At 42.0% G+C, this 57,671-nt stretch carries 52 protein-coding genes (2 of these 52 running past the window's edge); 33 read left to right on the top strand and 19 right to left on the bottom strand.

All coding sequences use genetic code 11. The features are described from left to right. Nucleotides 1-1,119, bottom strand: the 5' portion of a protein-coding gene (locus P2W82_RS10040) for an MFS transporter (protein WP_336515742.1). 81 nt of this gene lie to the left of the window's left edge; 1,119 of the gene's 1,200 nt are visible here — the first part of the coding sequence; its start codon is at nt 1,117-1,119; the stop codon falls past the left edge of the window. A 312-nt stretch (nt 1,120-1,431) separates the two neighbouring features. Between P2W82_RS10040 and P2W82_RS10045 the strand changes: the two genes are divergently transcribed. The 3 genes from P2W82_RS10045 to P2W82_RS10055 all read left to right on the top strand — a co-directional run bounded on the left by P2W82_RS10045 (nt 1,432) and on the right by P2W82_RS10055 (nt 7,216). Continuing rightward, nucleotides 1,432-3,516 (top strand): DUF4331 family protein, encoded by a 2,085-nt coding sequence (locus tag P2W82_RS10045; RefSeq protein ID WP_336515743.1) that lies wholly within the window; start codon nt 1,432-1,434, stop codon nt 3,514-3,516. Between the two features lie 65 nt (nt 3,517-3,581). Beyond that, nucleotides 3,582-4,874, top strand: coding sequence for a tetratricopeptide repeat protein (locus P2W82_RS10050; protein WP_336515744.1), 1,293 nt, complete (start codon nt 3,582-3,584; stop codon nt 4,872-4,874). A 41-nt stretch (nt 4,875-4,915) separates the two neighbouring features. Next, nucleotides 4,916-7,216: a TonB-dependent receptor gene (locus P2W82_RS10055; RefSeq protein WP_336515745.1), complete on the top strand. Its 2,301-nt coding sequence runs from the start codon at nt 4,916-4,918 to the stop codon at nt 7,214-7,216. Nucleotides 7,217-7,222: 6 nt separating this feature from the next. Here the strand turns inward: P2W82_RS10055 and P2W82_RS10060 are convergent, their stop codons facing one another. Continuing rightward, nucleotides 7,223-7,951, bottom strand: coding sequence for a head GIN domain-containing protein (locus P2W82_RS10060; protein ID WP_336515746.1), 729 nt, complete (start codon nt 7,949-7,951; stop codon nt 7,223-7,225). Between the two features lie 287 nt (nt 7,952-8,238). Between P2W82_RS10060 and guaA the strand changes: the two genes are divergently transcribed. From guaA to P2W82_RS10085, 5 genes are all read left to right on the top strand, one after another. After that, complete coding sequence (gene guaA / locus P2W82_RS10065; RefSeq protein ID WP_336515747.1) at nt 8,239-9,774, top strand: glutamine-hydrolyzing GMP synthase; 1,536 nt, start codon at nt 8,239-8,241, stop codon at nt 9,772-9,774. A gap of 24 nt (nt 9,775-9,798) precedes the next feature. After that, on the top strand, nt 9,799-10,974 hold the full coding sequence (locus tag P2W82_RS10070) for an ABC transporter substrate-binding protein (RefSeq protein WP_336515748.1): 1,176 nt from the start codon (nt 9,799-9,801) through the stop codon (nt 10,972-10,974). 420 nt (nt 10,975-11,394) lie between these two features. Further along, complete coding sequence (locus tag P2W82_RS10075) at nt 11,395-12,408, top strand: ligase-associated DNA damage response exonuclease (RefSeq protein WP_336515749.1); 1,014 nt, start codon at nt 11,395-11,397, stop codon at nt 12,406-12,408. Continuing rightward, nucleotides 12,398-14,080 (top strand): ATP-dependent DNA ligase, encoded by a 1,683-nt coding sequence (locus tag P2W82_RS10080; protein WP_336515750.1) that lies wholly within the window; start codon nt 12,398-12,400, stop codon nt 14,078-14,080. Before P2W82_RS10075 ends, P2W82_RS10080 begins: the two co-directional genes overlap by 11 nt. Next, on the top strand, nt 14,064-16,592 hold the full coding sequence (locus P2W82_RS10085) for a ligase-associated DNA damage response DEXH box helicase (RefSeq protein ID WP_336515751.1): 2,529 nt from the start codon (nt 14,064-14,066) through the stop codon (nt 16,590-16,592). The genes P2W82_RS10080 and P2W82_RS10085 overlap by 17 nt, the downstream gene beginning before the upstream one ends. A 14-nt stretch (nt 16,593-16,606) precedes the next feature. On the opposite strand, the gene P2W82_RS10090 is transcribed toward P2W82_RS10085, so the two are convergent. Further along, nucleotides 16,607-17,146 (bottom strand): ORF6N domain-containing protein, encoded by a 540-nt coding sequence (locus P2W82_RS10090; RefSeq protein WP_336515752.1) that lies wholly within the window; start codon nt 17,144-17,146, stop codon nt 16,607-16,609. 535 nt (nt 17,147-17,681) lie between these two features. Here P2W82_RS10090 and P2W82_RS10095 point away from each other — a divergent pair. The 4 genes from P2W82_RS10095 (at nt 17,682) to P2W82_RS10110 (ending at nt 21,591) form a co-directional block, all read left to right on the top strand. Next, nucleotides 17,682-19,139 (top strand): RapZ C-terminal domain-containing protein, encoded by a 1,458-nt coding sequence (locus P2W82_RS10095; protein ID WP_336515753.1) that lies wholly within the window; start codon nt 17,682-17,684, stop codon nt 19,137-19,139. 70 nt (nt 19,140-19,209) lie between these two features. Beyond that, nucleotides 19,210-19,971 (top strand): nucleotidyltransferase family protein, encoded by a 762-nt coding sequence (locus tag P2W82_RS10100; RefSeq protein WP_336515754.1) that lies wholly within the window; start codon nt 19,210-19,212, stop codon nt 19,969-19,971. A gap of 29 nt (nt 19,972-20,000) precedes the next feature. Continuing rightward, nucleotides 20,001-20,684, top strand: coding sequence for a ligase-associated DNA damage response endonuclease PdeM (pdeM, locus tag P2W82_RS10105; protein ID WP_336515755.1), 684 nt, complete (start codon nt 20,001-20,003; stop codon nt 20,682-20,684). Nucleotides 20,685-20,688: 4 nt separating this feature from the next. Beyond that, nucleotides 20,689-21,591 carry a histone deacetylase family protein gene (locus P2W82_RS10110; protein WP_336515756.1) on the top strand — a complete coding sequence of 301 codons (903 nt, stop codon included), beginning with the start codon at nt 20,689-20,691 and terminating at the stop codon, nt 21,589-21,591. A gap of 747 nt (nt 21,592-22,338) precedes the next feature. Here P2W82_RS10110 and P2W82_RS10115 read toward each other — a convergent pair. Beyond that, nucleotides 22,339-23,094: an XRE family transcriptional regulator gene (locus P2W82_RS10115; protein ID WP_336515757.1), complete on the bottom strand. Its 756-nt coding sequence runs from the start codon at nt 23,092-23,094 to the stop codon at nt 22,339-22,341. Between the two features lie 321 nt (nt 23,095-23,415). Here P2W82_RS10115 and surE point away from each other — a divergent pair, with 321 nt between their 5' ends. Genes surE through lpxB form a run of 3 tightly spaced genes read left to right on the top strand, consistent with a single transcriptional unit; the run spans nt 23,416 to nt 25,609 of the window. Then, nucleotides 23,416-24,219: a 5'/3'-nucleotidase SurE gene (gene surE, locus P2W82_RS10120; protein WP_336515758.1), complete on the top strand. Its 804-nt coding sequence runs from the start codon at nt 23,416-23,418 to the stop codon at nt 24,217-24,219. After that, the gene (locus P2W82_RS10125) at nt 24,213-24,512 is read left to right on the top strand and encodes a hypothetical protein (RefSeq protein WP_336515759.1); all 300 of its coding nucleotides are present in this window, start codon (nt 24,213-24,215) and stop codon (nt 24,510-24,512) included. The genes surE and P2W82_RS10125 overlap by 7 nt, the downstream gene beginning before the upstream one ends. Beyond that, the gene (gene lpxB / locus P2W82_RS10130) at nt 24,509-25,609 is read left to right on the top strand and encodes a lipid-A-disaccharide synthase (RefSeq protein WP_336515760.1); all 1,101 of its coding nucleotides are present in this window, start codon (nt 24,509-24,511) and stop codon (nt 25,607-25,609) included. Before P2W82_RS10125 ends, lpxB begins: the two co-directional genes overlap by 4 nt. A gap of 266 nt (nt 25,610-25,875) precedes the next feature. On the opposite strand, the gene P2W82_RS10135 is transcribed toward lpxB, so the two are convergent. Continuing rightward, nucleotides 25,876-26,046 carry a DUF6728 family protein gene (locus tag P2W82_RS10135; protein ID WP_336515761.1) on the bottom strand — a complete coding sequence of 57 codons (171 nt, stop codon included), beginning with the start codon at nt 26,044-26,046 and terminating at the stop codon, nt 25,876-25,878. 46 nt (nt 26,047-26,092) lie between these two features. Then, a complete protein-coding gene (locus tag P2W82_RS10140; protein ID WP_336515762.1) occupies nt 26,093-26,569 on the bottom strand; it encodes a DUF456 domain-containing protein in 477 nt (158 codons plus the stop codon). Between the two features lie 101 nt (nt 26,570-26,670). Here P2W82_RS10140 and P2W82_RS10145 point away from each other — a divergent pair, with 101 nt between their 5' ends. Continuing rightward, nucleotides 26,671-27,075, top strand: coding sequence for a DUF202 domain-containing protein (locus P2W82_RS10145; RefSeq protein ID WP_336515763.1), 405 nt, complete (start codon nt 26,671-26,673; stop codon nt 27,073-27,075). Here P2W82_RS10145 and P2W82_RS10150 read toward each other — a convergent pair. The 3 genes from P2W82_RS10150 to P2W82_RS10160 all read right to left on the bottom strand — a co-directional run bounded on the left by P2W82_RS10150 (nt 27,065) and on the right by P2W82_RS10160 (nt 29,714). Beyond that, nucleotides 27,065-27,775, bottom strand: a complete 711-nt coding sequence (locus P2W82_RS10150) for a hypothetical protein (RefSeq protein ID WP_336515764.1) — start codon at nt 27,773-27,775, stop codon at nt 27,065-27,067. The genes P2W82_RS10145 and P2W82_RS10150 overlap by 11 nt on opposite strands. A gap of 86 nt (nt 27,776-27,861) precedes the next feature. Further along, nucleotides 27,862-28,692 (bottom strand): hypothetical protein, encoded by an 831-nt coding sequence (locus tag P2W82_RS10155; RefSeq protein WP_336515765.1) that lies wholly within the window; start codon nt 28,690-28,692, stop codon nt 27,862-27,864. 335 nt (nt 28,693-29,027) lie between these two features. After that, nucleotides 29,028-29,714 carry an SDR family NAD(P)-dependent oxidoreductase gene (locus tag P2W82_RS10160; protein ID WP_336515766.1) on the bottom strand — a complete coding sequence of 229 codons (687 nt, stop codon included), beginning with the start codon at nt 29,712-29,714 and terminating at the stop codon, nt 29,028-29,030. 272 nt (nt 29,715-29,986) lie between these two features. Here P2W82_RS10160 and sufB point away from each other — a divergent pair, with 272 nt between their 5' ends. The 6 genes from sufB (at nt 29,987) to P2W82_RS10190 (ending at nt 35,978) form a co-directional block, all read left to right on the top strand. After that, nucleotides 29,987-31,435, top strand: coding sequence for a Fe-S cluster assembly protein SufB (gene sufB, locus P2W82_RS10165; protein ID WP_336515767.1), 1,449 nt, complete (start codon nt 29,987-29,989; stop codon nt 31,433-31,435). A gap of 81 nt (nt 31,436-31,516) precedes the next feature. Continuing rightward, nucleotides 31,517-32,281, top strand: a complete 765-nt coding sequence (gene sufC, locus P2W82_RS10170; protein WP_336515768.1) for a Fe-S cluster assembly ATPase SufC — start codon at nt 31,517-31,519, stop codon at nt 32,279-32,281. Nucleotides 32,282-32,318: 37 nt separating this feature from the next. Further along, complete coding sequence (gene sufD / locus P2W82_RS10175) at nt 32,319-33,626, top strand: Fe-S cluster assembly protein SufD (RefSeq protein WP_336515769.1); 1,308 nt, start codon at nt 32,319-32,321, stop codon at nt 33,624-33,626. Between the two features lie 2 nt (nt 33,627-33,628). Next, nucleotides 33,629-34,870 (top strand): aminotransferase class V-fold PLP-dependent enzyme, encoded by a 1,242-nt coding sequence (locus P2W82_RS10180; RefSeq protein ID WP_336515770.1) that lies wholly within the window; start codon nt 33,629-33,631, stop codon nt 34,868-34,870. Next, nucleotides 34,870-35,301, top strand: a complete 432-nt coding sequence (locus tag P2W82_RS10185; protein WP_336515771.1) for a SufE family protein — start codon at nt 34,870-34,872, stop codon at nt 35,299-35,301. Before P2W82_RS10180 ends, P2W82_RS10185 begins: the two co-directional genes overlap by 1 nt. A gap of 362 nt (nt 35,302-35,663) precedes the next feature. Continuing rightward, a complete protein-coding gene (locus P2W82_RS10190) occupies nt 35,664-35,978 on the top strand; it encodes an SUF system Fe-S cluster assembly protein (RefSeq protein ID WP_336515772.1) in 315 nt (104 codons plus the stop codon). A 380-nt stretch (nt 35,979-36,358) separates the two neighbouring features. On the opposite strand, the gene P2W82_RS10195 is transcribed toward P2W82_RS10190, so the two are convergent. The 3 genes from P2W82_RS10195 to P2W82_RS10205 all read right to left on the bottom strand — a co-directional run bounded on the left by P2W82_RS10195 (nt 36,359) and on the right by P2W82_RS10205 (nt 39,286). Continuing rightward, complete coding sequence (locus tag P2W82_RS10195; protein WP_336515773.1) at nt 36,359-37,018, bottom strand: beta/alpha barrel domain-containing protein; 660 nt, start codon at nt 37,016-37,018, stop codon at nt 36,359-36,361. Nucleotides 37,019-37,021: 3 nt separating this feature from the next. Further along, entirely contained in the window at nt 37,022-38,032 is a 1,011-nt protein-coding gene (locus tag P2W82_RS10200; protein WP_336515774.1) for a sugar kinase, read from the bottom strand. 138 nt (nt 38,033-38,170) lie between these two features. Next, nucleotides 38,171-39,286 carry a hypothetical protein gene (locus tag P2W82_RS10205; protein WP_336515775.1) on the bottom strand — a complete coding sequence of 372 codons (1,116 nt, stop codon included), beginning with the start codon at nt 39,284-39,286 and terminating at the stop codon, nt 38,171-38,173. 226 nt (nt 39,287-39,512) lie between these two features. Here P2W82_RS10205 and P2W82_RS10210 point away from each other — a divergent pair, with 226 nt between their 5' ends. After that, the gene (locus P2W82_RS10210) at nt 39,513-40,535 is read left to right on the top strand and encodes a sensor histidine kinase (protein WP_336515776.1); all 1,023 of its coding nucleotides are present in this window, start codon (nt 39,513-39,515) and stop codon (nt 40,533-40,535) included. 8 nt (nt 40,536-40,543) lie between these two features. Beyond that, nucleotides 40,544-41,299, top strand: coding sequence for a LytR/AlgR family response regulator transcription factor (locus tag P2W82_RS10215; RefSeq protein ID WP_336515777.1), 756 nt, complete (start codon nt 40,544-40,546; stop codon nt 41,297-41,299). A 31-nt stretch (nt 41,300-41,330) separates the two neighbouring features. On the opposite strand, the gene P2W82_RS10220 is transcribed toward P2W82_RS10215, so the two are convergent. From P2W82_RS10220 to P2W82_RS10235, 4 genes are all read right to left on the bottom strand, one after another. After that, nucleotides 41,331-42,185: a hypothetical protein gene (locus P2W82_RS10220; RefSeq protein ID WP_336515778.1), complete on the bottom strand. Its 855-nt coding sequence runs from the start codon at nt 42,183-42,185 to the stop codon at nt 41,331-41,333. Between the two features lie 12 nt (nt 42,186-42,197). Beyond that, complete coding sequence (locus tag P2W82_RS10225; protein WP_336515779.1) at nt 42,198-43,856, bottom strand: SusD/RagB family nutrient-binding outer membrane lipoprotein; 1,659 nt, start codon at nt 43,854-43,856, stop codon at nt 42,198-42,200. 18 nt (nt 43,857-43,874) lie between these two features. Continuing rightward, a complete protein-coding gene (locus P2W82_RS10230; protein WP_336515780.1) occupies nt 43,875-47,036 on the bottom strand; it encodes a SusC/RagA family TonB-linked outer membrane protein in 3,162 nt (1,053 codons plus the stop codon). Nucleotides 47,037-47,992: 956 nt separating this feature from the next. Continuing rightward, nucleotides 47,993-48,331: a hypothetical protein gene (locus tag P2W82_RS10235; protein ID WP_336515781.1), complete on the bottom strand. Its 339-nt coding sequence runs from the start codon at nt 48,329-48,331 to the stop codon at nt 47,993-47,995. Nucleotides 48,332-48,462: 131 nt separating this feature from the next. Between P2W82_RS10235 and P2W82_RS10240 the strand changes: the two genes are divergently transcribed. After that, on the top strand, nt 48,463-49,044 hold the full coding sequence (locus P2W82_RS10240) for a hypothetical protein (protein ID WP_336515782.1): 582 nt from the start codon (nt 48,463-48,465) through the stop codon (nt 49,042-49,044). 50 nt (nt 49,045-49,094) lie between these two features. Here P2W82_RS10240 and P2W82_RS10245 read toward each other — a convergent pair whose 3' ends face one another. After that, the gene (locus tag P2W82_RS10245) at nt 49,095-50,507 is read right to left on the bottom strand and encodes a sigma-54-dependent transcriptional regulator (RefSeq protein WP_336515783.1); all 1,413 of its coding nucleotides are present in this window, start codon (nt 50,505-50,507) and stop codon (nt 49,095-49,097) included. A gap of 215 nt (nt 50,508-50,722) precedes the next feature. Between P2W82_RS10245 and P2W82_RS10250 the strand changes: the two genes are divergently transcribed. The 7 genes from P2W82_RS10250 (at nt 50,723) to P2W82_RS10280 (ending at nt 54,679) form a co-directional block, all read left to right on the top strand. Continuing rightward, complete coding sequence (locus P2W82_RS10250) at nt 50,723-51,076, top strand: response regulator (protein ID WP_336515784.1); 354 nt, start codon at nt 50,723-50,725, stop codon at nt 51,074-51,076. A gap of 163 nt (nt 51,077-51,239) precedes the next feature. Continuing rightward, entirely contained in the window at nt 51,240-51,389 is a 150-nt protein-coding gene (locus tag P2W82_RS10255; protein ID WP_336515785.1) for a lmo0937 family membrane protein, read from the top strand. 44 nt (nt 51,390-51,433) lie between these two features. After that, nucleotides 51,434-51,625, top strand: coding sequence for a CsbD family protein (locus tag P2W82_RS10260; RefSeq protein WP_336515786.1), 192 nt, complete (start codon nt 51,434-51,436; stop codon nt 51,623-51,625). Between the two features lie 122 nt (nt 51,626-51,747). Beyond that, complete coding sequence (locus tag P2W82_RS10265) at nt 51,748-52,893, top strand: AI-2E family transporter (RefSeq protein ID WP_336515787.1); 1,146 nt, start codon at nt 51,748-51,750, stop codon at nt 52,891-52,893. 543 nt (nt 52,894-53,436) lie between these two features. Further along, nucleotides 53,437-53,715 carry a YtxH domain-containing protein gene (locus tag P2W82_RS10270; RefSeq protein ID WP_336515788.1) on the top strand — a complete coding sequence of 93 codons (279 nt, stop codon included), beginning with the start codon at nt 53,437-53,439 and terminating at the stop codon, nt 53,713-53,715. A gap of 226 nt (nt 53,716-53,941) precedes the next feature. Next, complete coding sequence (locus tag P2W82_RS10275; RefSeq protein ID WP_336515789.1) at nt 53,942-54,280, top strand: phage holin family protein; 339 nt, start codon at nt 53,942-53,944, stop codon at nt 54,278-54,280. A gap of 6 nt (nt 54,281-54,286) precedes the next feature. Continuing rightward, nucleotides 54,287-54,679, top strand: a complete 393-nt coding sequence (locus P2W82_RS10280; protein WP_336515790.1) for a hypothetical protein — start codon at nt 54,287-54,289, stop codon at nt 54,677-54,679. Between the two features lie 24 nt (nt 54,680-54,703). Here the strand turns inward: P2W82_RS10280 and P2W82_RS10285 are convergent, their stop codons facing one another. Next, nucleotides 54,704-55,666, bottom strand: coding sequence for a hypothetical protein (locus P2W82_RS10285; RefSeq protein WP_336515791.1), 963 nt, complete (start codon nt 55,664-55,666; stop codon nt 54,704-54,706). 285 nt (nt 55,667-55,951) lie between these two features. Between P2W82_RS10285 and P2W82_RS10290 the strand changes: the two genes are divergently transcribed. Then, on the top strand, nt 55,952-57,655 hold the full coding sequence (locus P2W82_RS10290; RefSeq protein ID WP_336515792.1) for a hypothetical protein: 1,704 nt from the start codon (nt 55,952-55,954) through the stop codon (nt 57,653-57,655). A 12-nt stretch (nt 57,656-57,667) separates the two neighbouring features. Here the strand turns inward: P2W82_RS10290 and add are convergent, their stop codons facing one another. Beyond that, nucleotides 57,668-57,671, bottom strand: the end of a protein-coding gene (gene add, locus P2W82_RS10295; protein ID WP_336515793.1) for an adenosine deaminase. 986 nt of this gene lie beyond the right edge of the window; the window shows 4 of its 990 coding nt (coding positions 987-990); its start codon lies off the right edge, out of view; the stop codon is at nt 57,668-57,670.

Here is a 57,671-nt window from a genome sequence, read left to right on the forward strand (position 1 = left end):
AAGGTTGTAATTTACAATTTCCCCGTTAGCAGAAGTGTATACAATCCCTCCGGAAACCAGCGATGCAAGCCCTGTAAACAGTTGCTGGAACGACGAGTTAAAACTCATAAATCTTCCCCGGTGTTCAGGCTGCACAACTGTGCTGATCATGGCCTGTACCGGAATATTTCTGCTCGTTGACGCGGCAAACCAGAAACCAAAAATAGCCAGCACGACCCACATATGGTAATCAGGTAAATTGGTGATGATAAAAATGGGAATCAATGAACAAATTACAGAAATGAGAAATACCCTGAACTTTCCGTAATGGTCAGCAAGTCTGCCAATAAATGAAGAAGCAATCATACTTGCAACTCCACCTACCATGTACACCAATGGCGTTTGCGTTTTTGTAAATCCCTTGTTGAACTCCAGGAAAGGATTGAGGAAGGGAATAAGAAGAAAATGCCCGAACATCAATGTCCCTGCAAGTATCAATGCCATTCTTTGCGCAGGGTCACCAAATATCTGCCTCAGTACCTGCATGATTGAAAGTCGCTGAACAGTTGCATGAATATGCGACCGTACAGGTGGAAGAAATTTATTGATCATCGGAAGAATTACTGTTCCTACCAGCGCAATAAAGATGAAGGGAGCATGCCAGGAAATTTTATTGGCGAGGTATAAACTAAAAGGCACTCCGAACACGGAAGCGGCAGCGAATGCCATAAAGATCGAACTCATTGCCCGTCCCCTTTTCTCATAAGGGAAGATATCTGCAATAATCGACAGTACCTGTGCCCCGATCAGACCGCCAAACACACCTGTCACTACCCTAGCGACTACAAGAAACCATTCGTCCGGTGCAATACCGCAACACAAAGTGCCCAGCAAAAATCCGGCATATGCAAAAAGTAAAATCCGCTTTCTGTCGTATCTGTCAACATAAAATGCAGCAACTATTCCTGACACACAGGCTGTAATCGGATATGCCGCTACTATTAAACTGAAAAAACTGGTACCGATCGAAAAATGAGGCATCAGGTAATTCCCCAATGGCATCATGATCATGAAGTCCAGTATATGTGTGAAGTTGATACATGCCAGTATTGTCAGAATAATCCTCTCTGTCCGGTTCATAGACCGGCAAAGATAGACAAGAACCGATGAGACCGAGTCACCGAAATCGGGAGTCTTTGATTCAGATTAATCTTTGCGATAATCCGGCACCGGGAAGAATATTTCCGGAAAATAAATCCCGATGAATATTGTTTTCGTATCTGAGATTGACGCGTTAAAATCGATTTTATTCTCATAATACTGACGAAGCTTCGTCAGATCCTACCCCACATCAGAATCTGCCTTTCAAAAGCTCTAATCATTGCTGACGGTGTTATCGCCGGTCAAATTTTAATTGCAGTTACCATTTTGTTCACTTATAAAACAGACTTTATGAGAAGGAAAATTTATGCCTTCATAATGCTTATGGCCATGCTTTTCAACATGGTTCCCTTTGGCGCGTTCGCGTCAAGCCACAGGGAAGCTCCGCTGATAGCCAATGACCCATTGGCAGACAACACAGATCTCTACGCTTTCCGAAGTCCGGATGATCCGAACAAGATAACGATCATTGCCAATTATGTTCCCGGTCAGCTTCCACAAGGCGGACCAAATTATTACTCATTCGGAGAAAATATCCTCTATGAAATCCATATCGACAACGATGTAAAAACACCCGGGGACGATATCACATACCGGTTCACTTTCAAAAAGCAGAATGAAGATCCAACAACGTTTTTCAACATCCGGCTTGGAAAACAGAATCTGAAAACAACATTTCAACTCGAAAAGAGTACAGATGGAGGAAAGACATTCACGATCATCACAAGAAATGGTGTAGTACCTCCGCCCAATATTGGTCCGCGTTCAATCAGTGGTGCAGCTGGTTTAAAAGCTCCGAATTATGAATCGCTTATCAGGTCTGCAATCACCACAACATCAACTGGTGAAAAAGTTTTTTGCGGAACTGCGGATGATCCATTTTTTGTTGACCTGGGCGGGATCTTTGATCTGGGTGATGCGCCCAGAACAACGGGTACAAAAAACAGGGATGGACTTGCCTGTTTGAACGTGTCTACAATTGCGATGCAGATTGATATTTCAGCATTACAAAAAAATCACAAATCAGTTCGTGAGGCAAAAAATATCCTTGATCCTGATTATGTGATCGGAGTATGGGCCTCAGCAAGTCGTAAAAGAATAAAAGTATTTGGTGGAGGAAAGGAGCTAAGCTCGGGCCCATGGGTACAGGTTTCAAGACTGGGCATGCCGCTCACAAATGAAGCGATCATTCCGGTTGGAATGAAAGACTACTGGAACTCTCTTACTCCTTATGAAGATTTGGCAAAATTAAAAGAGTTTGGAAATTTCTTTTACAATCCAGAGCTGGCATTGTATATGGATGATGATCTGTTTGGCGGTGCCGTGCCTGCATTGAGCAAACTCAGAATTCAGAAAAAATCATTGACAGTAATTGATTTTACCAATGGTGCTGACGGACTATACCCATACAGAAATGATGCAGAAGTAAAAGGAACTGCATTGGATCCTGCATTGTTTGGAAAATTGCTGCTGCCAGCCCCCGGCTCGCCGCGATCATTTGACATCTGGCCCATTTTTAATACAGGCGTACCCAATCTTCCGCCATATCAGCTGGCTATTAAAAAAGAGCATGTAAAAAAACCAGGAAAGCCTTTCATCAACAACTTCCTGCCGAATGGTGGTGACATGTTGCGATTGAATATGGCAGTGCCCCCGACCAGACGTGACGATCCAAAGTTCAGCAGTCTTGGTCTTGTGCAGGCTGCAGTTATCGGTCTTACTGATCCGAGATATAATAGTTCAAAAACGCTCCAGTTTATTCCAAACATGGATGGTTTCCCGAATGGAAGAAGGCTTGAAGACGATGTTGTACGCATCGAACTCCAGGCTGTAAGTGGTATTGTCCTCGCCGCCATCGGGTACTGGTATGATGATTACAATTTTGGTGGAAGTCCCGTCACACAGGACCTTTTGGATGTACTGAGTTATGATGCGGGCATTGTAAAAAATGATGCGCCAATGAAACGTAATTTCCCTTATGTACCAAGTCCATGGCCTGGCACACATAACTGCGACTGTGATAATGACTCACAGAAAAGCAGCAACCGTTCATTGGAAGATCTTGGCGAAATTCCTGTTGAACGCCAGGCAACTTCAACAGTTGGACTCGCTGCTCCGGAAATGAATATCTCCGCTTATCCAAATCCGATCAATACGCAAAGTACAATTAAATACAGCGTTGATGAACAGGCGCAGATTCGGTTAGCCATTTACGACATACAGGGGAAACTGGTTAACACCGTTCTCGATAAGAAACATGAACCCGGAGTTTATACCGTGAACGTAAATACAGGAAATCTTGCAAAAGGAACTTATATGGTAGTTGCATCGAAAGATGGTGTAACAAAACAAACTATTCAACTCGTAAAAGAATAACACATAAACAGACCGGACCTGTACCGCCGGTCTGTTTTTTTCTTCACCTTTTAATATTCATCGTTATGCCAAAGCTTTACAATAAAACCAGGATTTACAGAGGCGCATTGTTTGTTTCTATGATTTGCTTTTTCAGTTGCAAAGAGCAGCAAACAGAAATTAAATCAATAACGGACTACAAACTCCTGGAGCGGAAATCATCAATAACGTACACTACGGAATGGGCAGCAGTTAAAAAAAATGATGCGGTTTACAAAAGAAGGTTGTCAAACGATCCCGATGAAATAAAATCAATTCTGGGATTGATATCTCTTTACATCAATGAAGCGAGGATTACAGGAAATTACGACTACTACAATGCTGCTGCAATGACGGGCATCGACCAGGTACTGGGAATGAAACCTGATCAGTTTGAAGCATTGACTTTTAAAGCCACCATTCTTCTTTCACAGCACCAGTTTTCTTCTGCACTTTTGGTAGCCGAAGAAATAAAAAATAAATATCCATACAATGCTTATCTCTATGGAATCATAACAGATGCAGAGCTTGAGCTTGGAAACTATGAAGCGGCTGTAGAATCCGCAGAAAAAATGATTTCTCTTCGTCCGGATATCCGCTCCTATTCGCGAGTTGCTTATCTCAGGGAAATCCATGGCGATTTGACCGGAGCTATAGAGGCAATGAAACTGGCTGTTGATGCAGGTGGACCGGGTGATGAGAATACAGAATGGTCAAGAACACAGCTTGGAAAGCTGTACGAGGAAACAGGCGATACATCAAATGCAATAATTACATACAGGATTGCTTTACAAAACAGGAACATGTTTCCGCCGGCTCTTAATGGCCTCGCACGGCTTGCATTGAAAGAAAAAAACTTCGTCCGGGCGCTATCACTATTCAAACAATCAGATTCGATTGTTTCCGATCATTCCAGCATGGAAGGTATCGCAGCAGTTTATGAAGCTACAGACCAAACCCAAAGCGCAGAATACATCCGGCAGAGCATTTTTGACAGAATGAAAGTTTATGCAGGCAATGGTGCTGTACCAAAACCATCCGGACAAAATGAAGACCTGGAAATGGCACATGCATGCGCTGGAATTGGTGACTATAGCAATGCACTCAAATATGCACTTGTAGAATACAATCGTCGTCCGGGGAATATTGAAGTCAATGAGACAGTTGCGATGGTATATGCAAAACTTGGCGAGTTTGAAAAAGCAGTTCCTTATATAGAAAATGCAATGCGAACGAACTCAAAAAAGGGAGAACTGATTTCGCTTGCGGAGCAAATCTATTCACAAACCGGTAAAATTAAATCGCAGACAACCTCAAAACCCGTTGCCAATATTCAATGATTGAATAATTTTTCTCTCATTCTTAAAAAGCATTTCAAGTGGTGAAAAATAACGCATCATTCATCACGATGCCTGACTCGAAACGATCTGCAATACTTTTCATTCTGCCAATGTTCTTGTTGATTTCCGGTACAAGCTTTTCGCAGCAGAATCAACATTTGCTTTTTGTTGCGGAAGAAAAAACGAGGGTTCCTCTTTCCGATGTACTTGTACAGTCAAAAGAAGCCGGAATATTCAGAATCACCAATGAGAATGGATTTATCAGGTTGGCGGGAATGCCCAGGGGTGATGGCTTTATTGTAATATCCAGGATCGGTTACGCTACACAAAAAATAAAATTTGCAGATCTTTCATTTATCAATGATGCAGCTACGGTTTATTTATCTCCGGCAGTGACAAGTCTGACAGAAATTGCTGTGAAAGCCGGACATAAGGGAGGCATTTTCAAAACGATCAGCGATCTTGATATTCATGTCCGCCCGATAAATAACACGCAGGAAGTACTGAGAATTGTACCGGGAGTTTTTATAGGCCAACATGCCGGAGGCGGAAAGGCAGAGCAATTATTCCTGCGTGGATTCGACCTTGATCATGGCACGGATATTCAGATCAATGTTGACGGAATACCAGTAAATATGGTGAGCCATGCGCATGGGCAGGGCTATGCGGATCTTCATTTTGTAATTCCGGAATTGATAGAAAAAGTGCAGTTCAATAAAGGCCCTTACTTCGGCGACAAAGGAAATTTTACAACCGCGGGATTTGTTGATTTCAGTACAAGACGTTTTCTGAAAAAAAATTTTGTGAAGGTGGAAGGCGGGCAATACAACTCTTTCCGCGCAGTAACGGCTGTGAACCTCATCGATCAGCAAACAGAGCATAAAACACAGAGTCTTTATTTCGCAGGAGAGGCGATGTATACGCGGGGCTATTTTGAAAGTCCACAGGATTTCAACCGGTTTAATGGTATTTTGAAATATCATACCCTGGTGAATAACAGCAATTATATAACGGCAATGTTCACTGGATTTTCAAGCAGCTGGAGCGCATCCGGCCAGATACCAGAAAGAAAAATCACTGATGGTACCATTGGTTTTTTTGGAGCGATTGATGATACCGAAGGTGGAAGGACTTCGAGGTACAATGGTATTTTCGAATGGAATCATCAATTCAAAGACGGATCTTCTTTAAATACACTCAGCTATTTGACCCGGTACAATTTTGAACTCTATTCCAACTTTACATTTTTCAAAGTAGACAGTGTCAATGGTGACCAGATCAGGCAAAAAGAAAATCGTTGGATAACAGGTTTGACGAGCCGGTATGAAAAGAATTTCCAAATGGCCAAATTGGAATCGCAGACGAATGCCGGAGTGCAGATACGTTACGACAAGGTGGAAAACCTGGAACTTTCAGGTACTATGGACAGAAAAATAAACACCCGGAATATCATGCTCGGAAAAGTGAATGAATTAAATGCAGGCATTTTCTGGATTCAAAAACTGATGATCAATAAAAATTTCGACATCACTCCTTCACTACGCGCCGACTATTTCAGAAATAATTATAACGATTATCTCGTTGACAAAAAACTGAGCACATCTTCTGTCATAGTTTCACCCAAGCTCAATTTTAATTACCGCATTAATTCTAAACTGGAATTATACCTGTATTCGGGAAAAGGATTTCATAGCAACGATACAAGGGTTGCAGTACAACAAAACGGGAAAAAAGTTGTACCTCCTGCATGGGGAGCAGACCTTGGGGCAATTGTAAAACCTTTTGACAAATTGATTTTTCAATCCGCCATCTGGTATTTATGGCTTGACCAGGAATTTATCTATGTAGGAGATGAAGGAATTGTGGAAGCAGGTGGTAAATCCCAACGTTATGGTATCGACTTTTCAGCGCGGTATGAATTGATGCGTTCCTTTTATGTTGATGTTGACATTAACCTTGCAAAGGCAAAGGCGTTGGGAGCACCGGAAGGAAAGAGTTACCTACCACTTGCACCAACATTTACAAGCACAGGAGGATTCACTTACAGAAAGACATCGAACTGGAATGGAAGTTTGCGTTATCGGTACATGCACCATCGACCCGCCAACGAAGATTATTCAACAATTGCAAAAGGATATTTTATTGTCGATGCTGCGATTAATTATACCAGGCCTGAATGGGAAGCCGGTTTGCAGATACAAAATCTCCTCAATTCAAAGTGGAAAGAAACGCAGTTTGATACTGAAAGTAAATTAAAGGGAGAGCCGGAACCTGTAACTGAAATTCATTTTACTCCCGGCACTCCCTTTTTCGCAAGACTAAGTCTCACATTTTATTTTTAAAACAACTTATTCAACTTTCTTCACGCTACCTGCGCCGCTGATTCTCTGTTCCCCTATGGAAGCATTTCCTTTGTACCTGATGTTTCCTGCGCCGCTTACATGGGCATCAATTTTAACGCTGGCAAAAACTTCCGCAGAACCCGCACCGGAAATTTCAATATCAGCATTTTCAGAAAGAAGATCAAAGCATCTTGCTTTACCGGCACCTGAAAGATCCAGTTCAAAGTCCCGTGTATTCCCTTTCAGATCAACATTTCCACTTCCTGATATTCCCGCTTCAATTTTTGGCGCATCTGCTTCCATTTTAATATCTCCCGCACCACTGACATTGAGCGTCAGCTGATCACTTGAAGAAATCTTGTTCTCCCCAATAATATTGCACGCGCCGGAAACCCGCAATTTTTTGAATTCAGGTGATGAAACGTATATTTTCATCTTTTTTGTCGGACGCAGATTAATTCCGCGTTTGGTGCGAATCTTTAATTCATCATCTTCACCGTCAATCACCTCAATATACTGGAGCAGGTTTTCATCTCCTTCGATTTTTACAGGTTTACGTTCGCCTTGCGTTACATAAACATCGATTGCCCCACTCACATGAACATTTCTGAATGAGCCTACACTTCTTTCAACTGTAACGATATTTCCGTTTCCCCTTTTTCTTTTTCCATTGATAAACACACATGAACTTCCCATCAGGGAGATGACCAGTAGTAACAATCCGATTTTTTTCATATTCCAGGCTTTTCAACAAATGTTTAAAAAATGAATGATATTATAGATGGTTTTCCGGTGAATGGTGGCTTTTTAACGGCCAGTAGTTCATCGTTCTTAGCTTGAACAGCCGGCTGTTATTATGCCGGAGTTTGAAAATTTCAACCAGCGCTCGTTATTTATAGCCTGGCCGGCTGTTTCTGACAACTGACAACGGGCAACTGACAACTCGCCTTTGACTCCCATTCTCCACCTCCGGTTACCATCTTTCCGGAAAAACACTGAATTCTTTACCTTCGCACCATTGTATGACTGAAAAAATCCTGATTCTCGATTTTGGCTCCCAGTATACCCAGTTGATTGCCCGTGCTGTTAGAGAAGCCAATGTTTACTGCGAAATCATTCCTTACCATAAACCGGTGGAAATTACCGACGACCTGAAAGGTATAATATTATCCGGTTCACCATTCTCTGTCAACGACGAAAAAGCGCCCTGGGTCGACATACTACAGATGGTAAGCCGCAAACCGGTACTTGGCGTCTGCTATGGAGCCCAGCTGACGGCAAAGGTTACGGGTGGAAGGGTGGAAAAATCAGAAAAAAGGGAATACGGCCGCGCTCTTCTCCAGATTGAAAAAGAAAACCGGATTTTCAAAAATGTTCCGACCGAGAGCCAGGTTTGGATGAGCCATGGTGACACGATCCTGGAATTGCCTGCAGACTTTGAACTTCTCGCAAAAACTTCCTCGATACCCATCGCAGCGTTTGAATATCACGGTGATATCAACTTTCCGCTTTTTGGATTACAGTTCCATCCGGAAGTATATCATTCTGAATTTGGGAAAACAATTCTGAAAAACTTTCTTGTTGAAATTTGTGGCTGCAGCCAGGATTGGACGCCCGCTCATTTTGTTTCGGATACAGTTGATGCGCTGAAAAAACAGATTGGCAATAAGCGGGTCGTCATGGGGCTTAGCGGTGGAGTAGATTCTACCGTTGCAGCAACGCTTATTCATAAAGCCATCGGCGATAATCTTTTTGGAATTTTTGTAGATAACGGCCTGTTAAGGAAAAACGAGTTCACGCAGGTCTTGGAAACATACCAGCAGCTTCACCTGAATGTGAAAGGTGTTGATGCTTCCGAACAATTTTACAGTTTGCTTAGCGGTGTTAATGATCCGGAACAGAAAAGAAAGATCATCGGCAGAACCTTCATCGATGTCTTTAATGCAGAAGCAAAACAGCTGGAGGATATTTCCTTCCTCGGACAGGGTACTATTTACCCTGATGTGATTGAAAGTGTATCGGTACACGGTCCTTCGCAAACTATTAAATCGCACCATAACGTTGGAGGCCTGCCTGAAGAAATGCACCTTGGCCTTGTTGAGCCACTACGGTTCCTGTTTAAAGATGAAGTAAGAAGAGTCGGACTTGAACTGGGTATACCCCACGACATGCTTTATCGTCATCCCTTTCCAGGACCAGGTCTCGCCATCAGGATCATTAGCGATATCACTGCTGAAAAAGTTAAATTATTGCAGGAAGCAGATGATATCTTTATTTCTACTTTAAAGGAACAGGGTTTGTATAATGAAGTCTGGCAGGCAGGTACAATGTTACTTCCTGTACAGAGTGTGGGTGTGATGGGTGATGAAAGGACCTATGAATATACGGTTGCGCTTCGTGCAGTAACTTCTGTCGATGGAATGACTGCTGACTGGGCGCATCTGCCGTACAAGTTTCTTGGTCATGTATCCAACGAGATCATCAACCGTGTGCGGGGTATCAATCGTGTAGTTTATGATATTAGTAGCAAACCGCCTGCAACCATTGAATGGGAATAAAGAACTCATTCTAAAAATACCTGCATGAAAAAACTGTGTTTACTGTTTTTTTATTCCGCGATGCTTTTTTGCGGAACCCTGCATGCTCAGCCGGGTACGGAAGAGCGATTTAAAGTTGCATTGTTTGTTCCGCTGTATCTTGACTCAGCCTTTGACAACACCAATGCTTACAAATACGGTAAATCTTTCCCCAAACAATCCATTGCCGGATTGGAGTTTTTCACAGGAGCAGAGTACGCCATCGATTCTCTTAAAATGTCTAATGAAGCTCTCGACTTTTACGTATTTGATCTTCGCAGTAAACAAGGTAATATCAACACCATCAACAAGTCTCCATTGATGGATTCGATTGATCTGATTATCGGCCAGGTATCCGGAAGCGATTATCTGCGTTTATCGGAAATAGCAAAAGAGAGAGCTATCCCATTTATCAGTGCAACATATCCTAACGACGGAGGTGTAAAGGAAAACCCATTCGTTGTGATTGTCAATTCAAAACTCAACACACATATACAATCGGTCTATAACTATGTAGCTCGAAACTGGGGACCCGATAACATTGTCTATGTAAGAAGCAAAAATCCCGCAGATGACAGGATTGAAGATCTTATCAGGCAATTAAATCAGTCATCAGGTGGAGGCGTTCTGAAGTACAAAACAGTTACAGTCGCTGACTACCCGATGGTTACCGATCTGAGAAAGGTGCTGGACAGCAATCGGCAGAATATTGTTATCGCAGGAAGCCTGAGTGAAACTTTTGGTACAAGGCTCGCAACGGCCTGTCTCGGGATGGGAACATCGTATAAGATTAACCTGGTTGGCATGCCGACCTGGGAAGGTAATAAAGAACTTACCCGCTCTGATTATAGACCACTGCCGATCATTTACAGTTCTACTTTTTTTGTAACTGATACTGCCTGGGGTAGCCGATTTGAGGAGAACTATCGCAAAAAAACTTTCAGCAAACCCAGCGATCTTGTGTATCGTGGTTATGAAATTACCCATCTGTTTACGCGATTGTTATTGAAATACGACACTGCAGTGATCGATCACCTGGATGATAAAAGTTTCAAATTGCTTACAGACTACGATTTCAAACCCATCCGCTGGAGCAAAACATCAACCGAACCGGATTATTACGAGAACAAACGTGTTTATATCCTCAGGCGTTTGAATGGGATAACGGAGAAATTGAATTAGGCAACAAACAGCACATTTACTAAGAAGTTCTTGCTTTATTGTTCATGACATTTCATCTTCATATGGGCTGAAGCCCGGTTTCATTTGTATTCCTTTCCTCCCGGCCCGAAGTCCGGGCAATTGAAACATGCTGAAATTTCAATGCATCCTGCGCTGCTAAAAATTATTTGAATTCATGATTGAAATCATGGGCTAAAAGTCCATCCTATGGGACCGGTTGTTGAAAAGCCGTAAAAATTAATCGGCCTTCGAACTTTCTGACGCTAGCTGTTCCTATTGCCGGCTTACTATTACTTTTGCCTCGCTGTTCTTTTACTCCTTACTACTCACTAATTCACCCTGTATCCTCGACTTCTTCGTGGCCCGGTTTTTATCTTGATATCCAGGTACTGATTTATTCGTAATTTTTGAAATTCAAAAATGCTGATCGAATTTACTGACCGGGGATTGTATTGCAGACAGGGAGAATTTTACATTGATCCCTGGAAACCTGTGGAGGCTGCGGTGATCACTCATGCGCACAGCGATCATGCGCGCCCGGGAAATAATAATTATCTATGCCACGATCGTACACTTCCGTTATTACGTTTAAGACTAGGCGAAAATAATTACCAGTCTGTTCCATGGAATGAAACCACCTTCAGAAACGGCGTAAAAATCTCTCTTCATCCTGCCGGCCATATCATAGGCTCCTCGCAGGTCAGGGTGGAATATGCAGGCGAAGTATGGGTAGTAAGTGGCGATTACAAAACAGAGAACGATCATATTTCAGGTGCATTTGAGCCGGTCAAATGCCATCATTTTGTTACGGAATCTACATTTGGTTTGCCCATTTATAACTGGGCATCGCAGAAGGAGCAGTACCAACTTGTACAAAACTGGGTACAACAAAATCATGAGAATGGAATCACCTCTGTTCTCTATGCATATAGTCTTGGAAAATCGCAACGGATAATTAAAGCGGTAGGGGAATTAGGTTTACCGATTTATGCACATGGCGCCGTTGCCAATGTGCAGGAAGTACTGAGGAATGATGGCTGGGACTTTCCTCTTGTTCGCAGAGTTACCAAAGATATCCCTTCGGAACATATAAGGGGAAATATAGTGATAGCACCGGGATCTGCTGAAAATTCTCCATGGACCCGAAGATTTGCACCTTATAAAACTGCTGTCTGCAGCGGCTGGATGCAGGTTCGGGGAAATTTCAGGAGAAGAAATACCGATGCTGGCTTTCCTATCAGCGATCATGCAGACTGGCAGGGATTGCTCGACACCATCAAACTTATTTCACCCGAAAAAGTGTATGTCACACATGGTTTTCAATCCGTATTCAGCCGGTACCTGAACGAATCGGGTATTAATGCTGCGGAGGTGAAAACCGAATTTGGAACAGAGGAAGAAGTTGCAACAACAGAACAAACCGATGAAGTCTGAAGAAAACAAATCATTAGCAGAAGAAAAAACCACTGAAGGCTTCAGTTATTTCGCACGTGTGATCGGCGAACTTGGAACGCTCACGGGCACAAATGATAAACTGAACCTACTATCCCATTTTTTTTCAAAGGCAAATGAAAAAGACAGGGTATGGCTGATTGCCTTGTTCAGCGGAAGAAGGCCCAAACGACCGGTCAACGCCAGTCTTTTGAGTTTATGGGCCTCTGAAATTGCAGGATTACCTCCATGGCTCTACGATGAATGTTATCATGTTGTAGGTGATCTCGCAGAAACCATTGCTCTTTTAGTTCCGCATAGTGAAACGCATTCACAGCTACCGTTTCTTTTCGAATACATGAACCTGTTGAGTGAACTGGACCAGAAAACAGAAACAGAGAGAAAGAATTTCATTATTGAAAACTGGAGGCGAATGGATACGGTAGAAAGATTTGTTTTTAATAAGCTGATCACCGGTGGTTTTCGTATCGGCGTTTCGAAACAGCTTATGATTAATGCGCTTGCCAAAACAACAGGTGAAGATGCCTCACTACTTGCGCATCGCTTGAGCGGACATTGGAATCCCTACCAGGTTACGTATGAAGAACTCGTTTTAGGGAAAGGTGAAGGTGACGCCTATTCACGGCCCTACCCTTTTTGCCTTGCCTATGCTCTTGAAGTACCGGCGTCTGATCTTGGTGCTCCTGAAGATTGGTACGCAGAATGGAAATGGGATGGTATTCGCGGGCAACTGATCAGAAGAAATAATGAATGGTTTGTCTGGAGTCGTGGTGAAGAATTGATGACTGAAAAATTTCCTGAACTATTGCCCTTAAGAGGATTTTTCCCTGATGGAACTGTTGTAGATGGCGAAGTGCTGATAGCCCGCAATGGTGTTCCACTTCCATTTTCATTACTGCAAACAAGGATTGGCAGAAAAAACATCAGTAAAAAACAACTCACAGAAGCACCTGTAAGTTTTTTTGCATTTGATCTTTTGGAATGGAAAGGTGAAGACCTTCGGCAAATCGCATTCAAAGAGCGAAGAAGATTATTGCAGGCACTTTACGAAAATGTTCAGCATCCTGCATTCCTCATGTCGCCGGAAATAATTTACTCTGATTGGGAAGAGCTTACAGAAATCCGGCAACGTTCGAGAGAAAATGGAAGTGAAGGACTGATGTTGAAAAGAAAAAGCTCAACCTATCAGACCGGCCGCAAGCGTGGCGATTGGTGGAAATGGAAAATCGATCCGATGACAATTGATGCTGTAATGATTTATGCACAAAAAGGTCATGGAAGACGAAGTAATCTTTATTCAGACTATACCTTTGCAGTCAGGGACGGTGACAAACTGGTGCCTTTTACAAAAGCGTATTCTGGATTGACTGATAAAGAAATTGCCCAGGTTGATAATTTTGTGAAAAGGAATTCTCTTGAGAAATTTGGTCCGGTCCGCACTGTCAAGGCGGAGCTCGTATTTGAAATAGCGTTCGAAGGAATCGCGGCGAGCAATCGTCACAAATCTGGTGTTGCATTAAGATTTCCGAGAATGAGCCGTTGGCGCCATGATAAAAAAGTGGAGGACATAAACACGCTCGGGGATTTGAAAAATATGTTGAAAATTTACGATGCTGTTCGCGAAGAACAAACAAGGGATGCACGGGAGGACTGATCAATTCACAGATACAACTGGCTTTTTACATATTAAGCAGTGGTTACATGCAAAGCAGATGTTTCCATTTGCATTCCAACAGGAAACCTGGGAACATATTCATTTAGCAAAAAGCGGTCTTGTAAATGCACCGACAGGTTGCGGAAAAACTTTTTCAGTTTTCCTGGGGAATGTCATTCGCTATATCAATGCATATCCTGATTCCTGGAAGCAAAAAAGAAAGAATGGCCTGCAACTGATATGGATCACTCCATTGCGCGCGCTTGCAAAAGATATCGGACGCGCCATGGAAACCGCGTTAGCAGAAATAAATCTGCCATGGCAGGTAGGTATCCGCAATGGTGACACCGATACAGCCGAACGCCAGCGCCAGAAAAGGAACATGCCGGAAGTGTTGATCATTACTCCGGAAAGTCTGCATTTATTACTCGCGCAGAAAGATTACTCCAATGTTTTTTCATCACTTCAATGTATAGCCGTAGACGAATGGCATGAATTGCTTGGATCAAAAAGAGGTGTGCAGGTGGAACTTGCGATCAGCAGGATTGCTGGTTTGCGTAAAAAATCGATTGTTCATGCTGAAAAGCAGGGAATTGATTTACCGGGCAAAATAATGATCTGGGGAATCTCGGCAACTATCGGCAACCTGATTGAAGCTCGTGATGTATTGCTCACCCCCGTTATTAAAAACTTTGGCGAGGGAAATACAGTAATCGTCAAAGCCGAAATAAAAAAGAATATCGTTATAGAATCCATCTACCCGGATGAAATTGAACATTATCCCTGGGCTGGTCATCTGGGAATAAAGCTTGCGCATAAATTATTACCGATCATAGAGAGTAGTCGCACAACGCTGATATTCATAAACACACGTGGAATGAGTGAACGTTGGTACCAGGTATTACTTGATATCAAACCCGAACTCGCAGGTGCGATTGCTATTCACCACGGTAGTATAGAACAGGCGTTACGGCTTTGGGTGGAAGATGCGCTCCATGAAGGAGTACTCAAAGCAGTGGTTTGTACGGCAAGTCTTGATCTCGGTGTTGATTTCAGACCAGTAGAGACCGTAGTACAGGTAGGTTCGCCAAAAGGCGTGGGACGTTTTTTACAGCGAGCCGGACGAAGCGGTCATCAGCCGGGGGAAACCAGCAGAATATATTTTCTTCCAACACACTCTCTTGAACTCATGGAAGCCGCTGCTTTAAAAACAGCGATGGAAGAAAATGAAATCGAGAGCCGTGTTCCGATGATGTTGTGTTTTGATGTACTCATACAATACCTGTGTACGCTTGCGATTGCAGAGGGTTTCAGGCCGGAGGACATTCTACCCGAAATCAGAACCACGCATTGTTATTCCGATGTCACCGATGAAGAATGGTTACAGATTCTGCAGTTCATCACTATCGGCGGCAAAGCGCTGCAGCAATACGATGAATTCAAAAAAGTGGAGATTGAAGATGGTGTGTACAGGATAAGAAATAGAAGAGTGGCCATGCGTCATCGCTTACATATCGGTACCATAGTGAGCGAAGCGATGATGAAAGTGAAATTTATGTCCGGTGGATTCATCGGTGTGATTGAAGAATGGTTTATTTCGAGATTGAACCCCGGTGATGTGTTCACTTTATCCGGAAGAAATCTCGAATTTATCATGATTAAGGACATGACGGCTGTTGTAAAAAAATCAAACTCAAAAAAATCTATAGTACCAAGCTGGCAGGGCGGGCGTATGCCACTATCCGCTAACCTTGGCAGAATATTGAGAAGAAAATTTGATGAAGCAGCAGATCGAAGCCGGGAAGAAGAAATAAGAAAACTACAACCGCTGCTAGATTTGCAACAGGAACTATCCTATGTGCCAAGACAGAACGAATTACTGATCGAGCATATTGAGACAAGAGATGGATTTCATCTTTTCGTACACACTTTTGAAGGACGACTGGTGAATGAAGCGATGGCTGCACTGCTTGCATTTCGTATCAGCAGGATAATGCCGATCACATTTTCACTCGCAATGAATGACTACAGTTTTGAACTTCTCAGTGATCAGCCTATTCCAGTAGATGACAGCAATGTGTATGAATTATTCAGTTCAGACAATTTAATTGAAGATATCCAGCGAAGCGCCAATGCAACTGAAATGGCTAAACGAAAATTCAGGGATATCGCTGTAATCGGTGGATTGATTTTCCAGGGCTTTCCGGGTGAGCAAAAAAAAGCAAGACATCTTCAGTCATCTGCATCATTACTGTTCCAGGTTTTTCATGACTACGATTCTCACAATCTTCTTATGCGCCAGGCGTACCAGGAAGTTTTTGATCAGCAAATGGAGGAAACAAGATTGCGCGACATGCTGACGAGAATACAGCAATCGAAAATCATCCTTTCATTTCCGGAAAGATTAACTCCGTTCAGCTTCCCGGTTAAAGTGGACAGTCTTCGTGAAAATTTATCTTCTGAAAAGCTCGAAGACAGGGTCAAAAGAATGCAGACGCAATTAGGGAAATAGCAGGCATAAATGACTTATTTGTCATGACGCTTAAACCCGATCATGTTACGCGGAACAGGCTGGCTCTGCTTCTCAATAAAATCTTTTAATACGCGAAAAATAATACCAATATCAATCGTATTGCTTTTTACATCTTTCTCCAGTTTTGCAAGCTGAGCAAGCATTTCTTTATTGGTTAACGCCAGGTCTTTCAATTTCGTGAACACCCTGATGATACGAATATTCACTGCTATAGCAATATCACTGTTAAGCACACTCGATAACATTGCGATTCCCTGTTCAGTAAAAACCATTGGCATAAAGCGCTGACCTCCCCAACTTGAGGTCGCAAATTGCGACCTCAAGTTTTCAAATTCTTTTTTTGTAAGTACGAACATGAAGTCTTTTGGGAAGCGAGCAGAATTTCTTTTAACTTGTTCCTTCAACCTCTTCGTTTCAACTTTATACATTTCCGCAAGGTCAGAATCAAGAATTACTTTCTGACCACGAATAACCAATATCTTGTTTAATACTTTTTGCTCCGCAACCAGAGTCGCCAATTTATCGCCTTTCATCTTCCGAAATTTACCTGCTGGATTATTAGGTATCACAGCCATAATTTGAAAAAAATACTTCAGGAAATTTAATAATGATGAGGAGATTTTTTACGTGCAAAAAACAGTCACATCGGAGAAAATTCACGCACTAAATAGGAAATTTCTACCGGGGTACTCATAAGCCGGTTATTCGGAATCAGCATAGGAACAAAAAAACCATCTACCCGCAGGCAGATGGCTCCTCCACAAAGGGAGCAGATATTTCGATGAAGTAAGCCCGGTTAGGCGATACTAACCGAAGGCTTCCATGATGAATCTGTAGATTGCATGAATACCTCCTTTTTCTTTGGTGAATTGAAGATTAAATTTACGTAAAAAGGAAATACGCGCACACATTTCAAAAACCCAAACTGAATGTAGAACGGCACATGATATGGGATTTAACTTTTCCTGAAGAAAAACAGGTTTTTCATTTGACAATCCGGAAAGCAGAATTACGTTGATGACGTATATTTTTCTTTAAAATTCTACATTTGTCGCCTAAATCCACTGCATGTCAGATATTCTAAGAGAGATCGATCAGTTTTATTCTACCTGGAAAGCTAACCGTGAACCCGAAGTTGTTACCCTCAAACAAGCAGGAAGCAATCGACAATACTTCCGGTTAAAAGATGGAAAAGATTCCTTTATACTGACCAGCAACCCAAATAATATTCCCGAGAATCACGCCTTCGTTGAATTTACGCGGCATTTTACAAGGCAACAGCTACCCGTTCCGGAAATTTTACATGTTTCAGACGACGAATCAATGTATATCCAATCAGATCTGGGTGATATTTCATTATTCAATATCATGCAGCAGGAAGGTTTTTCTGACCGGGTTTTTGACCTTTTTAAAAAGACTTTATCACAGCTGGCCAGATTGCAGATTGAGGGCGGAAAGAATTTCGACTATAATAATTGCATTGCTACTAAATCTTTCGATAAGCAGGCCATCTACTCAGATCTTCTTTATTTCCTATACTATTTTGTAAGGGCCTTTGATCTCCCTTATGATAAAAATTTATTGCTGAATGATTTTGACCTGCTGAGTAGTTACCTCATGCAGGAGGACCAGAGTTATTTCATGCACAGGGACTGCCAAAGCAGAAACATAATGGTAAAAGATGAGAGAGTATTTTTTATCGATTACCAGGGTGGTATGCAGGGTGCTTTGCAATATGATGTATCAGCCATGTTATGGCAGGCACGGGCTGCGTTACCCTATGAGTGGAGAGATGAACTCCTCAGATATTACTTTACACAGGCGAATGCTCTTTTGTACAACGGTCTTGACCAGCAGAATTTCACGGAGAGTTATGATGGTTTTGTGTTGATAAGGATGCTTCAGACGCTTGGTGCCTATGGCTTCCGAGGACTGTTTGAAAGAAAACCTCATTTCATTTCAAGTATTCCGTTTGCTTTAAAAAATCTGCGCTGGTTCCTGGATAATAAAAAGTTCCCGATCAGGCTGCCGGAACTTCAGAAAGTATTACGCCTGCTGGTATCAGATGAAATGCTGACGCGTTACGAAACTGTCAAGGCTGGTCCGGATACACCTTTAACAGTTCACATAAGAAGTTTTTCCTATCGTAAAGGAATACCCGAAGATGAATATGGAAATGGGGGGGGATATGTTTTTGATTGCAGGGGAATCTTAAATCCTGGAAGAATAGATAAGTACAAAACACAAACTGGCAGAGATAAAGAAGTGCAGGAATTTCTTCTTCACAAAACAGAGATCAGTTCGTTTTTACAACATGTATTCGGACTTGTTGACCTGACCGTGCAGGATTATATCAAACGTGGGTTTGATCATCTTTCAGTTAGCTTTGGTTGTACAGGCGGTCAACATAGAAGTGTTTATTCAGCCGACAGACTTGCAGATCACCTGAAAGAGAAGTTCGGCGTGAAAACAAAAGTTGAACACGTAGAACAGGAGGCGAAAAAGTGGATCAATGAAACCTACTAGGGTATAACGTAGAACGTTTAACGTAAGCTCGTGCGAACGCAGTGACTCCTATGAATATTAAGAAGTCTAAATGATGTCAAATCAGCATAAATCATTTCAGTTGAAAGATGTGAAGGCCATGATTCTCGCCGCGGGATTAGGAACGCGTCTGAAACCATTTACAGATAAGCATCCTAAAGCACTCGCGCCTGTAAACGGAAAGCCTTTGCTTCAACGAACGATAGAATATCTCCAGGGATTCGGCGTGCAGAATTTTATTATTAATGTTCATCATTTCGCAGACCAGATCATTGATTTTTTAAAAGACAATGAAAATTTCGGTGCAGATATTACTATATCACATGAAAAGGATGAGCCTCTTGAAACAGGAGGTGGTTTAATGTACGCTTCATGGTTCTTTGAAAAAGATCGGCAGCCTTTTATAATGATGAATGCTGATATTCTTACCACATTGGATATTTCTGCGATGTACGAATTCCACCTTGAAAATAATCCATTGGTTACGCTTGCTATTACAAGAAGAGCGAGTTCGAGGAATTTTCTTTTCTCCGAAGATGATTACCTGAAAGGATGGCGCAACAACAAAACAGCTGAATTAAAACTGGCTTCAGGATCTGATGAAAATCTTCAACCAGCATCTTTCAGTGGCATACATATCATCAGCCCTGCGATCTTTCCATTAATTAGCCAGAAAGGAAAATTTTCAATTGTGGAAACATATCTCCAGCTTGCTGCAGATCATCCTATCCTTGGATATTTTCACGATCATGATATTTTTATCGATGCAGGAAAACCGGAAGCGATTCTCGATGCAGAGAAATATTTTAAGTAATTTAGCGCCTCGACAAAAGAGGAGTGTTTGTGAATCCACCTATCGCGTTTGATATTGCAGGTCAACATTGTTGGTTAAGTGCTGAGAGAACCTTGTTCTGGGAAGAAGCCAAAACTTTAATTATTTCGGATCTTCATTTTGGAAAAACCGGGCATTTCAGAAAATCTGGTATACCCATTCCGCAGTCGGTGTATAAAGAAGATCTGCAAAGACTATTTCAACAGATTCAGTATTTCCAGCCGCAGGAAATTATCATCACCGGGGATCTTTTTCACAGCAGGGAAAACCAGGAGCATGATTGGTTTGCTCGCTGGCGTTCGGATATACCAGGAATTCGAATGCACCTGGTAAAAGGAAATCATGATAGTTTAAACAACCGGGTGTATGAAAATCTAAACCTCGTTGTTCATGAAAGGGAATATTTCTGCAATCCTTTCCGGTTCATTCATGATCCTGCGATGATTCAGGATGAAGTTGAAGGGTTTTACACATTCACTGGTCACATCCATCCCGGTATACGGATTTCCGGTGTTGGTAAACAGAGTCTGAGCTTTCCGTGCTTTTACTTTTCAGATTCATTTGCGATACTCCCTGCATTCAGCAAGTTCACTGGTTATATTGTTGTTGAGGCTGCAAAGAATGATCGTGTATTTGCTATTGTGAAGGGAGACGTTCGTCGTAAAGAAATGTGTTCGATCATTCAGATACAATAAAGGAATGGTGCATATCGCCTGGAACCCGATCTACGCACATCCTCTACCGGAGGGACATCGGTTTCCGATGATTAAATACGAGTTGATCCCTGAACAACTTCTGCACGAAGGGGTAATTATTCCGTCACAATTAATCTCACCATTGCCCTGTGACGACAAAGTAATTCTGTTGACTCATGATAAGATCTATCTGGATAAATTAGATCATCAGACACTCAGTGAAAGAGAACAAAAGAGGATCGGGTTTCCTCAATCACCTGCGCTCACGTTGAGGGAGAAAGTAATCACGCAAGGTACGATCGATTGTTGCGTGTCTGCTTTAAAAACAGGTGTTGCTTTGAATGTAGCTGGCGGAACACATCATGCTTTTGCAGATCACGGAGAAGGATTTTGTTTACTCAATGATTTTGCAGTTGCGGCTAATTGGTTGCTTTCTGAAAAACTGGCACAAAAGATTCTGATTATAGACCTGGATGTACACCAGGGAAATGGTACAGCGAAAATTTTCGAAAATGAGCCGGCGGTTTTCACTTTCAGCATGCACGGGGAACACAACTATCCATTTCACAAGGAAAAATCGGATCTCGACATTCCATTGAAAGATGGGACAGATGACAATACGTATTTGTCGTTACTGGAAAATAATTTGCAACAACTGATAACTGTAGTCAAGCCGGATTTTGCATTTTTTCTTTCAGGTGTCGATATCCTTGAAACCGACAAATTCGGGAAACTAAAAGTGACGATGGAAGGTTGCAGGCAAAGAGATCGTCTGGTTTATTCAACATTACATCTGTCAAAAATTCCTTGTGTAACTGCGATGGGTGGTGGCTATTCCGCGGATGTGAGATATATTGTTGAAGCGCATTGCAATACTTTTAAGGAGGCGATGCGGACATATTCGTAATTGTTTTTTTAAATTGCAAACACCATGAAGCGGAGATGCTAAAATAAATGGTTGTATAAACTGGAAACAGCAAACGCTATCATTGATTTTTTCACCGAAAATTTTTCGGGATTGCAATCCTGCTCATATTCAACACGCCCGGAGGGCCCTCCCCTCCCCCACCTCCACCACCTTTATTGACGAATAGATATTGACGGTCAGGACTGGTCTCTCAGACCATCACGTCAATACCTATATGCCGCGGCAAATGTTAGCTAACATCGTCATTCAGCAGCTGCTGAATTTCCTAATCAACACCGGTGTCAATCGATACGAAAATACATTCCTCGTTAAGCGATTCCAAGGGAAAAACATCAATAGGTAAAAAGAAAATAAACAAAGATTGATGATGAAAACACGTCCGATTTCGAACCCTGTAAAGCATACTGACATCTGCGTGAAACCTGATTATAAATCAGTATCGATTATGTTATCGATATCAGCAAATACCGATTGAAGATGACACTGAATTAAAGTAAAATGCAGCAGAAAACCCGAAATTGGAAGCCAACACATTTGTTGACTTCTCAATCCGAATTCTTACTAACCCATGTAAAGTTTTATATTCTAAGTTGAAGGTTGAAAGTTGAAATTCCTGGTTACAGTGGGCTCTCTGGTATTGCAGTATGACTTATGAAAATTTCTTTTTAACTGATACCGAAATTTCCACCAGAAATTCATCCTTAGCAATTCAGACTTCGGCCTTCATCAATTCATTCTCTTCTTCAAACTACTTACCTGCTCCTGCAAATTATTCACAAGATTGGTAAGCTGACCCATATCCCATCGTTGCTGGGTGGCAACTTTGCTTATCACCATTTGCGCCTGCCAGAGTTCCAGAATATCTTCTGCATTCATCTGATAAGGCTGGTAGGTTGGATTATCACTGATCATCGTAAGCTTATTCTTTGCACGATTGTTCTTTACAACCCTTTTATAAACTATTCCTTCATTACGACTTACAACGATATAAGCATTATTGCTTTTAAGATCATCTACATTATCCGTTTTCTGACCTACGATAACTGAACCACTCGGGGTTGGCAGCATACTATCTCCCAAAATTTCAAATGCCCGGTATTGGCCCGCTCCCAACATAGGTAAAGTGAAAGTATTCAGTTCATCGATAAATTCTTCATCAGCATAACCTGCCAGATAACCCGCAGCAGCCTTCACAGGAACAAAATGGACCAGGTTATTTTCAGAAATCAGTTTCTGGTGACGTCTCTTGGCGAGATAACTACCTTTTACTTCGCTGATATCTCTACGCAATAAATCATCAAGTGATACTTTAAAAAGATCACTTATCGCTTCAAGAACATCCAGTCTCGGTTCAGCACGTTCCTCTTCGTATGCACCTAACAGTGAACGTTTGATCCCAAGTTTCGATGCAAACTCCTCCTGTGTCAACCCCCTCAATTTGCGCAGGTATTTCAGATTTTGTCCGGCGAAAGATTGTGGCATACTAATGATTTTGGAAGCAAGTTACTAAAATATTTAGTTAGACAAAAAAAGATTTCAGGCATGAGTAGGAGGCGGGAGAACTAGTGGATAGAAATAAGTTGCAAGCTTCAGGTGTTAAGACCTTGCGGACTGCTGGTCATAAGCGTGTCAATAATTAAGATGCCAATTCGTTCCTTATTAGTCTAGCCTTAATCCATTATTCAGCACATTAATAATAGATGCTTGTTACTATAAACTAATTACTAAATCTCCTGCCTCCTTACTCCACTCTCCCGCCTGATTTGTTCCACATCCAATAATTCCGCATTTTTACACCCGATTATGGCCAAAACATCCAGATCCCGCAAAACCAGCAAAAGGGAAAAACCTGTAATTCTTATTACCAACGACGATGGTGTTATGGCGCCCGGCATCAGGCACCTGATCGAAGCCGTCAAAGATCTCGGCAAAATCATTGTTGTTGCACCGGATAAGCCACAGTCAGGTATGGGTCACGCGATCACCATTGGATTCCCGTTACGCCTTCAACCTGTAAAAATTCTTGAAGATGTTGAAGCATGGAGTTGCAGCGGAACACCGGTCGATTGTGTTAAACTCGCGGTTGATAAAATTCTTCATCGTAAACCGGATCTATGCCTCAGCGGCATCAACCACGGCGCCAATCATTCCATTAATGTGATTTATTCCGGTACCATGAGTGCCGCGATCGAAGCATCGATTGAAAATATTCCATCCATAGGATTTTCATTATTAAATTATAGTCTTGAAGCAGATTTTACAGCAGCGAAAAAGTATGCAAAAATTATCGTTGAAAAAATGCTGAAAGTAAAAGCAGCAAAACACCTCTGCCTGAACGTAAATTTCCCTTCTGTTGATGAAAGTCTTATAAACGGAATAAAAGTTTGTCGCCAGGCATATGCCAAGTATGAAGAAGATTTTAATGAGCGTAACGATCCTTCGGGGAAAAAATACTATTGGCTTACAGGCGAATTTGTAAACATGGATAAAGGAAAAGATACTGACGTCTGGGCATTGGAAAACAATTACGTGTCCGTTGTACCCGTTCAGTTTGACCTGACCAACTATACCTTAAAAACCCAACTGGAAAAATCGTTAAAATGGTAATTTTTAAAAGAGACAATCTTGGATTTGGATTACTCATCGGATTTATTCTGCCGCTAATCAGTGTATTCGGGTATTACTGGTGGAAATTCAGCCTCTTCTCTTTCAGTGATTTTCTTTTCGCGCTAAAGACCAATAAATCGCTGATTACGGCGATCACCATACCTTGTCTCTTATTGAATATTGTTTTGTTCACAATCTATATTAATACAAAAAGAGATCAGACAGCCAAAGGAATTTTTGTTGCTACTTTACTCTACGCAATCACTTCCGTCCTCTTTAAATTTTTTGCGTGAGGTATTATATCATTTCCGGTGAAGCTTCGGGTGACCTGCATGGAAGTAACCTGATCCGGGAAATCAAAAAGCTGGATCCGGCTGCAGCGATTCGTGGCTGGGGCGGCGATCTCATGCAATCCGCAGGAATGGACCTGGTTAAACACTATCGCGACCTTGCCTTTATGGGCTTCGTCGAAGTGGTGGCGAATCTTCCTACGATTTTAGGCAATATGAGATTGTGCAAAAAAGATATTCTTTCTTTTAAACCAGATGTCATCATATTTATTGACTACCCCGGTTTCAATATTCCCATTGCAAAATTTGCAAAACAACAGGGATTTAAAACGGTGTATTATATCAGTCCGCAGGTTTGGGCATGGAAAGAGGGAAGAGTAAAAACCATTCGTAAAGTGATCGATAAAATGCTGGTGATTCTTCCATTCGAGGAAGAATTTTATCAGCGTTGGGATTATCCGGTGACCTATGTCGGTCATCCCCTGATCGAGGTTATTGATAAATTTAAAAAAGACTTTGTACTGACAGCCGGTCGCAAAAAAACCATCGCGTTGTTACCGGGATCGCGAAAACAGGAGGTTGCGAAAAAATTACCGATCATGCTCTCTGTCAGTCCGTTCTTTCCTGACTATCGCTTTGCTATCGCACAGGCGCCGGGCCTTGACGACAGCTTCCTTCATAGTTTCATGAAAGATTATCCAAACGTTGAATTGGTGAAGGGAAAGACCTACGATGTTTTAATGAATGCCGACGCAGCCTTAGTAACATCAGGAACAGCCACTTTGGAAACTGCTCTGTTCGGAATACCGGAGGTAGTTTGTTACAAAGGCAGTGCAATATCCTACATGATTGCAAAACGACTGATTCACGTAAAATACATCTCTCTCGTAAATCTGATCATGGACAAACCTGTAGTGAAAGAACTTATACAGGACGATCTGAACACAGAAAATCTGCGTACTGAACTAACCCGGTTGTTGAAAGATGATATCCGCAGAGCTGAGCTTAAGAAAGATTACTCAGAATTATATACATTATTAAGCAAGGGCGGTTTTGCATCTGCCGCCGCAGCCAGCCAGGTCGTTTCATTGATACGCTAGCCCTCTTCAAGTCACATTATCCCAATACGAATTTCAACTCTGTGAATTTTTCCATGATTTGTCGCATTTTTGATCACCAAGACAGCATTTCGCAAACTAAATTCAATTGGAGCATTTTGACAACCGACTGCATTGAGCAGGGCTTTCCCAATCCCTGAACAGGTGCCATTTTCAGCGGTAATACAGGCAAATTACTGGAGTCTGGCCTCATCGGTCCGTTAATCATTTATGAAGTAAGAACTCCGTAACAGATCTGTGCATCAATATCACGAGTTTGCACGTATCAGTTTTATGATAAGGACAATCATTGCAAATATGAACAGCAGCAATGAAATGCGATTGATCCCGTGCATGTATTTCACCCATTTTGTATTCGGTGCATTCGGATCTTTTTTCCTTAAATATAAATATTCTCCCAATTGTCTGAGAATCCCCATCGTAATCAGTTATTCAACACAAATGTACGTAGTCCGGTAAAGCCGTTCAGTAATAAACGCTGACAAAAAGATAATAAGCCATCACAAAGGCGGTGACAAGTTTTATCAATGTGCCGAAAAGAAAACCGGCAAATGAACCCAGCGCAGCTTTCAATGCCTGTTTTGAATCTTTATTAGCAATAAACTCTCCGATAAATGCGCCTATGAAAGGACCCAGAATTATTCCCCAGGGACCGATCCAGAATGCAGCAAGAAAACCAAGTGTACAACCCCATATCCCATACTTACTTCCGCCAAATCGTTTGGTGCCGTAAATAGGTACGAGATAATCCAGCAATAAAACAACGCCAACAATCAGTGCCCATACAATCAGGAACTGGTATGAAAATGGTTTGTCTGTGCGAAGTTGTTGTATGAGCAGTGCGAGATAGCATAAAGGTGTGCCTGGTAAAACCGGAAGAATACTTCCTGCAATCCCGGCAAGCATCAATAAAACACCAAGCAAAATCCATATGCTGTCCATAACACCAATGTACAAATCAAAATTCAAAGAGCCTGTCGTAGTTCAGAAAGCAAAGCACAATTTTTTATTAGCTCTATTTCGATTTGTCTAAATTTATCATTATGGAAAAGAATGGCGAAAATAACGGGGAAAAAGACCTGAATGTTAAAATGTCAATTGAGAATACTGAACTGGCGTATAAGAGAACACAACTTGCGTGGGTTAGAACGGTGTTTGCAATTATTACTACAGCGATTGCATTGGACCAGGTGGTGAGAGCCATTCACGATCCGAAAATAAAAATGGGAGGAATCTGGATCAGGAACAGTAATCTGATCAGTTCCCTGCTGACGTCTGTTGGTTCAGTATTGTTAATCGTGGAAACTATTTTCTATGTTCGCCGGACAAGAAAACTTATTGACCTCCGCAATGGTGAGCAGCAAAAATTTTCAGGAACTGCAGTACTTTCAGCATTTGTAGTGATAATTGGTCTGCTGGTCACTTATATGCTGATATTTATCGGGTAGGACTTTTTTTCATATCCGCCATATAAGCCCGAATCGTGGCAGGACTCATATATCTTTCACTGTAATTTCCTTTTTCACCTTTTACATGTAACTGCTCGATGTCAGGAGCATTGAAAACCTCCCGTGCATACATCGCACTTGCGAGCAGATAATCTCCCATCCCCTGGGCAATAACAAGGCTATCCGTCAGGTACTCAAACCTGTTCATATAATTTGCAGAAGTATGTTTTACTCCGAGTTTTATCAATTGCCAACCACTCATCTTTGTAAAATTCTGTACATGACCAAGCTCATGGCCGACAATTCCTACGCTTGGATTATAAGGCATATTCTTCAATGTGTACTTATCCCATTCGCCTTTCACTTTTGTGCTGATGAATACCTTGTACTTGCGCTTCTTTGCATTCAGAAATATTCCGCCAAAACTGGGCCTTGCAGACAGCGGTGCATATCCTTTTCTCAATACGAAATCAATTCGTTTATCTTTAAGTTCAGGATAAAATGAAAGCGCTTTAAGAATAGTTGCTTCATACTGAGGAGGAATTTTTTTATGCTGTCCGAATTCGATCCTCATTTGTGAGATATCCGGCAGACTGTCCGCATATCTGTCAACAACTTCCTGTGCATGCAATAAATAAACAGAAAATATCTGGACAACAGCTAATCCTACCCGTAAGTAAAATCCGGTTACTTTATTCATAAAAATAGAAAGCGGCTCAACTAATCTAAAAAGAAAAAAGGAAGATCAGCTCTTCCTTTTTCATACTATGATTTTCTTAACAAATATTAAGGCAATGTAACAGTGTATTCTTTATTACCTACTGTCAGCGTGGCACTTTTATCACAGGTACCACTTCCATAATCCAGCACACCAGGAACATTATTAAAATTGAGATTCAGTTTTCCTGAAACAAAATTATAACAGGTGAATTTTCTTAACAGGATGCCATTAGATTCAGCAGTGAGTGTATTTCCTGTCGAAGAAGTAATTGTACCACTGCCTGTGAGGCCATACTCATCGTCAGTAAAATTCAATGGTGTAGAAACACCTGCGGACTGTACCCAGGTCACTTCACTTTCCTTCGTGTACCATGCACCGTCAGGATAGGTAATTTTGCCGCCAACAAGTTTTGTAGTGATATTCAAACCAGCGATTGATCCATTGTTTGTAATTGTATAAACACCTTCAAGTTTGTGATCATTCACACGATAGTTTTCAAATGTCATTACTATTTGCGCTCCTGCATTTACAAACTTTTTGGAAATAACGTAAATAACTTTTCCCTTACGAACGAATCCATTTGCAGCTGTACAACCACTGCCAAAATCAACCGTAACTGTTTTCGGAAATTCATTTATTGCCAGTGGTGTAGCAGAGACAGTAGCACATATTTCCTGTGTTCTCGCTTCACGCGTGTATCCCTTCGATGCATTGATTATTAAAATCTCTGACGAAATATCATCAAAATAAACGTCAGAAGTTGCTTTCACAGTAGCAAGACCAACTTCATTGTCGGTATTGTTACCATTATTACCGGTTTTTTCTTTTGTACAGGATTGCGCCAGCAGGAAGATGCTCATCGCCAGCATGGAGATCCTGATCACAGGAGTTTTCATAAACATTCAGAATTTAGGTTTCAGGGTATAAAACGTGGAGTGGAAAGCGCACATTGCACCAGATTTAGAAATAAAGTGTTAAACGTTTAGGGTTAAACGTAGAACGTAAAACGTCAGAACCTGTATGAGGCAGAACCCGGTGAAATATTGAAATGCATCGGTAATACTTTTAGTTATTTGGTCCCTTGACTGTCAAAGGCTTACATTCGACCTTAAACGTTTTACGTTCTACCTTTTGCTATACCTATAACGCCAAGACCTATCATAAATGACGACACACTGATTCTCATGGACTTACGTTCAACGTTGAACGTTATACATTGTACGTTATACCTTCAGGCCTGATTATAAATCTTAATTACCGGTTCCCTGATCGGGTCGGCAGCAGAAGAACAATAAAAGTGAATGATGTCAGCGATTTGTGAAGCTTTAACCCATTTTTCAGGGTTGACGTCGGGCATTGATTTTCTATTCTGAGGAGTATCTATCGTACTTGGAACAATTACATGCACCACCACCTTTGTGCCTTTGGCTTCGGCATTGAGAAATTCTGCAAGTCTGAATATCATCGATTTGGAAATTCCGTAAGCAAGAATTCCGGTGCTGTCAGACATATTGATTGCTGGCCTGGCACCAATCAGAAAAATCCGACCTTCGCCTTTTTCTTTCATTTTCAGAAATACCGGCTTAACTGTATTGAAGGCCGTGATGAAATTCAGTTCCACCATTTTCTGAATATCTGCTGCCGTTGTTTTTTGCAGATTTCCCGCAGCGAAACCGCCAACAGTGAGTATAGCGGCGTCGACAGTCCCCTGTTTTCCGTATGCCGTATTTAGTATCTCCTCAACTTTTGCTTCATCTGAAAGGTCGACCTCCAGCCAGTTAACTGCTCCTTTCAGTTCAGGCTTTTTTTCACCGGGCGCAAGTGTGGCCGTGACCATATCCCCAGATTCAAGAAACTTTTCAATAACAGCTTTTCCCATATTTCCCGATCCGCCGGTGATCCAAATATTTCTATTCATTACCCTTGTTGCTTTTAACAGTTCGGTGATAGCTTCTATCCTTTTCCCTTCGCTAATTTCTTATTAATTTTACAAAGATGCAGGATTTTAAAAAGGCGCTTAATATGATCAGGCAACTGTCAATCAGTTATTAATTCCGCTGCTTTACGCTACGCTACATCAATTTATCCATTGAAATCTTAAAAAACCTTTATTGCTGAGCCATTTAGGGGGATTATTATGGATTTTCAGCTAACATTTCGGAATTTCGCAGACTAAACCAGCGAGTGATTATGTACGAAGAAAATGATAACATATTAGACCAGGTAACTTCTTCCGAATACAAATATGGTTTTGTAAGCCATTTTGAAACAGAAGATGCACCGAAAGGTCTTAGTGAAGAGACGATCAGGTTTATTTCCGCCAAAAAGAATGAGCCGGAATGGATGCTGGAATATCGACTGAAGGCTTATCGCCATTGGCTTACTATGACCGAACCGACATGGCCCAACGTATCATATCCTCCGATTAACTACCAGGATATCATATATTATTCAGCTCCCAAACAAAAGATAAATCCCAATAGTCTGGATGAAATCGACCCTGAACTGAGGAGGACTTTTGAAAAACTGGGGATTTCCCTCCAGGAGCAGAAAAGACTTACAGGCGTGGCGGTAGATGCAGTAATTGACAGCGTTTCGGTAACCACTACATTTAAAGAAGAGCTTGGCAAACAGGGTATTATATTCTGTTCAATGAGTGAAGCTATCCAGGAACATCCGGAACTGGTGCGCAAACACCTGGGTTCTGTGGTTCCCCCTACTGACAATTACTTTTCAGCTTTAAATGCCGCTGTATTCAGCGATGGTTCATTCTGCTATATCCCCCATGGTGTAAGATGCCCCATGGAATTATCCACTTATTTCAGGATCAACGCGGCAAATACAGGTCAGTTTGAACGTACATTGATCGTGGCTGAGCCCGGCAGTTATGTAAGTTATCTTGAGGGTTGTACTGCTCCCATGCGCGACGAAAACCAGCTGCATGCGGCGGTTGTTGAACTGATCGCATTTGAAAAGGCAGAAATCAAATATTCCACTGTCCAGAACTGGTATCCCGGCGATAAAGAAGGAAAAGGTGGTATTTATAATTTTGTGACGAAGCGCGGAATCTGTGCCGGTGATTTTGCAAAAATCTCCTGGACGCAGGTGGAAACCGGTTCTTCCATCACCTGGAAATACCCAAGCGTTATTCTGAAGGGCGACAATACCAATGGTGAATTCTACTCTGTTGCCGTGACCAATAATTTTCAACAGGCGGATACAGGTACTAAAATGATCCACCTGGGGAAGAATACCCGTAGCCGCATCGTATCAAAAGGGATTTCTGCTGGTCGCAGTAACAACAGTTATCGCGGACTGGTGCAGGTAGCAAGGCATGCATCCAACGCAAGGAACTTCTCCCAGTGCGATTCTCTCCTGCTTGGAGATAAATGCGGTGCGCATACTTTCCCTTATATAGAAGTTAAAAATAATACAGCCATCGTCGAGCACGAGGCGACAACTTCCAAAATCGGAGAAGATCAGATCTTCTATTGCAACCAGCGCGGTATTGATACTGAAACTGCCGTAGCGCTGATCATAAATGGGTTCGCAAAAGAGGTTATGAACCAGCTCCCCATGGAGTTTGCAGTAGAAGCACAGAAATTGCTGGCTATTAGTCTGGAGGGAAGTGTCGGATAAAGACCGGTTTTAACCGGGAAAAACGGCACTTTGTTCGTAGCTTTGCGCTCTTAAAACTGACCAATAAAGGCAACAAGCATAATGTTAAAGATCAAGAATTTACATGCGGGGATTGAGGAGAAGAAAATTCTGAACGGAATTAATCTGGAAATAAAAGCAGGTGAAGTACATGCCATCATGGGACCAAACGGTTCCGGAAAAAGCACACTGGCATCCGTACTGGCAGGACGGAACAGTTTTGAAGTGACAGAAGGAAGTGTTGAGTTTTTTGATAAAGATCTGCTGGAAATGTCACCGGAAGACCGTGCACGTGCGGGAATGTTTCTCGCATTTCAATATCCGGTGGAAATTCCGGGTGTTAGCACTACCAACTTTATCAAGACCGCTGTGAATGAAGGACGTAAGTATCGTGGGCAGGAGCCTTTGGATGCTGTAGCATTTCTGAAAATGATGAAGGAGAAAATGAAGCTGGTACACATTGATCAATCTTTGTTGAGTCGTTCACTAAATGAGGGATTTTCCGGTGGTGAGAAAAAGAGAAATGAGATTTTCCAGATGGCGATGCTTGAACCAAGGCTCGCGATCCTTGATGAAACAGATTCTGGTCTGGATATCGACGCATTGAGAATCGTAGCGAATGGTGTTAATGCTTACCGGAACAGTGACAATGCATTTCTTGTGGTTACACACTATCAGCGTTTGCTGGATTATATTGTTCCTGATTTCGTGCATGTGTTGTACAATGGAAGAATTGTGAAATCGGGTACAAAAGAACTTGCACTGGAACTTGAAGAGAAAGGTTATGACTTTATCAAAAATGAAGTTGAACTCGCGGAACAGGTATAACGTTAAACGTTAAACGTTCAACGTAAAACGTTTAAAGATGGCAATCGACACAAAGCAGTTTTTCAATAATAAATTTGGTGAGCAACAGGTCAACGGGTCCGCTCTTGCAGGATTCAGAAAAAAAGGCCTGGAGTTGTTTAACCATGTAGGTATTCCTCCGGTGAAACATGAAGAATGGAAATACACCCGGGTGAACAGCCTTTTCAACGACGGGCTGAGGTATGATCTAAATCCCGCTGCCCCATCGGCCGCCGATATTGAAAAATTTAGACTGCCCCATACCGTTAGCGCAACTTCTCTTTTCTTTATTAACGGTGTTTATAATGAATCGCTGTCAGAAATAAAACACGCAGCAAAGGACCTGGTGATTTTACCACTGGAAACCGCTGCAGCCGGAGAATATTCCGACCTGGTTGAAAAACACCTGGGTCACAGCGCAAGCTATCATCCTGATGGCATCCACGCTTTAAATGCTGCCTTTACCCATGGCGGTGTTTTTATCCTGGCAAAAAAGAACAGGTTGATAGAAGAACCTGTATATATCTATCACATTACTGACAGTCGCGGAGGCTTCACGTTTGCACAGCCAAGAATATTGGTGTATGCTGAAAAGCAATCGCAGGTTCAGCTGGTAGAATACTATGGAACGTTGGGCAACGAAGGCAGTTTCACAAACGAAGTGATTGAAATTGTTGCGGAGGAAGCAAGTGTGGTGGACTATTATAAGATCCAGCATGAAGGTGCAGAAGCCAATCATGTGGGAACAACTCATGTCCGTCAGCTTGGAAAATGCCTGACAAATGCAGTTACCATTTCACTCAGCGGTGGTCTGATCAGGAATAACCTGAACATGATCATGGAGTCTGAACATGGAGAATCTCACATGTACGGACTCTACCTGTTAAATGGAAAAACGCATGTCGACAATCACACGATCGTTGATAACGTGCAACCGCATTGCTTCAGCAATGAATTGTACAAAGGCATCATGGATGAAAAATCAACCGGAGTTTTTAACGGAAAGATTTTTGTGCGTCAGGATGCTCAGAAAACCAACGCATATCAGTCAAACAAAAATATACTGCTGGGCGATTCTGCTAATGTGAATACAAAACCACAGCTCGAGATTTTTGCAGACGATGTAAAATGTTCGCATGGCTGTACCATTGGTCGTCTCGATGAGGAGGCGCTTTTCTATCTGCGCACCCGTGGAATCAGTGAAAAAAATGCGAAATCTTTGTTGTTGCACGCATTTGCTGTGGACATACTGGAAAACATCAAACCCCAATCCCTGAAAGCTTTTGTAGATCAGATCATTTCAGAACGCCTCGATTTCAATTTCTGATTATGGAAAGCGTATTAAACAAGAAGACCCTGGATGTTCAAGTCGTCCGGGAACAGTTTCCTATCCTGAAAAGACAAGTAAAGGGATACCCTCTCGTTTACCTGGATAATGCTGCGACATCGCAGAAGCCAAAAGTGGTCATCGATGCGCTCGTTGAATACTATTCCAACTACAACGCAAATATTCATCGCGGAATTCATACGCTTGCCGAAGAAGCAACTGCGGCTTATGAACAGACCCGTGAAACTGTAAGGCAATTCCTTGGCGCTGCCTCTACGGAAGAAATCATCTTCACACGTGGTACCACGGAAGGCATCAACCTGGTGGCTTACAGCTGGGGAAGAGCGAATCTGAAAGCCGGTGATGAAATCATTCTCTCCTCATTGGAACACCATAGCAATATGGTTCCGTGGCAAATGATCGCTGAGGAAAAAGGCGCAAAGGTGAAGATTGTTCCGATCAGTGATGAAGGGGAATTCAATTGGGAAGCATTTGAACTTATGCTTTCAGAAAAAACAAAATTCGTATCCGTTGTTCATGCATCCAATGCGTTGGGCGTGATCAATCCAGTGAAAAAAATAATTGAGGCAGCTCACGCAGTTGGCGCGCTGGTGATGCTGGACGGTGCGCAGTCATCTGTTCACCTGGATATCGATGTACAGGAACTGGATTGTGATTTTTTTGCTTTCTCCGGTCACAAAGTTTACGGCCCTACCGGCGCTGGTGCACTCTATGGCAAGCGTGCGTTGCTCGAAGCCATGCCCCCCTTTGAAGGCGGTGGTGAAATGATCAAACAGGTAACTTATGAATGGACGACATACAACGATCTTCCTTATAAGTTTGAAGCCGGTACACCGAATATTGCGGATACCATCGCATTAAAACCTGCGCTGGATTTTGTTTCGTCGATTGGTAAAGATGTGATTCGTGCGCATGAAGCGCAATTGCTCGAGTACGCAACCAATGAATTGAAGAAATTACCCGGATTAAAAATCATGGGTGATGTAAAAGATAAAGTGAGTGTGGTTTCATTTGTAATGGAAGGAATTCATCCGCAGGATATCGGGATTCTTCTGGACAACCAGGGCATTGCTGTAAGAACAGGACACCATTGTGCCGAGCCTTTAATGAATCGTTTGTGCATCCCCGGTACCAGTCGTGCCTCTTTTGCAATGTACAATACACTGGAAGAAGTTGACTCCCTTATACGTGGTTTGAATAAAGTGATAAAAATGTTGCGCTGATGGAAGCTGTAACTCCGATAACAGCAATTGAAGAAGAAATAGTCGATGAGTTTTCCCTTTTTGATTCCTGGGAAGACAAGTACGAGTACATCATCGATATGGGTAAGAAACTTCCTGCCCTGGAGGATCAGTATAAAAAAGAAGAGAACAAGATTCGTGGTTGTCAGTCGACGGTGTGGATGGTTTCCGAAGCGAAAGACGGAAGAATATTCTACAAGGCCGATAGCGATGCGGTGATTGTAAAAGGCCTGATCAGTATGCTGATCCGGGTTTTCAGCGGACAGAAAGCTTCAGATATCGTGAGCGCGGATATGAAGTTTATTGATGACATCGGTATGAGTACCCATCTGGCACAAACGCGTTCCAATGGGTTACGCGCGATGATCAGGCAAATGAAGCTGGATGCAATGGCATGGAATAGTAAGCAGTAAGAAGTAAGTAGTAAGCAGGCGTTAATAATACCTTGTTGAGAGCTAGCGGTTGGGAAAGCCAAGTGTATCTGACATTGCGACGAGAGACAAGGTTCATGTTCCGGTAGGAACATCTGGTATTGTAGCCTCCCGAAAGCGGGAATGTGGTAAGAGGCAGGAGGTAAAAAGTAGTTTATAGTTGATAGTTTGCAGTTGGACGATTCGGCAGGCAAATGGCTCTTTCAATATCCCCCGGCTTCTGCCAGGGGAAAGAAGTCCCCAACCCGTTGCGAGATCCAATGCATCTGATATTGCGACAAAGGGTAACGTTCATGTTCCGGTAGGCACATCCTGTTTGTAGATCGGATATGTAAATTTGCAAAATGATGAACAGTGACGATTTAAAAGATAAAGTAATAGCAGCGCTGCACGAGATCTTTGATCCGGAGATCCCGGTGAATATTTATGACCTCGGACTGATTTATGAAGTAAGTGTACTCCCCATCAATAATGTACAGGTAGTGATGACATTAACAGCCCCCAGCTGTCCCGCTGCACAGACGCTTCCGCATGAAGTTGATCAGAAAGTCCGTGAAATAGAAGGCGTGAATGATGTTCATGTGGAAGTTACCTGGACGCCGGCATGGAATAAGGATATGATGACGGAAGTGGCCAAGCTGGAGTTAGGGTTCATGTAATATGACATTGCTGGTTGAACGTAAAACGCAGAACCTGCGTTAGCCGGCAGTCAGGCGTTTAACATATGAATCCGATGAACTGAATTCCTGCTTTTTTTCTGCCAATAGTTTTCAAAAAAAAATCCCGTTTCTGTCCCCGCCGTCACTTCGCTCTTTCGGGCAGGCGTTTTTACCGACTTAGCGGCTCCATTTGGCAATCGCTAAATACCAGGCCAAACAACAAACCGCAATGTAAACAGCCAAGGTCTCCGCGAAGAAACAGTCAAGATCTTATATCCTCGAGCCTAATCATTAAAAATTCTTTGCCTTTACTTTGCGGGCTGTATTCTTTGTGTTCCTTTGCGGTTTGACTTATAAAAAAAAGCCAGCGATGACCATGATTACCTCGAAATCCCGGCAATCAGCTTATTCAACTGGACAGTTATCTCATCAAAATTCTTCTTCTGAATAATCTCTTTTGAAAACAACTGACTTCCGATACCGCAGGCAAAGGCACCCGATTTTAACCAGCTGTTGATTGACTCTGCTGTATTCTGTACTCCACCGGTAACAACCACTCTTAAATGAGGCAAAGGTGCAAGAATATGCTTAAGATAATCAGGCCCGAGAATACTACCGGGGAAAAGTTTAATCAGCGGTGATCCGAATTTATAAGCCTGTTGAAATTCCGACGGCGTCATGCAACCGGGGATCCAGGGAATATTATTTTTCAGGCAAACTTCTCCGACTCCAAAATCAAGATTCGGAGCGATGATATAATCTGCACCTGCGTCAATAAATTTCTGAGCGGTTACTACATCGAGTATAGTCCCTGCACCCAGCGTAAGTTCTGGTAATTCATTTTTTACGAATGGAACCAGCTTCTTAAAAACTTCAAATGCTTTTTCATCCCTGTTGGTTAACTCAAATGCGCGGATACCTGCTGCATAACAAGCTTTGATTACAGCAGCACAGATTTCAAAATCAGCAAAATTGAACAAAGGCAATAAACCTGTGGTCCCAATTTTTGCAAGTACAGCATCTTTATCGTATGTTGACATAAATTATCTTTTTATTCTTCCACTGGTATTTCCTTTTACCAGCTCCTGTATTTCCGGAACACTGCATGGTAATGTGTCTCCTTCGATCGTATGTTTCATCACACCCGCAGCGGTCCCGAAATTTATAGAGTCCTGTTTCGACCAGCCATTCATTTCTCCGTAGATATATCCGGCAATAAATGCATCGCCAGTTCCGATTCGTTCAACAATCTGATCGAGATTATACCGATTGCTCATATACAATTGTCCCCCATCCCAAACCTTTCCGGAAAATCGGTTATGCGAGGCAGAAAGCTGCTCCCGGTCAGAACTAATGACAGCTTTTATCGATTGAAATCTCTTCATCAGTTGTTCGCTGATCGAAACGAATGCATCATCCGCACCTTTTGCCGAACCAAACTGAAAAATATTTCTTGTATCATTTTCGCTTGATACAATGTAATTTGATTTGCTGATCAGAGGTTCTATGATCTCTCCCGGCGTTTTCCCGTACTGCCAGAGGTTTGATCTGTAATTCACATCAGCGGAAACATTAATCTGTTTTCGTGCGCAGACTTCAAGTGCCGCATTAAGTGCGTCGGCTGTACCTTGAGAAAGTGCTGGTGTTATACCAGTCCAATGAAACCAATCTGCACCATCGAGGATTTTTTCCCAGTCGAATGTATTTGCATCTACAGTTGAGAAAGCCGAAGGCAGGCGATCATAGACTATTGTTGTAGGCCTGGCCATAGCTCCCTGCTCCACAAAAAAAAGTCCCATCCGTGGTCCGCCAAAACCAACATAGCGGGTATCGATGCCATAATATTTCAGCCATGCAACTGCAGCCTTACCGATAAGGTTATCCGGAAATCGTGTTACATGAAAACTATGAACACCCCAGGATGCCAATGCAGCAGCCACATTGGCCTCAGCGCCGGCATATAACACGTCCATTTTCGTGGCTTGTACAATTCGTTGAACTCCGGTGGCGGTTAACCGCATCATAACTTCACCGAGACTCACCATTTTTTGCATCGCCGAATTTAAACGATCCGGCTGAAACGGGGAAGCATTTTTTGAGGGGAAGGGATAGTGCTGGTTATTTCGTTGTTCGTTGTTCGTTGTTCGTTTAAACAGCCGGCTGTTCCGAAAAACGATGAACGATGAACGAACTCAGATTCCCTCCTTTAGCTTAATATTAAGCAAAATTGAAATAACTGCATCATTAATACTGACTGTCAACTTATGACTTTTCGGATAATTAAATTCAAGGTATTTTTTCAGCATCTGCAGTAATTCAAATTGTGCGCGTTCGAGATTATCGCGGATATTTTTCTTATGCCAGCAGAGATTATAAATGATGGAATCACCCCTGGTTTTTATATTTACTTTTATTGACTTATCCTTATTGATAATTGATTCATTTTTATATGGCAGCGCAGTGAGTGGCAACAAAATATTTCCTGCAATTTTATTGTCCAGTTCCGGACCTGCGATAACCGGATCATAGGAATAATGATCCTGCTCTTTTATCGCAAGATATTTTTTCAGGCCTTCCAGTTCCTGGTTCAGCGATACTCTTCCATTTCCGCTGTGTTCAAAATAGGAATTCAGAAAATCAAGAATATATGCTGACTTGGATTTTACCGCATTGATCTGATCATCACCGCAATTCATTTTTCTTATATCAAAAGCGAGATCTTTAAAAATATCTCTCACTACAAAATGTGACGCTGACAATTTCTCCGTGTGTTTCATGCTCAGGTTCATGGAATAATTTTCCCTGCGCGCCTGCAGCAGATTCTGGTTACTCTTATACCAATGTTTGCCGAATACGATCGCTGCAGCCATACAGCCTTCAAATCCGATGGAGATGGTCATAGAAAATATCGCATTCGGCAGTGGTGCCAGTGCCCTCCTTTTGAATCCAAAAAACTCTTCTATGGGAATAATCATCACCTGGTATTGCACGCGAAAACAGAATGCTGTAAACACGGTAAGAAATAACCAGCTGACGAAAAAACTTACAAATTTTCCCCGGAAGAAAAGTTTTGGAATCAGTAGGTAAATAATAGTGTACACATAGGCCATATCTATAAATGCTGTGGCAAGAACATGAATAAAAGAAGAAAGAAAATGGGAAAGATTGGAAACAGGTTGCTCGGTAAAATTATATCGTGCAAAATATAACTGCGTTGTATAGAACATTATCCATATAGTCCAGAAAGTGACATGGCGCAGGTATACAATCTCCTTTGATCGAGAAAAAATGAAGGTTTGAAAATTCATGGGTGAGTATGTATCAGTTAATGCCATTGTACGAATCCTTTCATATTTGATCTGTGCCTATTAAATAACTAATTGCATACTTAAAATAATAGTTTACAAAAAATATAGACATTCATTGTAAGTTAGAATTATGCTCAACTTATGCGCAATGAAAAAAGTGTGCGCGGTAAAAATCCTGAAGCATTGATATCGAGCCCTGAATCATTTGAAATCTTGCCTGAAAGCAATGCCTGAACGAGAAAACATAGGTAACCGGACACTGCGGGTTTTTGAAAGAATTCTGATTTTGCTGGTCATACCAGCCTCTGGTTTTTTTATTCCTTTGGTTTTTGGTTTATTTTCTGAACAACCTTCAAAAATCGAGTCTGCTCTTTACCTCTCGACTATTATCTTAAGTTATATCGTATGGTTTGGTTGCAGACAGGCTTTTCTCTTTTTGCGGTTCTCTCCCAAAATTCAATTGAGCTATCAGCGGTACATTGTTTTTTATTCCCTTTTCCTGGTAAACTACAGCTATTTTATCGTACTGCTTTATTTCAATATGCTCAATAAGTTTGTACCGGTCCAGGGTCGCTTTCATCTGATTGCCGCGCTAACTACCGTGATTACAATTCTAATTTCGGCAGTCTATGAAATCATCTTACTCATAGATGAAAAACATCGTCAGCAAATCAATTATACTGATCTCGAACGCGCAAAAACACTTACCGAACTTAATGCGTTAAAATCACGCATCGAACCGCATTTTCTCTTTAACTCTTTGAATACGCTTCAAAATCTCATCTCTGAAGATCGTGAACTCGCGCATCAATTTAATCGCACACTGACAGACATCTACCAGCAGATTCTCACCGTATCCGATAAGAACTACGTCACATTGAATGATGATCTGGCCATGATGTATAAATATTACGAGCTGATTTCTATCCGGTTCCCGGAAGCAACGCAGCTCTCTATCGACATCGCCCATTTCGATATGGAGGCAACACTTCCCCCATTATCGCTGCAAATACTTTTAGAAAATGCCCTTAAGCACAATCGATTTTCCAAAAAAAATCCACTGCGTATACTGATTGAAATTGACAGGAATTTTATCAGCTTTTCTAACAACAAGACGAAAAGTCTTCCTGATATTCAACGCTCTCAAAACGGGCTCAGAATTTTATGTGAAAGATTTCAGTTATTGCAGAATAAAAAGATTGAAATAATCAACGACCAGGCAATGTTCACAGTGATGTTGCCATTATAAATGATGCTATGAAAGTATTGCTGATTGAAGACGAGATTAATAATACGCAATGGCTTAAAAAATTGTTGCTCGAAGCGGATCCGCATATCGAAATTCTTGCCGCCCTGGAAACAGTTGAAGATTCGATCGGCTATCTCGAACATGAGCATAATGCTGACCTGATTTTTGTGGATATCAAATTATCAGATGGACTATGCTTTGAAATATTTGAGCAGGTGAAAGTAAACCTGCCTATCATTTTCGTTACCGCATACGACGAATATGTTATCAATGCATTACAGTATAATTGCATCGACTATTTACTGAAACCTGTGGAACTGGAAAAATTAAAAAGCGCACTTACAAAATTCCGGGAAACTGAGAACTATTTTATGCATAGAAATTTCCGTGCATTTTTTGATCAGCTAAAATCGGGCAGCCCCAAAAAACTGGTAGTAAAAAGAGGTTTCGAATTTCAGACAGTGTCATATTCCGATATCGCTTTCTTTTTTGTTGAACAGAAAATCGTTTTTTGTGTTGATGTCACAGGAAAAAAATATACAACTGAGTGGGCCAACCTGGCTGATGTATATACACTGATCGATAAAAACCAATTCTTCCGCGCAAACAGAAAATACATCATCAGTGCAGAATTTGTAAAAAGTTTTAAACACATTGATTTCGGAAAAACACTTGTTGAAATGCAGGTTCGGACGCCCGAGGAAATTGTTATCAGCCAGGAGAATTCGCAGGTGTTTCGGAATTGGATCAGGAATATACATTGACGCATTGCGTTGAACGTTCAACGTCGAACGTTTAACGTACAAGCACATACCTGAAATTCCCAAAATTCCCCAGTGCGCTTGAATGATTCAACGTTATATCCAGCGTCTCCTTACAGGAAAAAACAAAATTGTTACTTCCTGTTGTCTGGGCTGAAATATCCGGTGCACCGGGATAACTTCCATACACCTGTTTGGCAACGCTAGCAAAACCTGTTACAGGATCGATACTGACTATAAGATCCTTTGCATCTATGGAAAGCGGAAACGGGGTTTTAAGAGTGATTTCATTCTCGCCCGGACCTGCAGCCACTTCAATCTTACCACCAACATTTCCGTCCCACTGATCGACAGCGATAGTGAATTCACCAGTCATGTTGTTGGTATAAGGACAAACGACCGTCGCCGTCCAGTTGAATACACTATTGAAAGCGGGTTGTCCTTCGATATCATCTTCCGTATTCGAGATATCAAATACTCTTCCGTCCGCGGTAACCATCTGATTGTAAAAAGTATATTGCTGACCTGGCTGAATATCCGTAATTGGAATTCCCAATGCCGCTGCAAGTTCAGCTCCTGTCACAGCGAGTGTAAAAAGGGAATCTGTCGCAGAAACTTCTTTTACCAACTTCCAATTCGACTCATCAGGATCTGGTCCGCCAGCGACAGCATAAATGTTTACTTTCTGAAGCTCTGATCCGACCGGCTTAACTTTTATTGCCACTGTTGAGGCCGCAGCATTTGTTGCATCCAGTAACAAATTTTCCGTTTCAACAAGATTCAGATACGATCCGATGCTATAACTGGAAACATTCTGGATAAGATCATCCTTGTGGCAGGAAACAGTTATAAATGAGATTGTGCTTAACAGTAATATTATTTTCCGCATGTGACCGTGTTTTTATTTCAGGAAATTATCAGGGTTATTGTCCCAGAATACTTTTTCAGCAACACCTGGTTTTTGTGGTACGTTCTGATTCAGATTGGCTGACACTGCAGGATAAAACATAGAACGAACAAATGGACCAGGTGTCGAACTGAGTGTGAGCTGCATGTTATCAGGTTTACCCGTGCGGCGGTAATTATTGTACGCATCCGTTCCATTTCCCCAAAGCGCGAGGTACCATTCCGTCATCAGCACATTCAGTTTTCCATCAGCATCTTCCGCATCATATCGACTGAGCACTTTAGCAACATAGTTATTGATATCCGCCGTGGTAGGCACCCGGTTCTCAGGAATACTCAGCGAAACTTCCGCAGGAAATGCGAGTACGCGGGCGATCGATTTTCGTACACCTGATTCGAGTAATGCTTTCGGATCACCGGGTGTACCCAGTGTAAGTGCAGCTTCAGCAAGTGCGAAGTCTGTAAAGTTTGCCATCCATAGTGGAAGTACACCCTGTCCTTTTGCGCCCTGGTTTTGAGCCACGGATGCATTGTTACTGTTGTCAAAAACACCGGCCGCAGGGTACACGCCATAGACTGTGCGCTTATCCGTATCCTGTGGTATGCCATCATTGTTTCCATGATCACGACCCCAGTAACCAGCAGGGAGAATACAGAACGGCATATCTGCAGGATAGTGGGCAGGCCTTGGTAACACACTGCATGGCAATTGCTGCGCATCCCAGCCACCTGAGCTGGTACGCTGGCGATACAGGTAATAACGTGTACGCGGATCCGTTAGTCCTTTTTCCTGGGTAAGGAGATACATAAAATAAGTGCCTACATACAAACCGCCGAGAGTACCGGCATTGTTATAGGTATCAATATATTTCGGGTGACGGCTTATCGGGTTTTCCTGTACAGTACTGAAGCGAAAAACAAATTCCTCTGACACATTATCGATCAGATCGTTTTCCGCAATCAGGTTTTCAATTACTGATTTTGATTGTTCAGTAGTCACGAGCCTGGTGGTTAGAAAGGCTCTTAGTTTTAGTGTTTTAGCAAGAGTTAGCCAACGGCTACGATTTCCGGAATAGAAAAGATCATTGGTTGGAGCAGCCGACGGTGCCCTCTGCAGATAAAGAATCGCGCTGTCAAGATAAGCTACAGAACCGGCGTACACTTCAGCACCACTGTCCTTGTGCGGATTGGTATTCTCGTTGCCTCGATTGGCCTCCGAAAAAGGTATATCTCCAAAATAATCAACCAATGTCATAAAAGTATATGCATTCAGCACATAAGCCATCGCAACATGTGTGGTCAGATTCTTCTCCTTCGCGATTGGCAACAACGCATCATTATGCTTGATAATATTTGTATATGCAGCGATCCATGAGAGATTGAAATTTTCCGGAGTATATGCATTCGTATATAGCGGACCAAACATGGTTTCCATCCTCACAAGCTGCGCTCCAAAATCAAGCAAAGGGAACGTAGATGTGGCCAGGAATTCACTCAGGCCTACCTGGGCATGATTAAGATACAGATCAACGTTTGCATTTTCCGGCGAGGCACTGCTCGGATCATTCCGGTAACTTTCATACCTGTCTTTTATGCTGCAGGAAAAAAATATTATGAGGAATGATAGAATATATCCTGATCGTTTTAATTTCATAAAATAACTTTTCGATTGTTAGAAAGTAACTCTGATACTACCGCCGAAACGTTTTGAAGATGGTGCTGTCAGCAATTCAATCCCGCGACCATTGGCAACACCCAGGCTCGAAGTTTCAGGATCGAAATTGGTGTACCTCGGAATATTGGGTACATGATAAAAAAGGTTCTGTCCTGAAAGCGTAAATGATATTCCACCAAAGGGTGTTCTTTCGAGTGTACGTGCCGGTAAGGAATAAGAAAGTGAAATTTCCCTGAGCCGTATACAGGTTGCATCGTATACTCCATACTCACTGGCGCCACCCTGGAAATTCTCGAAATACATATTGACAGGTGTTGTCTGAATAGTATTTATGTTTCCGTTACCATCAGATCCCGGTGCAATGAGAGGAAGATACCTGTCGAAATCAGTATCCTTTGAAAGACCACGACCCAGCAATGTATTTATCGTTGTTGAAAAAATATCTCCGCCACGAGTGTAATCCCATTGCATACGAAAACTTATGCCTTTATAAGTAAGTGTGTTGATGGCAACAAGCCGATAATCCGGATTCGGATCGCCGATTATGCCAGGAACCGGGTCGATGATATACCAACCGTTGTTGTCCACCATCGGCATGTTATTCTTAGGATCTCTCGACACTTTACTTCCGAAAAGTAAACCGAGCGGTTTCCCATTCTGCGCAATAGTGGCGAGATCTGCAAAACCATTGGTGATTATGAACTGTACATCATCAGGTATATTGTTCACTTTACTCCGATTGAGTGTGAAGTTGGCGTCCAGTTGCCAGGTGAAATTTTTATTTTTAATGATGGTGTATCCTGCAGCAATCTCGATCCCTTTGTTAGTTACATCACCTGCGTTGATGGTTGTACTTGTGTATCCTGTGGCAGGATCGAGGTCACGTGCAAAGATCTGATCCTTCGCTTTCCTGTTGTACAGAGTGATGTCGATCATTCCGCGATTCCTGAACAGTCTCGCTTCCACACCGACTTCAATCTCCTGTAGTAATTCAGGCTTCAGATGGCTGTTGGGCAATTCATCAGGAATAGAATTGGAATTGATGATGGTACCATCGCGGGTCTGAAAAATACTGCTGTTGATGCTTAAAGCAGAACGCGTATTGTATGGAAGCGGGAATCTTGCAGAAGTAGAGTACCCCGCTCTGAGTTTCAGGTAGTTCAAAGTTCCGCTACTCGTCCATCCTTCAAATGCGGAAGTAGGAATAAATGATACGCTGGCACTTGGATAGAACAGACTGTTGTTTCCCTTTTCAAGCGTAGAGACCCAACTGTTTCTGCCACCTACTGTCATGTACAGGTATTCTTTATAACCGACCAGTGCCTGCGCAAAAGCGCCTATGCTTTGCTGTTTGGTAATATAGTCGAGATCAACATCTGCATCACCAAGAATGCTATGACTGATAAAATTGCTGTGATCAAACAAACCATACACCAACTGCTGTGTGCTGGATAGTCCGTTTTGTTCGTAGGAGTCTTCTCTTGAATTCACCCCGGCATCAACATTCAACTGCCAGTCGTCATTGAACTGATTTACATAATTGATGAGGAAGGTATGATCCCAGATATTATTCATTCCATTCACCGTTCTGTAAAGCCCATTCACAGGACCATCGATGCCGCCCTTGTTCTGCGTTGTTTCATGAAACTCATTATACCTGTCGTAACCCAGGCGATAACTGAGATTCAGGCCTTTTAGAAATGGCGCAGCATATCTCAGCTGCAAATTACCGTACATCCTGTCAACCTTTTGTGACGTAGATGAATTGTGTACTGTCCACAACGGATGCTGAATATCATTGTTACCGCGATAATAAACACTGGATTTGTCAACCGGATTTTCATACGGCAGATTCATCATATCGATTGTTCTTGGTGTGTAAACCAGGTCTCCAAAAACAGAGGATCCCAATACTGCACTGTTACCGTTACTATATCCGGTTGGAGGTGAAGTGAATTTACTGATCACATAATTAAATGTTCCGCTGGCTGTAAGATTGTTGGACAGTTTTGCATTTCCACCGAGGCCGAAAGTGTATCGTGAAAACTTATTCCCAGGGGTAAAACCCTCATCCTGCAGCTGTCCGAAATTCATATTGTAATTGATGCCGGACCCATTACCCGCGAGATTTACCGAAGTTGAATTCACAACACCTGTTCTGAAAAAATCTTCCACACTATTATATGGCTTATAATCATAGGTAGCGCCTACATACTGTGGAAAGACATTGTTCAATGCAGGCCGGTCATACGGATGTTTGAGTTGTTGTGGAGGATTTGTTATTCTTGCGCCCCAGTTACTGAATGCAAACGTGGCAACGTTATCAATACCACCACCCCAGTTGTTCTGATAGTCGGGAAGGTTTGCAGGTTTATTAAAAAACAAAGTTTGATCAACAGTGACTTCCTGTTTTTTATTGAGCTTCCTTGTTGCACTGTTTTTTGTTGTGATCAAAATAACGCCGTTTCTTCCCTGTTCGCCGAAAAGAGTAGAAGCACTCAGGCCTTTCAGAACATCGACTCTTTCGATATTGTTTGGATCGAGATCAAGAAAACGACTTGACGTTTGGTTACCATAACGAAAATCAGATTGTGCGTTGGTGCTTCCATTAAATGGAACACCATCAACAACAAAAAGCGGCGTTGCTCCCCCTGTGATACTGGAAGCACCTCGTATAATGATATTGGTTCCGCTTCCTGAAAGTCCGCTAGTCGCGAGTACGTTCACACCAGGCGCTTTTCCATTCAGAATCCTGGCGATATCACCTTCCGGCCTCGACTCGATATCTTTTTTATCGACCGAAGAAACGGCGTAGCCTAAAGCCTTTCTTTCTCTTCGTATACCCAATGCCGTTACTACAACTTCCGACAGCACTTTTTGTGCAGTACCCAGTGAAATGGACATATTTGCTTCTGCGGGAAGCTCCCTGGTTTCATAACCAACGCTGGAGATTACCAGTCGTTTTCCGGCTGTAGTCGTCAATTTAAAAACACCATTGACATCTGTGACAGTACCGTTTTGCGTGTCTGCTTCGCGAATGGAAACATTCTGAATAGGATTACCGGTGGAATCAACCACCCTGCCATTGACTTCCAGTTTTTGTGCGTGAACCCGGAGTGTAACTGATAATAAAAAAAAGAGCGTAAAAAATTTCCTCATACGTTTGGTTTTAGAATGTTACCGGAATTCTATTACCTGCTTGGACAGTCAATGTTAAAAAAATGATGTTTCAGGTGAAAAGCTATAAACCTGAAGTACCAGAAAGAGTTCCTGAAATACAAAGGCCGGAGGCCGAGATCGGAATGACGAATGGAAAAAAGCAAGTAGTGGGTAGTAAGTAGGAGTTAGAACCCGCTGTTGTTGAAAACCTGCGGGTTTGCGAAGTGTTGTTTTCGCATCATTCAAGATTTATTTTCAAATCAAAGCTTTGAAAACAAGCCTATTTCGAAATCTGACCTGAATTCCTGGTGGGCTAATGCCCGGAACAAAAAATGTTCAAATACCTCCAGCTAAAACTTGAGGTATTTGAACATCATCATTGATAACATATGAAAACTCAATTGCCCGAGGCTGAAACAGGGGCACAGAAGATTATAATTCAAATGGGCTTCAGCCCTTGATTCAGTTAGACGAAAAAAATTGCAAACTGAAAAATAGCTCAATGTGATTTCTCTCAGAATGTCAGAAGCATTTAGCTTTTGCAAAAAACCAACTGTCAACTAAAACCTTTCCACTACTTACTACTCACTGCGCTCACCTCTTACCTCTCCCCTGTCTTAAAAAGAAAAGTCCCCCTGTAGAAACAAGAGGACTTTCGCACCGGGTGGTGCACATGAGAAAACTATCTTGTTAATGTTTTTTGTACATATTTTGAATTTCCTGAAACATCTGGCAACGCATCAATCCCATTACTTTTACTATGTGAAAATAGTATAGTAAACGAACCTTTAATAATTCTATTACTTCAAATACAGTTTTTTTATCCTGAATCAGTGAAAAATACCCTGTTGAGTCAATAGTATTTTTTACAATGGCTTTTCGGTTATTCCAGCTCGTTAAATGAAAAAAGGCCGTCAGTTACAGACGGCCTTTTAAAAGGTTCAGCGGTATAAGGTTTAGAAAATTAGCGACTCATCTCTTTCGTCAACTTTGATGTCGCGGATAAATTCATCATATCCGTCATCGTCGTGATTACTGTATGCACCGTAAGCATCGATGCTGTATCCCACCAATCCGTCATTTGCCTCTATCAGGTACAATATCGTTGAATCGGAAGGGTCGGATTCGCCTTCAAAGCGATATGTCCTGATGATCTTCAGGTCATCAGCGAGGTAAGTTTTTCCGTTGGGAGCCTGAAATCCACCTAAGGTTTTCTTGAACTCGTTGTCCTGACGTTTTATTCTAAGCTTCTCAAGAACCCCACTCAATGTTGTCATATTTGTTACCCTCTCCATAGTATTAGTTTTAGATTAGATTTTTAAATGCTTACCATTCTATTTCCAATTTGTATGCCGTCCTTTCCATCTGTTTATGGCATAGATTTTCTACACATTATATAAACCATTGCTCATTAAAACATTCAGATATGAATTTACCAGACACATTACAGGAACACTTTAGATTTGCGCCTTTGAAGAAAATAGACCCTAATACTCAGGAAGTTATAAAGGATTCAAAACATCCTGATCACGACAGACTCGGGCAGGCTGCAATACCGGCTGTATTGACGGGATTATATAAATACAGCGAAACAGATGATGGTGCTTCCGAAATTCTACGTGGAAGTTACTCCACAAACTGGGTAGAAAAATTGTTCGGCGATCAGTACAATGCTGTTGTAGATCGTGTATCCGCCTATTCCTTCACGCCTGCTGCAGAAGCTGAGAGTGCAATGAACAATATTGCCGTGAAAGCAGCTGAGCTGTCCAGGGAGCAGGTCGCATCTAAAAGTGATCCTGTACTGGCCATAAAAGAATTTCTTGTTTCTCAGCGTAAAACCATCTTACATTATTTGCCTGCAGCAATGCAGTTAGGACAACTTATCGACGATGATACTGTTGATGATCGTACTAATAAAATGGAAGGGCCTATTTCCAGCCTGATGCAAAATATTGGTAGTGGATTTTCAAAAACAGATCACGACGAAAAACTCAGTCACCAAAAATAGGGTGGGTTTTGGAATAGCAGGTGCTTCCCTTCGGGTAAGCGCCTGCTTTTTTATTTGGAAGCTTCGAAGTTCCTGATCTTGTTATAAAGCGTTTTACGATCGATTTTAAGTATCGCTGCCGCCTTCGTTTTATTAAAATTCACCTCACGTAATACCTGCATGATCATATCATATTCTGCCCGTGTTGCTGTATTCTTCAGATCGGGATTTTTCTCCTCGGTAACAGGTAACACAATAGATTCAATTACGGGTTGTGGGGCCGGCGTTTCGTTCGGATGATTGATTTCCCAGGGCAATACATCCTTTTTTATCAGTCCGCTCCTGGTGAGCAGTACAGCCCTCCTGATTACATTCCTGAACTCACGGAGGTTACCAGGCCAGTTGTAATGGAGAAATTTTTCCATTACGTCAGGTTCAAATCCGGCAATGTCCCTTTGCAGTTCCTGGTTTGTTTTATCCAGAAAAAACTGCGCAAAAAGTGGTATATCTCCTTTCCTGTCCCTCAAAGGGGGCAGATGAATACTGAACTCATTAAAACGGTGATAAAGATCCTCACGGAACTTTCCTTTCCTGCAGGCAGTCTGAAGATTTTCATTGGAGGCAACGATAATCCTGATATCCACCGGGATAGCGGTATTGCCCCCTACCCTTTTTACAAAACGTTCCTGGATAACGCGTAAAAGACTGGCCTGTACTTCGGGTGAAAGATTGGCCACCTCATCAAGGAATAAAGTTCCTCCACTGGCAAGCTCAAAAAGCCCCTCCTTATCTGTTACGGCGCCGGTGAAAGATCCTTTTATATGACCAAACAGCTCACTACCCGCCAGTTCCCGGGAAATGGTTCCGCAATCCAGAGCCACAAAAGGTTTTTTACTTCTCGAGCTCTGGTTATGTATAGTTCGGGCTATGACCTCCTTACCGGTACCACTTTCTCCATATAAAATGATGCTGTACTGCGTTGGTGCAACCAGCTTGATCTGGTCATAAAGCTGTTGGGTAACTGCATCTTTACCTTCCAGGAATTCACTGCCAGGTCCGGCGCTTATGGCCTTACTGGATTTTTCAGTTTGTGCTGGTATTACTGTGGCCGGAGTATCGACCGGCCCGGAAAGTGATTTAGTGAGTACATTGATAACCTCATCGGGAATCAGTGGTTTTACGATATAATCGAAGGCACCAGCCTTGATAACATCTACTGCTGTTTTTATATCAGAATAACCCGTAATGATTAGTACGATGGCGTTGGGATTTTCGGCCTTTATCCCTTTGAGTACATCCTTACCATCCATATCCCCGAGCCGGTAGTCACAGATCACGGCATCAATCCCACCTTCCCGGAACCGGGCTATCCCCTTTTTTCCGGTGTGTACGGACTCCGTTTGGTAACCCTTGGAGCTCAGGAAACGGTCCAGTAACAGGCATAAGTCTACATCATCATCGATGACCAGAATTTTTCTCTTCATAAGTCGAGGGTCTGACAGCTAAATTAACCATTTCCCTACGTTCCGAAAATTTTCCTGTAGCCTGCCTTCCACATCAAGGGGATGTGAATCCACACCATAAAAATTGCGTTACAGATAGTAGGGCAACCCTTTTTCGAAACTCAGGCGGAACCTGTAACTGGCGCTGTATTTGATAAAAAAAGTCTGAACCCATTATTAATTTAAATGATTGGAATGTGAAGGCGCTAATAATTGACGATGAAAAGGACATATGCTTCCTTCTCCAAATCATACTTCAGCAGAAAAATATTCCTACGGATTGTGTCTATCGCCTTGCCGATGCCGCAGAGGCACTCAAATCCGACAGGCCTTCTATCATATTTCTTGACAATCACCTTCCTGATGGTTATGGAGTAGATTTTGTTGACAGAATTAAAGTAATCTCTCCTGATTCTAAAATTGTTATGATTACTGCTCACGACAGCCCCGACGACAAAAACAAAGCATTAAAAAAAGGGGTTGATGTTTTCCTGGGCAAGCCATTTACGCTTGATTCCATCGGACGCGCTGTAGACAAATTAGCCAGTTGACTATTCGATTCCACTTGCGGGTATATTTCTCCACGAATCTTTCATCAATTCAGTTTGATTTCATCCCTTTTTGTCTTATAAAGTGATGTTTTGCCACTTCATCTGCATGGCAGTATTTTTTTAATAACAAATGCAAATTCATCACTAAACTAAAATAAAAGTTATGGGCAACTTACTGTACGTCATTGCCGTGATTCTCGTAATCGGATGGGCAATTGGATTTTTCGCTTATGGTGCCAGTGGTCTGATTCATATTCTACTGGTGATCGCTATAATAGCCGTTCTTCTGAGGCTCATCCGGAGAACAGCCTGATAACAGCGAGGGTACCTTTTTGAATAACTTTAAAATCAAATCAAATGGAAAGCTGGAAATTAAAATTGAAAGGAAACTGGAACGAAATAAAAGGAAAGGCAAAAAAAGCATACGCTGATCTGACTGATGATGACCTGGTGTATGAAGAAGGTAAAGAAGATGAACTGTTGGGAAAATTCCAACAGAAAACAGGTCAGACTAAAGAGGCTCTGAAAGACTGGATAGATAAATTATAGTTTCTCCGGTTTTATCAATCACAATTTGCAGCTGTGCTGAACGGTAAATTTCACTTTTGAAATCATCGGCACAGCTGTATTTTTTTAAATTATTCTAACTTCTCCCCGAAATCATCACTGACATGCCATCGACAACTCCCGGCCCATTGCCGTTCCTGAGTAAAATGACTTTATCTATACTGCTCCTCGTTCTTATCGGAGGCATTATCTGGGTAGGGCAGGAAATAATCGTTCCGTTTGCATTTGCCATTTTATTAAGTGTATTACTCCTACCCTTCAATAACTGGATGGAGAAAAAACGAATTCCCAGAGTAGCAGCCATCTTGATATCCTTAATCATATCCCTGGTGTTTATCGCAGGAGTCATTTATTTCCTGGCTACACAGATTTCCAACTTTGTAGACGATCTGCCTAAGATAAAACAGCAACTGGAATTGCATTTCAGGACACTCCAGAAATGGGTGTCCCAGCAGTTCAACCTTTCGCGTAAAGAACAGACGGAAATGATTGAAAATGCCACGGAAAAAATGAAAGGTTCAGGCACAGGTGTTATCGGCCAGACCTTTACTTCAATTACTCATATGCTGGCTGTCGTGGTATTGCTGCCCGTTTATAGTTTTCTGATGCTATATTATCGTGATATGATCCGGAAATTTTTAATCGAGGTTTTTGAAGACAAGCACGAGCCCAGGGTTCGCGAAGTACTGGCAGAATCGCGAACCATCGTACAGAGTTATATGGTAGGATTGCTGATTGAGCTGGCAATAGTGGCAGCGATCAACTCAGCAGGGTTTCTCATCATCGGTATAAAATATGCGATTTTCCTTGGAATTCTTGCGGCCATTTTAAATCTCATACCGTATATCGGTATGCTGATCGCATCGATTTTATGTATGCTTATAACGTTAACAACAACAAATGATATCAGCGATGTTATCTGGACGGGCGTCGTGTTGGTACTGGTCCAGTTCGTCGACAACAATATACTGATGCCTCGTATCGTAAGTTCCAAAGTAAAGATCAATGCACTCATCTCCATCCTGGGTGTTCTGATCGGCGGAGGTCTCGCCGGCGTCTCAGGAATGTTTCTGTCAATACCAGCGATCGCGATACTGAAAGTAATTTTCGATCGTGTCGACCATCTGAAACCATGGGGATTAATTTTGGGTGATGATATCACCAAACCGCAGGAAGGGAAGATTTATAAACGCATAAGGAGTATGAGTTCAAAACAAGCTCCCAAAAAAACGTCCGTTTCGGCAAACTAGTTTTTAAAAGTTCCGCTTACATCCGGCTTCGCTTCCTGAACTGGTTGCAGTTGATTACTCCGTTACGCTTTTATATGGTGGGCCGTATCGTTAATTCCAACCATTTGCAAGTGCTTTAGGATTGAGAAAAGATGTAGACTTGTCTGATATACCTCTTCAGGTTTACAGCCCCTGTTTGTAGCGATTTTTGAAAGTAAACACGAAAATTTTACTAACTCACGTTAACGAACATGCGCTTTTAAATTTTAAAATCAGGTTTCAGTCATTATTACACTTCCAGTGCTGGTGATGACATACTCCACGAGGCAGTAAAAGTCAGTTTTAAGAATGGCTGGAAACTCAGAAAAATGAACGCGCTTTCCTGTCGGAAATACCAACCGGTACCAAGCTTTCAACGATTGAGGATTGTCCTGTTCAACCAAAATCTACCCTGAATGGGGTATTTCATCCGCAACCTGATTTTAATCATGGCCATATTGCCGATAAATCTGATGGCATTGTTTTATCTTTAATAAGTGCAATTCACAACTAAAATGTATAATTATGAGTAACGGAAAACTTTTATCCGGCTTGCTAATCGGCGCAGCTATCGGTACAGCTCTTGGAATCCTGTTTGCTCCTGAAAAAGGTTCGGAAACAAGAAAAAAAATTTCCAAAAAAAGTGGTGACCTGGCAGATTCACTGAAGAAAAAATTCAATGATCTGGTTGATGGCATTGCAGAAAAAATAGATGAAGTTAAAGACGAAGCTGATGAGCTGGTTGAACGTGGAAAAGAAAAAGCTTACAATGTCAAGTCTGAACTGAAAGGCAATCTTTCCTGATAACGAATGCTCTTTTTATTGGTCGACCTGGTTTACATTTTTACAGAGCCCCCGGCGTCTGCAGGGGGACTCTGTACCTTAGGGTGGATACCGGATACAGAAGCGCGATTACAGGATGCAAACATGCTGAAAAGGGAAACCGGGACTGTGTGTTGGGGATGCGGGTAGATAAACCAAATAGATGAGTTAGTGATAAGCAGATTTTTTTACCAGATTAATCAATCATATGGAAAGTTCAATCAACATTGACGGTTTGTTTGAAAAGACAAGTGACTATCTCGAGAACCGAGTTGAATTATTAAAATTACAGGCAGTCGATAGTTCGTCAGAACTTGTTTCTTCGATTTCATCAAAATTGATCCTCGCTGTCATCGTTATCTTTTTCCTTGTTTTATTGAATATCGGACTGGCGATCTGGATTGGCGATACACTAGGTAAAATGTTTTACGGATTCTTTATCATGGCAGCTTTTTATCTCCTCATCGGATTGATATTTTACGCATTTCGTGATAAGTGGCTGAAAGAACCCATCGGTAACTATATAGTCAGGCATCTTTTAAAATAATCAGGCATGTCTATCAAAACAAAAACCGAATTAAAACAGGCACTCGAGGATCAGCATAGAAAAGTTGCAGCATCTCAGCAGGCGCTGATCACTACTTTCCAGGAAACAAAAGAGAATCTCAGACCGGCGAACCTGCTGAAAAATACTGTAAAAAGTGTTACAGGAAATTCCGGCACAGCCGGTACGCTGCTGAAAGCTGGTCTTGGCATTGGAGCCGCACTGCTTACCAAAAGGTTTGTGACCAGAGGTGCAGGCACAATTGCAGGCAGGGCATTAGGTATAGCTATGAACCTGGGGTTGGTAAATGCTGTTGCCACTCCGCTGAAAAATAAGGGACTCAGCATACTTAAAAAACTCCTTCACCGGGGTAATGGCATAGCAAAGAAAGCGAAAGCATAGTCACAACGCCCCCCTCTGATAACTTCATTGATTTATTAGCGCTGAAAAACTGATCCAGTAAATATCATCAGATCCATTCCCGTTTTTACTCAATTGATGGTGAATCTGATCAAGCGAACGCCGGTCACTGAACGGTTGTTTAAGTGTTGACCTGTTACTGGTAAAGAAAAAATATTTTTTATCGGGACTAACAAATGGACAGTAATCGATACCTGCAGAATTTATTTTCGGACCAAGATGAAACGCCTGCATCCAATTTCCGGATGCATTTTTTTCTGAAAAATAGAGATCACCACCGCCTATATCATCCTTCCTTCCGTAGGCTGTAAACAAAATATATTTTTCGTCGGGATCAACAAACGCATTAAACTCATATCCGTTGGAGTTGATCTCTTCAGGCAAACTTACTGCTGCAGAATACCCATTTCCCGACTTTCTGCAAACAACGATATCCTCTTTTGCAGCGCCAATATCCCTCGTAAAAAATATATCACCCGCGCGGTTAACCGAAGCGTAATATTCATTCTCTTCAGTGTTCACAGGCGCAGGAAGATGTTCAGGTTTTGACCAAACTCCATTTTCTTTTTTCATTACCCACAGATCCACATCTTTTTTCGTATCACTCTCATTTACAGGACGCTTCGATGCAAAATACAGTTCCTTACCATCGGGTGAGAAAGCTGGTTCAAGATCCATCCATCTGCCGGAAAACCACGCTGTAACCGGGTCAGACCATTTTCCTTTTTCCTTTTTTGAATAAAGAATAACCGAGATCTGAGCCCCCTGCTGAAGAGTCCAGAACATTTCATCGCCCATTGGCGAGATAGCCATATCACGATTTCCGAACTGGTCGGACACGCTCTCTGGTGAAAACATTTTTACATCGCTACCTGTCGGTGGATTGCTGAACGGAGTAAAATCCGGCGCAGGGAAAAATATCAGCGGTAACAACAACGATACTTTAAGAAAACCAGGCAGCTGAAGCATGGGCTAATATAAGAATAAAAAAAGCCGGTAGTGGAAACTACCCGCTTTTATGTACTAAAATCCAAGTACATGAGAAAACTTGATGCAATGTAATTACAACTTGTCCAAAGACCGTAATACATTTATGTTAAGTCAGCAATTAATCTCATAACAGGATGATTATGCGGATAAAAGGTAAACCACGAATCAGGTTGTTTACATCCCCTTAACAGAAGCGATTTCCATGGCATATCATTTGAAACTACCAACTCGCATTTATTACTTTACCATCGGAGAAATCACTTTATGATCGGTGCAAAAAAAAACAGACGAATCTGGCCAATAGTATTAATCGTTTTTATTATCCTGGCTGTATTGGGTTATTTATATTGGAACTCTATCAAGTACAGATTGATCAGGACAGAAGCCACCGACCAGGTGTTTGAAAAAAGCAAGGGCCTGTACCGTATGCATTACGATAACCTGAATCTGGATGAAGTATCAGGATTTTTGCAGGTCACTAACCTTCGACTGACGCCGGACACGTCCATGTTCTCGAAATCGATCGCAGACAAAACAAATCAACCGTTCATCTTCGAAATAATAATTCCTGAACTAACGGTACGCGGTGTAAAAACACCGGAAGCCATGCTCAACAAAAACATAGAAGGGCGAAGACTTGAAATAAAAAATCCGCAGATAACAGCATATTACAGCAGCGCTGAAAAAGACTCAACACAGTATGGGAGACAAAGAGAAATCTATGAGCAGTTGTTGGGCAATTTAAATCTGATACGTGTCGATTCTATTGACATCAGTAACGCTAATATCCGGATGCTGGATTTTAACCAGGGCCGGGAAATGGTAAAGGCCGATAGTATTTCGATTCACCTGCTGGACGTTTTTATCGACAGTACACATCAGTCGGACAGTTCAAGGTTTTATTTTGCAAGAAAAACCGCAGTCCAGATCAAAAAAATAAGCTGGCAGGCAAAAAATAAAACCTATGATTTTGCAATCAACAACCTTGATTTCAATACCGACGCAAAAACTTTTTCCATAAAGTCTTTCATTCTTGATCCGCTGTTAAGTGAAAAAGATTATGCAAAGCTTGCAAAAGTGCAAAAGGACAGGTTGAACATTCGTTGTGGAAATATTGATGTGGAAGGCATTGACATTGCAGCGCTGCAACGTGGAGAATTTACGGCCAATCAAATGAAATTAGGTTCGATCATGCTGCATCTTTCTAAAGATCTCTCCTATCCGCACGATGGGAAAAACCGGGTGGGCACATACCCGCAGCAAGCGCTCATGAAAGTTCCGTTTCCCCTGTATATAAAAAGATTGATTGCAGGCCCGGCAGATATTGAGGTGAAACAAAAAAATCCAAAATCAGACGAGTCAGGAAAACTACAGTTCAGGGAAAGCAGTATAGATGCAGTTAACGTTACCAATATGCCCGAACTGATAAAAAACAATAATCATCTCAAGGTGTCGGCCCGCACAAAATTCATGGGACTTTCCCAGGTAAATGCTGAGTTTGATTTGCTGCTGAAAGATAAAGCTGGGAGGTTTGGTTTGAAAGGCACCGCGAGCGGATTTGATGCCCGGGGATTAAATGTCGTTCTTGAACCGCTCGGCCTGGCAAAAATAGAAGAAGCAAAAGTCAACCAGCTTCGATTTAACCTTAAGTGTTCCGATTACAGTGGCACCGGGACGGTAGTATTGCTGTATGAAAATCTAAAGATTGCTGCGTTAAAAAAAGATTCCGTGGAACAGAAGCTGGAGAAAAAGAAACTCGCCTCATTTATTTCCAATATAATTTTAAAAGATGCGAACCCAGCTAAGGGTAAAGATGTGCGTATGGCACATCCTGTTTTCGAACGTGATCCTGTCAAATCATTTTGGAACCTGATCTGGTTTACATTATTTACAGGTGTCAAAGAGACCGTTGGCATGGAAAAAAATGTGAAAGACGCACCAAAGACAGAAAGCAAACGCAAGAAATAATAGTTGCAGCTACTAA

This window comes from Pollutibacter soli (assembly GCA_029269725.1).
Taxonomy (GTDB): Bacteria; Bacteroidota; Bacteroidia; order Chitinophagales; family Chitinophagaceae; genus Pollutibacter; species Pollutibacter soli.

What these genes read in the sequence shown, in the direction of transcription:
- P2W82_RS10045 (WP_336515743.1), top strand. Translation starts at nt 1,432, where the DNA reads ATGAGAAGGAAAATTTATGCCTTCATAATGCTTATGGCCATGCTTTTC.
- P2W82_RS10050 (WP_336515744.1), top strand. Translation starts at nt 3,582, where the DNA reads ATGCCAAAGCTTTACAATAAAACCAGGATTTACAGAGGCGCATTGTTT.
- P2W82_RS10060 (WP_336515746.1), bottom strand. Translation starts at nt 7,951, where the DNA reads ATGAAAAAAATCGGATTGTTACTACTGGTCATCTCCCTGATGGGAAGT.
- guaA (WP_336515747.1), top strand. Translation starts at nt 8,239, where the DNA reads ATGACTGAAAAAATCCTGATTCTCGATTTTGGCTCCCAGTATACCCAG.
- P2W82_RS10070 (WP_336515748.1), top strand. Translation starts at nt 9,799, where the DNA reads ATGAAAAAACTGTGTTTACTGTTTTTTTATTCCGCGATGCTTTTTTGC.
- P2W82_RS10075 (WP_336515749.1), top strand. Translation starts at nt 11,395, where the DNA reads ATGCTGATCGAATTTACTGACCGGGGATTGTATTGCAGACAGGGAGAA.
- P2W82_RS10080 (WP_336515750.1), top strand. Translation starts at nt 12,398, where the DNA reads ATGAAGTCTGAAGAAAACAAATCATTAGCAGAAGAAAAAACCACTGAA.
- P2W82_RS10085 (WP_336515751.1), top strand. Translation starts at nt 14,064, where the DNA reads ATGCACGGGAGGACTGATCAATTCACAGATACAACTGGCTTTTTACAT.
- P2W82_RS10090 (WP_336515752.1), bottom strand. Translation starts at nt 17,146, where the DNA reads ATGAAAGGCGATAAATTGGCGACTCTGGTTGCGGAGCAAAAAGTATTA.
- P2W82_RS10095 (WP_336515753.1), top strand. Translation starts at nt 17,682, where the DNA reads ATGTCAGATATTCTAAGAGAGATCGATCAGTTTTATTCTACCTGGAAA.
- P2W82_RS10100 (WP_336515754.1), top strand. Translation starts at nt 19,210, where the DNA reads ATGATGTCAAATCAGCATAAATCATTTCAGTTGAAAGATGTGAAGGCC.
- P2W82_RS10110 (WP_336515756.1), top strand. Translation starts at nt 20,689, where the DNA reads ATGGTGCATATCGCCTGGAACCCGATCTACGCACATCCTCTACCGGAG.
- P2W82_RS10115 (WP_336515757.1), bottom strand. Translation starts at nt 23,094, where the DNA reads ATGCCACAATCTTTCGCCGGACAAAATCTGAAATACCTGCGCAAATTG.
- surE (WP_336515758.1), top strand. Translation starts at nt 23,416, where the DNA reads ATGGCCAAAACATCCAGATCCCGCAAAACCAGCAAAAGGGAAAAACCT.
- P2W82_RS10125 (WP_336515759.1), top strand. Translation starts at nt 24,213, where the DNA reads ATGGTAATTTTTAAAAGAGACAATCTTGGATTTGGATTACTCATCGGA.
- P2W82_RS10135 (WP_336515761.1), bottom strand. Translation starts at nt 26,046, where the DNA reads ATGGGGATTCTCAGACAATTGGGAGAATATTTATATTTAAGGAAAAAA.
- P2W82_RS10140 (WP_336515762.1), bottom strand. Translation starts at nt 26,569, where the DNA reads ATGGACAGCATATGGATTTTGCTTGGTGTTTTATTGATGCTTGCCGGG.
- P2W82_RS10145 (WP_336515763.1), top strand. Translation starts at nt 26,671, where the DNA reads ATGGAAAAGAATGGCGAAAATAACGGGGAAAAAGACCTGAATGTTAAA.
- P2W82_RS10150 (WP_336515764.1), bottom strand. Translation starts at nt 27,775, where the DNA reads ATGAATAAAGTAACCGGATTTTACTTACGGGTAGGATTAGCTGTTGTC.
- P2W82_RS10155 (WP_336515765.1), bottom strand. Translation starts at nt 28,692, where the DNA reads ATGAAAACTCCTGTGATCAGGATCTCCATGCTGGCGATGAGCATCTTC.
- P2W82_RS10160 (WP_336515766.1), bottom strand. Translation starts at nt 29,714, where the DNA reads ATGAATAGAAATATTTGGATCACCGGCGGATCGGGAAATATGGGAAAA.
- sufB (WP_336515767.1), top strand. Translation starts at nt 29,987, where the DNA reads ATGTACGAAGAAAATGATAACATATTAGACCAGGTAACTTCTTCCGAA.
- sufC (WP_336515768.1), top strand. Translation starts at nt 31,517, where the DNA reads ATGTTAAAGATCAAGAATTTACATGCGGGGATTGAGGAGAAGAAAATT.
- sufD (WP_336515769.1), top strand. Translation starts at nt 32,319, where the DNA reads ATGGCAATCGACACAAAGCAGTTTTTCAATAATAAATTTGGTGAGCAA.
- P2W82_RS10180 (WP_336515770.1), top strand. Translation starts at nt 33,629, where the DNA reads ATGGAAAGCGTATTAAACAAGAAGACCCTGGATGTTCAAGTCGTCCGG.
- P2W82_RS10185 (WP_336515771.1), top strand. Translation starts at nt 34,870, where the DNA reads ATGGAAGCTGTAACTCCGATAACAGCAATTGAAGAAGAAATAGTCGAT.
- P2W82_RS10190 (WP_336515772.1), top strand. Translation starts at nt 35,664, where the DNA reads ATGATGAACAGTGACGATTTAAAAGATAAAGTAATAGCAGCGCTGCAC.
- P2W82_RS10195 (WP_336515773.1), bottom strand. Translation starts at nt 37,018, where the DNA reads ATGTCAACATACGATAAAGATGCTGTACTTGCAAAAATTGGGACCACA.
- P2W82_RS10200 (WP_336515774.1), bottom strand. Translation starts at nt 38,032, where the DNA reads ATGCAAAAAATGGTGAGTCTCGGTGAAGTTATGATGCGGTTAACCGCC.
- P2W82_RS10205 (WP_336515775.1), bottom strand. Translation starts at nt 39,286, where the DNA reads ATGAATTTTCAAACCTTCATTTTTTCTCGATCAAAGGAGATTGTATAC.
- P2W82_RS10210 (WP_336515776.1), top strand. Translation starts at nt 39,513, where the DNA reads ATGCCTGAACGAGAAAACATAGGTAACCGGACACTGCGGGTTTTTGAA.
- P2W82_RS10215 (WP_336515777.1), top strand. Translation starts at nt 40,544, where the DNA reads ATGAAAGTATTGCTGATTGAAGACGAGATTAATAATACGCAATGGCTT.
- P2W82_RS10220 (WP_336515778.1), bottom strand. Translation starts at nt 42,185, where the DNA reads ATGCGGAAAATAATATTACTGTTAAGCACAATCTCATTTATAACTGTT.
- P2W82_RS10225 (WP_336515779.1), bottom strand. Translation starts at nt 43,856, where the DNA reads ATGAAATTAAAACGATCAGGATATATTCTATCATTCCTCATAATATTT.
- P2W82_RS10230 (WP_336515780.1), bottom strand. Translation starts at nt 47,036, where the DNA reads ATGAGGAAATTTTTTACGCTCTTTTTTTTATTATCAGTTACACTCCGG.
- P2W82_RS10235 (WP_336515781.1), bottom strand. Translation starts at nt 48,331, where the DNA reads ATGGAGAGGGTAACAAATATGACAACATTGAGTGGGGTTCTTGAGAAG.
- P2W82_RS10240 (WP_336515782.1), top strand. Translation starts at nt 48,463, where the DNA reads ATGAATTTACCAGACACATTACAGGAACACTTTAGATTTGCGCCTTTG.
- P2W82_RS10245 (WP_336515783.1), bottom strand. Translation starts at nt 50,507, where the DNA reads ATGAAGAGAAAAATTCTGGTCATCGATGATGATGTAGACTTATGCCTG.
- P2W82_RS10255 (WP_336515785.1), top strand. Translation starts at nt 51,240, where the DNA reads ATGGGCAACTTACTGTACGTCATTGCCGTGATTCTCGTAATCGGATGG.
- P2W82_RS10260 (WP_336515786.1), top strand. Translation starts at nt 51,434, where the DNA reads ATGGAAAGCTGGAAATTAAAATTGAAAGGAAACTGGAACGAAATAAAA.
- P2W82_RS10265 (WP_336515787.1), top strand. Translation starts at nt 51,748, where the DNA reads ATGCCATCGACAACTCCCGGCCCATTGCCGTTCCTGAGTAAAATGACT.
- P2W82_RS10270 (WP_336515788.1), top strand. Translation starts at nt 53,437, where the DNA reads ATGAGTAACGGAAAACTTTTATCCGGCTTGCTAATCGGCGCAGCTATC.
- P2W82_RS10275 (WP_336515789.1), top strand. Translation starts at nt 53,942, where the DNA reads ATGGAAAGTTCAATCAACATTGACGGTTTGTTTGAAAAGACAAGTGAC.
- P2W82_RS10280 (WP_336515790.1), top strand. Translation starts at nt 54,287, where the DNA reads ATGTCTATCAAAACAAAAACCGAATTAAAACAGGCACTCGAGGATCAG.
- P2W82_RS10285 (WP_336515791.1), bottom strand. Translation starts at nt 55,666, where the DNA reads ATGCTTCAGCTGCCTGGTTTTCTTAAAGTATCGTTGTTGTTACCGCTG.
- P2W82_RS10290 (WP_336515792.1), top strand. Translation starts at nt 55,952, where the DNA reads ATGATCGGTGCAAAAAAAAACAGACGAATCTGGCCAATAGTATTAATC.